The organism is Mesorhizobium sp. WSM4829 (assembly GCF_055811475.1).
This window is the reverse complement of record NZ_JBVVQJ010000011.1, coordinates 54,868-112,538: the sequence shown is the minus strand read 5'-3', so window position 1 is coordinate 112,538 and position 57,671 is coordinate 54,868. Positions and strand designations below refer to the sequence as shown.

Sequence of the window (57,671 nt, the reverse complement as noted above, 5' to 3'; positions counted from 1 at the left end):
GCATGTACTGGACGAGGCCGAACAGCACGGCGGGGTAGTTATAGATGAGCCGCATCGGGGCCACCCCGACAAGGCCGAGCGCCTCGTTCACCATGCCCTGGTTGCCGAGGATGATCAGCCAGCCATAGGCACGCACCACCTGGCCGATGAAGAACGGCAGGAACAGCGCGATCAGCAGGAATTTGCGCAATCCTGGCGAACGCGTGCGCACCATCAGATAGGCGTAGGGAAAGGCGAAGACGAGCGTCACCGCGGTGACGATCAGGGCGGCAACGAGGCTGCGCTGCGCGACGACCAGGAACAGCGGCTCGGTCAGCGCGCGGCGGAAATTGGCGATGGAATAGTCGTCGGAGAACTGGAAGGTGGTGGTGTCGAGCGTGCGCAGGCTGGCATCTGCGATCTGGATGAGACCAAGCACGAGCAGCCCGACAAGCAGCACCGCCGGAAGCAGCATCAGATAGGGCGTAGCGCGCCTGAACCGCGCCGGCCAGATAGCGGCGGCAACGCCTTCCAGCGCATCCATGATGCGCCATGTCAGGGGATAGGCTGTCCTGGCTGCCCGCATGAAAATCCGTATCCGACGTCGTCAAGGAGCCGGTGCCGCGCTAGAGCAACTCCAGGAAAAGTGTATAGCGGTTTTCCGTCCGGAATTGCGTAAAAACAAAGAGTTAGCGCAGCACCGGCCGACCGGCGTCAGCCCTGCATGATCGCCTTGAACTTGGAAAACCACTCGCTCTCGTTCTCGACCTGGATCTTCGACGAGATGCGGATAAGGCGCTGGAAATCCGCTTCAGTGGTCGGATAGGACGGATCGCCCACCAGATCCTTGGGCGGCGTGAGGCCCGGCACCACGCCCGGCAAGCCAAGCCCGTCCAGCCAGATCTGCTGGGCTTCCTTGGTCAAGGCGTGATTGATGTACTGCTTGGCCCAGTAGAGTTCGTTTTCCGGCAGGCCCTTGGGGATCCACAGACCGTCAGTGTCGAATTTTGCACCCTCTTCCGGCACCACCCATTCGATTTTGACGCCGTTCTTGCGCGCCTCCCGGGCGTTGGTCGAGATGGTGCAGGCGGCGTCGATCTCGCCGTTCTGGAACCAGGTGGTGAAGTCGGGATCCTCGCCGAGCAGCGGCTGCTGTGCCTTCATCTTGGTGATGAAATCCCACGCCGGCTGCATGTTGCCGGGAATGTCCTCCAGCTTGCCACCACCGGCGACCTGGGCGGGGAAATGGAGGCCGATGCCGTCATTGTAGAAGGCAAGCCGACCCTTGAACTTCGGGTCGAGCAGATCTTTCCAGGACTTGGGCGGTCCATCCGGGAATGCCGCAGGCCGATAGGCAAGCACATAGACATAACCGTAGGTATTGACGATCGGGAAGCCTTCCAGGCCGGCCGGCTTGGCAAGGTCCGTCACATTGGCGAGGTTCGGCAGGTCGGAGAGGTCTTCCGTCACGCCGCGCAGTGCCGATTTCGTGGCATTGGTGGTGGTGTCCCAGTTGATATGGATCGGCGGGACGCGTTTCTGCGCCACGGCCGCCCAGACCTTGGGCTGAATCTCGTTGTCTTCGGTCAGGTCGTGACGGACAGCAATCCCCGTCATCTTGGTGAAGCTGTCGGACACCCCGGCCTTCAGGCTATCCACCCAGCTGCCGCCCCAGGCGCGCACGATGATCTCCGCCGGCTTTTCCGGTTCCTGCGCATAGGCGCCGCGCAGGCCGAGCGCCGAGGCGCCGCCAAGCGCGGCGGTGGCCTGAAGGAAGGTTCTGCGGGAAAGATGGGATATCTTCGGCTTGAAGCGCTTCATCTGCATTCTCCTCTGGGTTTGACCGGTCTCCGGTTCTATCGAAAAACAAGCATGTCCCTGGCATTCCACCCCAGGAACACGCTTTCGCCTATGTCGAACTGCGTGTGCGCGGCGGGATCATGGTCGAAAACGCGAATGACCTCGTCGCAAATTGCGGCGCAGGCGACCTCGTAGACCATGCGCTCGCCTTCGAAGATGGTGTCGGTCACAGTCCCGGCCAGCACGCAATCAAGCTTCGACAGCTGCGCAGCATCGCCGGCGAGACGGATCTGTTCGGCGCGGATCGCTCCCGATGCCTTGTCGCCCTCGGCAGGCGGATTGACCGGATCGCCGACCTTTCCGGCAAGCATCAGATCACCCCGAACGATGGAAACATCGCCCATTTCCGATACGGCCCGTACCGTGCCGGCAATGAAATTGGTGACGCCGATGAAATTGGCGACGAAGGCGTTGCGTGGCTGGCGGTAGGTGTGGATCGGCCGTGCCTTCTGCTGGATCTCGCCCTGATCCATGACGACGATATCGTCGGAAACTACCAGCGCCTCGCGCTGGTCGTGGGTGACATTGATCGTGGTGACGCCGAGCTCACGCTGGATGCGGCGGAATTCGAGCTGCATTTCCTCGCGCAGCTTGCGGTCGAGTGCGGCGAGCGGCTCGTCGAGGAGCAGCAGGTCGGGCTCAAACACCAGCGCGCGCGCAATCGCGACGCGCTGCTGCTGCCCGCCGGACAGTTCGTGAATGCGCCTGCCGCCATAGCCTCCGAGCCGCACCAGCGCGAGATATCGCTCGACGCGGTCGGGAATGGTACGTGCGTCGCGCCGACGCATCTTCAGCGGGAAGGCGACATTCTCGGCCGCCGTCATATGAGGAAACAAGGCAAGTCTCTGAAAGACCATGCCGATCGACCGCTTGTGCGGTGGCACCGCGCTCACCGCTTCACCGTTGATGAAGATCTCGCCGCTGCTCGGGGTCTGGAACCCGGCGATCATGCGCAGGAGGGTTGTCTTGCCGGACCCAGACGGCCCGAGAATGGTGAGAAACCGCCCCTTCGGCAGATCGAAGGACGCATTCTTGACGGCTTGAACCCCATCGAAGTCCATCCCGACGTTGCGGACCGTGACGGCGATTTCCCTGTCGCCTTCCGCTTCGTGCGAAGCTGCGGCCCGAAAACGCTCCTGCATTGTGGTTCCCCTTTTGTCGCCGGTCGCATGCAAGAACGTCCAGCGTGTCAGGTGGTATATACAACCATATACAAGCTCGGTCTACACAGTCCTCGTTGCGCCGCATCTCAGTCGCTCAGATGGATGCGAGATAGCCGCCGTCGACCGGGAGGCAATGCCCGGTGACATAGGCGGATGCCCCGCTCGCCAAAAACACGACGGCGCCGGCCAGATCCTGCATCGTGCCGAAGCGCCGCTGCGGGATCTTGGCCAGCATCGCCGTCTGCCAGTCGGGATCCTGGTAGAAGGCGTCCGTCATCGCCGTATGGAAATACCCCGGAGCGATGGCGTTGACCCGGATGCCGAGCGATGCCCATTCCGCGGCGAGTGCGCGGGTCATGCCCAGAAGCCCGGACTTGGACGAGCCGTAGGGTACCGCGGTCGGAATGCCGACATAGGAGGTCAGCGAGCAAAGATTGATGATCGCGCCACCGCTGTTGTCGTCAGCCATCCGCCGCGCCGCAGCCTGCGCGCAGAAGAAGGCGCCCTTCAGATTGGTCGACACGATGCGGTCCCATACCGCCTCGTCGACGTCGAGCGAGGGTTGGACTTTTTCGTAGCCGGCGTTGTTGACCAGAATGTCGAGCCGACCAAAGGCATCCGCCACCTCGTCGACCACCACGCGGATGCGATCGGTGTCGAGCACGTCGAGAGACCGGCAAAGCGACCTTCGCCCATGTGCGCTAATTCGGTCCGCCGTTTCACGAAGGGAATTTTCGTCGCGGGCGGTCACCGCCACATCGGCGCCGGCAGCCGAAAGCGCCTCCGCCATGGCCTGGCCGATGCCGCGGCTGGCGCCCGTCACCAGCGCCTTTTTTCCGGTCAGGTCGAACAGGCGAGCGGCGTCCATGGCGGTTTCCTGCATTCCCGAAAAAACCATGCGGTCGGATTGGAAACGAACACCAGTTGCGGCCGGTTGTCTATATATGTTGCGCTATTGCGGGGGTGCCACCAAACGGCGCGGCGCCGGTTTGCGGCGATCGCTTGAACGACGGCATCCCGGATGGCCCCCATCAGAACGCCATCAACTGGCGTCTCGCTGGCAAAGCCATTAAGCTCTATCAACGGCAAAGGGAGTCCCACATGGTCGAACCGCGGCTTTCCGTGCGCAGCGCAAAGGCGCGTGATCTTGCGCACCGGCTGGCTCGGCGCGAGAACCGCTCGATCGCCGACGTGGTTGAGCGCGCGCTGGAGTCCTATGAGGTTCGGCAAGCCGGTCGTGGGCCGGCGTCGACGTTCTACGCGCGTATCGCTAGCGCTTATGGCGTCGAAATCGACCTTGAAGCGGCGATCCGGGGCGCTCGGCAGGTTGATTCGGGACCTGAGCTTTGATCTTCCCCTGCTGCCAGGGTCATTTCCGAGACGCTGAAGAAGTCGCCAGAGCCTGCCTTGTCGCATGGTTGTTCGCCATGGCGCCTCGACACGCTCGCCTGAGACATTGAATTCACCCCATCGGCGCGATTTTCCCGGGCGCCCTTGTCCAACCACCCCCGCTGAATGCGGGGTGATTGGACAATTTTGCATGGGAGGAAAAGTTCAGCGCATCAACGGCTGCCCGCCCATGGCGCACGACCCCTAAGGACCTTGCCGGGCTGTGGCTGTTCTTCTTGCGGAGCGACCACCGGTTGAGGCAAGGAAGCCGTGTGACTGGTATCCAGGGTCATTCCGCTGTTGTCGACGCCAGTAGCGAAGCCGCGGGTCGGGTCGCGGTCCGGGTTTTGATTGGCAGCGAGCGAGACTCCTGTCGACAGGGCGAGGAGGGCGATAGCGGTTACAAGTTTGTTCATCGTACTGTTCCTTTCAATAATGAGCAGACCCGCCGACGGCGGCTCGCGCGGAATTGACTCCTGCTTTGCGAAATCCCGTCGGCTCTCTGCCTCGCCATCATGACGAGGCTTCCTGCTCACGGATGAAACTACGCTGGGCCTGTCGCAGAGGTTTGCCCGAGTGCTATCGAAGTGTATCCGAATGTATGAGAATCCATGCGAGGTCCCGCAGCCCTTGGACTTCGACAAATTTGGCTACAATTTTTTTTGGCCGCCTGTCGGCGTTTGCGCGGCCAGATACCTGTCGGGCGCCGGTCATCAGGTCCAGGTAAGCGGAGCTGCCGAAGAACGCCGATGACGTAAAAGCGGGACAATTCCCCTGATCGGGTGAACGCATAATTTGCTGATCGGGCGACCGCGCGGCGCCCACCATCAGGTGGTTCGCGACCGTCGCTTTAAATTGTGCGGCGGCTGTGTTGATGCGCTTATGAAAAGATGGTAACGCGGTATTAAAGATTGTTTCGGGTTGTTACCTCTGGGGCGGGGCGAATGGGATTGGTGGTACCGCGGGCATGGCTGTGTGCCGGCCTACTGATAGGCTTGATGATGTCCGCGACGCCGATGGAGAAGGCTTCGGCCGACGTCGTGCCTGGCGCCATGGCCACCGGGCAGCCAACCTCCGTCCCTGTCGGCTACATCGAATTCTGCAGACGGCGGGCCGCGGAGTGCGCAATACGATCAGGCAAGAGCGCCCCAGTCCTTCTGTCCGCGGGCATGGAAGGCAAGCTCGCCTCCGTCAACAGGCTGGTGAACAGATCGATCAGGCCGGCGAGCGATCTGGACGTTCACGGCATGATGGAGTTCTGGTCCTATCCTGACGGCGCGCTCGGCGACTGCGAGGATTATGTCCTGCTCAAGCGCCAGTTGCTCAGGCAGCAGGGCATATTGCTGTCGAACCTTCTGATCACCGTCGTCAGGAAGCCGGACGGCGAGGGGCACGCGGTGCTGACCGTCAAGACCGACAAAGGCGACTATGTGCTCGACAACCTCAATGACGATGTGAAGCCTTGGTCGGTAACTGGATATCGATTTATAAAAAGGCAGTCGTCTACGCATACCGGGCGCTGGGTCGCGATAATCGAACACCCCGATGTACTGGTCGGGGCAGTCGACTGAACCTCCCGAATTAGCGGATCGACAATGCCTGGCGCTGGCGCTCATGCCGGAGAACGGCCAGGGATGCCCGGCTGCGCGCCTGTTCCGCACCGGCCCAGGCACATGACCCGTGATCTTGAGTCGCACTGCATGGGAGTTCCATTCCAGGCATAGGCTTATTACGAGCACCGGGAAGCGCTTCCTTGCGGCGCTCGATAAGCTAATGTCCCTCAGCCGGAACTCGATTTCATTCCGCGCCTGATGCCGGTAGAGCTTTCTCTTCTGCCCGAGTTAGGGACATGTCGAATGCTGGAGGATACAGGATGAAATTGAGAGACGCGGCACTTGCTGTCATTTCGAAAAAACGCAGAGGCGTGGCCTGGTACAAGGTCTCTCAGAAGAAGGCCGACAAATACGGCTTCTATGTTTATTCCAGTCATATGGTCTGGAAAGACCAGCCGTTTTTCCGAAAGGCGCTGCAGCGGGTCAAAAACATCCGTGGGATTCCAGATCCCCGGGCTTTCGTCCTGCAAAGCTGCTTGCGATCGATCGAGCGTATCGACGGCGATGTGGCCGAATGCGGCGTAAGGCAAGGCCGGTCGACGATATTCATGCTGATGAGCGATCTTCGGCCACGGCACTACCACCTTTTTGACTCGTTCGCTGGCCTCTCGGAACCGACCGCAGAGGACCGCAAGCCAAACGGCCGAACGCCATGGAAGTCCGGCGATCTCAGCACCGACGAGAAGATAGCCAGAGAGAATATTTCCGACTTCAGCAACACCACTTTTCATGTCGGATGGATACCGGAAACTCTTTCCAACGTATCTGACCGGCGTTTCGCCCTGGTCCATATTGACGTCGATCTTTACGAGCCGACACGTGACGCGCTCGCCTTCTTCTACGATCGGGTGTGCCCGAATGGCATGATCATATGTGACGACTACGGCTCTGCCCTCTGTCCTGGAGCCCGAAAGGCCTTTGATCAATTTTTCGAAAACCGCCCGGAAGGCGTCATCGAACTTCCAACGGGGCAGGCGATTGTCGTAAAGGCAAGCTAGTGCGCGGCATTCCGCGCCAACCAGCCGCAGGTTCGCGATCGGACCTCGCGGTCACGGTCGACATAGGGACGGTCAGTCTGTGGCGAAATATCGGGCGCCAAAGCGCAAGGTGTCGCTGCGCGACAAGGCGGGACTGAACGCAACAAGCCCTAGTGGCGATGATAAGCCTGAACCGTGCAACCGCGCGGCGACTGGTGGCGATGAGATAAGCTGAATCCAGCGCCCTCGATTAAAGACTGAAGACGAGTATCTTTTTCTTTTGGAACCCGCGCCACAACGGTCTGTGCGCGGTTGACGATGTCGGCAAAGATGCGATCAGCCTTATCCTGGCCCAATCCCCTGCGGACATGCTGGTAAACAGCGAGGAGCAGAACGACATCATAGCTGTCCTTGAGAACGGATGGAAGCTTTCGGCTCCCCAAGTTCATGGCATCAAATCGGCTTTCGACGCCAGATCCCAGAAAGATCGAGCGAGCCACGCCGATATGCGGTTTCAGGATGTCGATGCCGTGGATGTAAGCCGGCCTATGCTTGGCGATTTCATAAGCGACGATGCCCATATTGCAGCCGACGTCGAGGATCGTCTTGCCGGCGTAGTCTACCCCGCACGAAAACAGCCCGTCGAGGCGATCCTCCCACGTTCCTGCGAATTTCTTGCGGGTGTTCCAAAACAGCATCAATTAGCCTCTCGTGGCTGGATAGGTCGGCGGCGTTATATCGGTCAGGAGCGTGCTGCGCTAGTCTAGTGGCTGCGGCTACTCTCCATCGACACGAAGAGACGATGTCACGGCGGCAAGGCACGGGGTGTCTGTACGATGACGCCTACGACGGAGCAAAGTACGCGTTGAAGAACTGTTCAACGATGTCGTCGACGACCGATCTCTTTACGTGCCGTAAGTCCTCTTCGTAGCTACGAGTGAGGCCTCCATAGGTGACAAGCTCGAATGAGGGAAGGTAATGGACATTGTCCCGTTCCCGGCAGACTTGACCAAGCACAGCCCGAAGAACGGATTTGCCTTCAGTGTTCGCCGTGACGACATCCGCGTCTTGAAACGTCCGAGCCAATGCAACCGGTGAGACTGTGAGAATTATCGGTGCATCGGGTTTGTGTTGACGGACCATGTCCACGGTAGCCATCACGTTGGCATAATTTTCCTGAAAGCTGCTGACGTGAAGCGTTGTTTCCTGCATTCCGCCTCCGCCACGATAAAGCGGTTTCTGTGCTGCTACCTTGCCACTGGCCCTGTTGATGAAGACCTCAGTCATTCCGAAGGTAAATATGAATGCCGTGGCCGAATCGAAGCCAACCCGCATCTCCCTGTTCATGCTCTCGATCACCTCTTTGAGAACTTCCGGAGATTTGGCGAGGATGAGACGGCGGTAGGGGTCCTGAAAGCAGATCGGACCCCAAGGCGCAGGTTTTTTGATCTGCCACCAGTCGTCATTGGCTTGATCCCACAAGCCGAGCATTTGCTCAATCTGAAGGCGAACAGTGAAGGTGTTATAGAAGTTCATATGCTCTCGCCCGGGCAGCTCATCTACAATGGCTTGCGCTGGGTCGAAACTGATATTTCTGTAAGACGGAACGCAGGCGACCTGCTTGCTTGTTAACGCAAGACGAATTTCCTCCGCAAAGCAACTTCCCATCGTGAAGAATATATCGTTTCGAGTGAATACTGCGTTTTTACGGATTGTAATGACGCCTGAACTGGAAAAATCGCCATACTTGTTATTCAGTTTGTCCGCAGCCGCCAAATGGATAGGTTGATTGTACCCGAGTCGCTTGCGGAGCCGAAGATACTTTCGTCGAACTCGCTCTAGCAATGTCACATCGCTCCATGATCGTCATACTTGGCCGCTGACAGCAATGCCGACATTTAGCCCGCTTCCCCGCTGGCCGCAATCCGGCCGGCACGCCGCCAAAGCTCGCAATCACTGCCGTCATGCGGAAGCCCATTATCGTCGCAAACGCTCTCTTCAAAGCCAACCGAAAATAGGCCCCAAACCCCGATCATTAAGCGACTACTCTAAAGGCACGCCAAGAATCGCGGCGACCCTGTTGCAGAGCAGCACCAAAATTGGCATAGAACGTCTCCCTCTCATCTGGATTTTGCGCATAGAGGATTTTGGTGCCGACGTTCAGTGGAGTCGACAGGATCTTTTTGTGTGACTATGAACGTTAAATTGCTAAAATATCACGCTTACAGCCGTTGGTTCGGGCGTCCCTCATGGAATGCTTCGTATCTGTTCGGACGGGCCTGCCGGCGGCTGAAGCCAGGCGATATTGTCATAGATGCCGGCGCGAATCTGGGTGAGATCACCTCGGCCTTGGCTAAGACGGGCTCGACGGTTCATGCCTTCGAGCCAGACCCCTACACCTTCGAACGGCTGCGCAAGAACGTTGGAGCATTCAAAAATGTCCATCTCTATCAGCAGGCGCTAGCTGACCAATCCGGGACTGCGAAGCTCTACCGGTCACGTAAATTCAGTTCTGACCCAGACTTTTGGTCGCAATCCTCTTCCTTGTATGCAGACAAATCTAACATCTCGAAAGACGACTACACTGAGGTTGAGCAGTTAAGCATAGTTGATTTCGTTAGAGGGCTTGGATCTCCAGTGCGGATACTGAAGATTGATGTAGAGGGCGCGGAAGTGCCAATGCTCGAATCGATATTATCCTGCGGATTGATGAACAAGATCGATATGATCTTTGCTGAAACCCACGAGAAAAAAATCCCACAGCTTGCAGAACGTACGCGCGCGCTCCGCGAAGCAATCAAACGAGATTGGGCCAATAAAATCAACTTGGACTGGCACTAGTCATCTCCACTGGATGTTGACGAGTTGGATCGCGCCTTCATAACCACCTTTGCCATCACCTATAACAAGTCGAGTGATGAGCGACGTTCGAAAAAAACATGGCGATCCGAACATGGCCGCTGCGACCTTGTGCGGACAGCCCCTTGAAATTTGTGAGCTCAAATGAAGAAAAGAAGCCAGTTTCATATTTTCCGTAGATCGATTGCCGACACAATTCAGTATAGATTTCGCAATGCGCTGAGGAAAGACGATTTAGAAGCGCGTGGAAATCTATCGCCAGTTTCTCAAAAAGAGATCTTGCTTGTGGCAGTCGTCAGGAACGAATACCCTGAGATAATTCCATTCCTTGATCACTATCGATCGATCGGCGTTTCCAGATTTGCCATTGTCGATGACCGTTCTGAGGACGGGACACGGGAATTTCTGTTGAGCCAGCCAGATGTGGACGTATTCATCTCACGAAAGACCTATGGAGAAGCAGGGCGCGGAACTTTCTGGCGACAGGATATAATCCGCAGATACGGGTTCAACCGGTGGTACGTGATCGTGGATGCGGATGAATACCTGGTTTATGATGGCATGGATCGCCACGATCTGCATGACCTCGCCGGTTGGATCCAAAAAAGAGGCATGAAGCACCTGCTGGCGCCGATGATCGACATGTATCCGGCAGGAGACTTAAGGGACTTTCCGTTTGACCCAAAACGCGCTCCTTGGGAGATAGCCGATCATTTCGATGCTTCAGGATACGATTACTCGACGAGCCCGCAAAATATCAAAATCCGAGGTGGCCCGAGAAGCCGGGCGTTTGGTACGCACACCCTAACCAAATATCCGTTCGTATACGGAGATAGATTGACGATCTTAAATTCAATTCACGCTCCGCTACCCTATTGGCGTAACCACGTGGAGAGTTATGGCGCTCTTCTTCACTTTAAGTTTTTCTCTAATTTCACGACGAAGGCTCAGGTCGCGGTCGATGAAGGCCAATATTGGAACGGTGCGTCAAAATACAAGGAATACCTTTCCGCGACTATCGGCAAGCCGGACTTCAATGTGATGAGCGAAATTTCGCAAAAGTATTCGGGTATTCAGGATATAATCGGTGCGGGCCTGACCCAAGCTATTTCTTGGAATGATTAGATCGACAACCCCGGTCCTTGGCTGCTCACCAATTCTCGCGGTTGGGAGCCCGATTTTGCTAGAGGCTCTATTCCAAAGCCAGGCGATCATTCCTCTTGGACCCGTCGGAGAGTTGTGTATGCTCCCATAGTCGCCGATCCCGTCAACGCGGGCTGGCATCCGGATTCGGCATTGACTGCGGGTCCGAACAAAGTCACAGACAAGCAATCCGACATAGATTTATAGCAGATGTGCGAGCGGTGTCGCGAAAGTCGCATGGATCGGCAAAGGCCAACTGACACCGACGACACATCGCAGCAGGAAAACGAATGAGCGCAAAGAGACGAATTTCAGCGGCCTTGGCGTACCCGCTGGTCAAGCGCCTGATCCTCGAGAACCTGCCGCCGCACATAAAGCTGTATCTCGCCGGTTTGCTGTGCACGATTGCCGGTGCGGCGGCGACGTCCGGATTTGCCTGGATCATGCGTGACATGATCAACAGCATCTATATCGACAGGAACGCCGCCGCCGTTTGGGGTATCAGCGCGGCAATCATCGGACTTTCCGCTGTCAAGGGCATCGCGGCATACGGTCAAACCATTACGACCGGAAACGTCCGCAGGGCCATCGTGTCGGACCTCCAACACCGGCAGTTTTCCCGGCTGATGCGCCTCGACATTGGCCATTTCGTCAATCAGCATCCGGCCAAATTCATTTCCAAGATAATGTTCAATGCACGCGCCGGTGCGTCCGTCATCATCACGCTGACGAGCAACACGGCCTCTGACGTTTTGACCCTGGTCGGACTGGCAAGTGTCATGGTCGTGCAGGACCCGACCATGTCGCTTATATCGGCGGCGGCTTTGCCGGTGATCTTCCTCTCGGTGAGCACGATCACGCGAAAGATCAAGTCGCTGGCAAGGGGCGAAACAGAGCTGGCGGCACAGGTTCAGTCGATCGGCACGGAAGCCATAGACGGCATTCGCACCATCAAATCGTTCCAGCTCGAGGACAAGGCGATCGCCAGTTTCGCTAAGGCTGTCCGCAAGATGGAAAGGCGCGGCGTCCAGATCAACCGGACGTCGGCGTTGATGAGTCCATTGATGGAGACGGGCGGCGGCTTCATCATCGGCCTTTTCCTCATTTATGCCAGTTGGCAGACCCTCGGAAACGGCAAGACACCAGGCGAATTCATGGCCTTCATAACCGCCTTTCTGCTTGCCTATGAGCCCGCCAAACGGCTGGCCCGGGTCAATGTCGATATCCAGAAGCTAATGGTTGCCGTCGAGCAGATGTATGATTTGATCGACACGCCCGAACAGCGACAACTCGCAACCGCAGGCGAGCGACTGACCGGCGTCGAGGGCGGTATCCGTTTTGAAGATGTAGCCTTCTCCTATGGAGGCAACAGCCCGGCGCTGCACGGTGTTTCCTTCGAGGTCCGACCTCGTGAGAAGCTGGCGGTCGTTGGCCGCTCCGGCGCTGGCAAGACCACCATCGTCAATCTGATCTTGCGCCTGATGGAGCCGGACAGGGGCAGGATCTTCATCGACGACAAGGACATTGCCAAGATCAGCCTGGCCGACGTTCGCGACAATATCGCACTGGTGTCACAGGATATCTTCCTGTTCGAAGGTTCTATCCGTGACAATATTCGCGACGGACGCCCGAACGCCACGGATCAAGAAATCGATTCCGCGGCGGAACTCGCCCGGGTCACAAGTTTTGCATCGAACCTTGAAAACGGGCTCGACACGCTTGTCGGGCCGGGCGGTGCCAACCTGTCGGGCGGGCAGAAACAACGCGTTGCCATCGCGCGCGCCCTGCTCAAAAACGCTCCGGTGATTGTCTACGATGAAGCAACATCCGCGCTCGACGGCGAAAACGAACGGGCGGTCATGGAGGCTGCCTTCGACGATGCATTTCACCGCACTGTGATCTGCATTGCGCACAGGCTTTCAACCATCAAGGCGGCCGATCGCATTCTCGTGTTCGACGCTGGCATCCTCGCGGACTCCGGGACTCATGAAGAGCTTGCCAGGCGCAGCGAAATCTATCGCTCGATCTTCCATCTGGAGACGTCCGCTCCGCTCGTCGAAAGCGGCAAAAAGCTGCGGCAGAGCGTATTGCGCTGAAGGCCGATGACCAGTTTTTACCACGGTTCCTACATCCGGTATGTGATTGGTGGATTGGGCCTGCGGTTGCGCAAATACACAAAGGCCGTGCGGACGCTGTTTACCGGCTCCAGGTCTCGTTCCGTTCTTGAGCAGCAGGCCAAGGTCGACGCGCTGATCGCGCGCAGGGACTGGACAGGGCTTGAAGCAAGTACCAATGAAATGGCCATCATGGCCGATCGTGCCCGCGACCCTGAGATGATGCAGAAGGCAGGCCAGGCGTTCGAACGGCTGGGCAACTTCGCGCGGGCGGCCGAGCTTCGGCTTTCCGCTCGCCGGCAACGAAAAGGGAAAGGTGCCAATGAGTGGACTGGAGAAGACCTCGGTTCGGATAGGCTGCTGATCGATCTTGTGGAGGATGACCCTCGCAGTCTTGGCCGGGTTATCCGCCATGCGCGACTGGCCGGCGCCGCCGCTGCATGTGCGCAAAGTGCGACGATTCGGGTCGAGCCGCGCCTGGTATCGCTTGTGCAGCGGACGTTCCCCAACGCGACCGTGGTCCCAGCGCAGCAGAATGTCGTTGGTGACAAATTTGCGACCTTCGAAAATCTCGCCTGGATTTTCGGCCGCGATGCCGAAAGACTAGCCGCCGACTTCGTGCCGCTGCGGGCAGATCCTGAGCTCGTCGAGATCTTCCGCAAACGCTATCGCTCGATGACGGATCAACCATTGGTCGGGCTCTCCTGGGGCAGCAAATCCCATAGCAAGGACGTGCCTGATTTCCCCGAATGGGCACGGTTCATCGCCCGGACACAGGCGACGTTCGTTTCCCTCCAATACGGACAGATCAAGCCGGCGCTGCGGCGCCTGCGCAACGGCAATGACGCACGGCTTATCTATGACGACAGTGTCGACCAGATGCTTGACATGGACCGTTTCGCCGCGCAGATCGCCGCGCTCGATGCCGTGGTGACGATCAGCAATACGGCGGCCCATCTGTCCGGAGCACTCGGCGTGCCGACCGTTTTCCTGATCGATGACAAGTTTCAAACAGCGTGGCCGGTAACTGGCAATCGAACGCCCTGGTATCCGAACGGCGTCGTCATGCGCAAGGAAGGTCGTCCGTGGCCGGTGGTACTCGACGACGTCGGCCGGCGGCTCTCGTCGATTCTGACGGCGCGTTCGACGCTGTCTAGCGATAGTTGAGGGTCGCTGTGCCGAGCAGACGGTCCATCCTTGAAAAGGCAAAAGCCGCCGACCTGCGCCCGCAAGGTGTTGACGGCAAGCGGCTGCAGAAGGTTCTCGATCGGGCAAAGAAGTTTTTTAAGCGCCCCTCGCGCCATGCTGACGAAAGCGTCAAACGGCATGCGAGCCTGATGGCGCAGAGTGTCGAACGGCGTGACTGGCAGGCGGCCCGGGAACATGCGCTGGCACTCGGCCTGCTCGGTGAGCAGCTTGGCGATCGCGGGCTTGTCAAAAAAGCCGGGCGTGGACTGAGACGCCTCCGCGGCGGCAATCGTGCCTGGCAGTTGATTGCGTCGAGCAAGCAAGTGCCCGGCCGGCCCGAATGGGATGGCAGTGATCTTGCGGGTCGCAGGCTTGCCGTCGAGCGGCGCGAAGGCGATCTCGCAATCTTCCTCCAGTTCGCGTCGCTGCTTGGCCCGGTGGTCGCGGCCGCCGACCGGTGCACCGTCCTGATCGAGCCGCGACTGGCGCCACTTTATCGCAGAACATATCCCGCGCTCGATGTCAGACCAGAGGCGGAAGCGGCGGCGGTCGACGCCGATGTCTTCGCCTGCTTCGAGACACTGGCGAGGCACTTTTGGCCGGATGAGCCGACAGCGCGTGCGCCCTTCGTTCCGTTGGAGCCGGACCGCCGGCTTGTCGCCGAGTTGCGCGGCGCCTATCTCGATCATGGCCCGGGGCCCCTGATCGGCTTTGCCTGGGGAAGTCTGAACAAAAGCAAGGACCTGCCGGTTCTGGATGACTGGCGGGCGCTGCTCGGCGGTCTGCCGGGCCATTTCGTCAGCATGCAATATGGCGATGTCGGGCCGGCGCTCTCCGAATTCGAGCGGTGGGCGCCGGGACGCATCATCCATGACGCGTCCGTGGACCAATTGTCGGATATGGACCGCTTCGCCGCGCAAATCGCCGCCCTCGACGCGGTGGTGACGATCAGCAATACCGGTGCCAATCTGGCGGGAGCGCTCGGCGTGCCGACCGTCGTCCTGCTCGACGATGGGTTTCGGCTGTCGTGGCCTGCCTTCGGCGAGACCGTCGCCACATATCCAAGCGTTCGACTGGTGCGAAAGGGCGGCCGGGCGTGGGCGTCCGCGATGCGGGAAGCAGGTGGACGGGTTGCGCAAATCATCGGTGGAGTTGGTGATGGAAGCTAGTCAACTGCTTCGCCGGGTTCGCCGCTTTGTCGCGCTCGCAGGCTACAATTACAAGGTCTGGTTCCGTCGTCACCGGCGGCAGCTTTTCCTGCGCTGGCGCGATGGCGACATTGCCGATCAGATGGCGGATTATAGGCGAAGCATCGACGCGCGCGACTGGTCGGCGGCGCTGCCGAAAGCCCTGGCGCTGGGATCGATCGCGAAGTCGAGGCGCGAGGTCCACCTGCTGGACGAACTCAGCAAGGCGCTGATGCGCATGGGCGCCTACGGCCCGGCGGCCGAACTCAAGATCGCCCGGCGCCACATCGTCGAGGGCCGCGCCGACGGCGAATGGCTGGGCCAGGATATCTCGGGCCAGGTCCTGCTCGTCGATCTGATGGAAACCGAAAAGCAGGGTCTGGCCACCGCGATCCACCATGCGAGTTCCGTCGGCCGCGCGCTCGCCCGGGCCGCTCGTCTGATCGTCCTGGTCGAGCACCGCTTGGTGCCGCTGTTTCAGCGGACATTTCCCGCCGCCGATGTGCGGGCCGTCGGTCAGGGGACCAAGGCAGCCTATGGCGAGGCCCAGCTCTTTGCCGGCGTCCAGCATCTGACCGCCATGTTCGAGACGGATGAGACCACGATCCGGGAGCATTTCGTCCCGCTGAAGCCGGATCCGGCGCGGGTCGCTGAACTTCGCGCCCGCTATCGGAAGGACGGCCGGCCGCTGGTTGGCGTCGCATGGGGCAGCTCCAATCCTGGCAAGGACCTGCCGCCACTCACGGCATGGCGCGGCCTGCTCGGTCGACAGGACCTGCAGTTCGTTTCGCTGCAATATGGCCGGATCGAGCCCGACCTGAAAATCCTGACCGATGGTGATCCCGCGCGCATCTTGCACGACGTCTTGGTGGATCAACTCGTCGACATGGATCTTTTCGCCGCGCAGGTCGCGGCGATGGACGCCGTCGTAACCATCAGCAACACCGGGGCGCATCTGGCCGGCGCACTCGGCATCCCTTCGGTCTTCATCCTTGGTGACGGCTTCAAACGTTCCTGGCCGGTCGAGGGCGACCGCACGCCTTACTATCCTTCCGCCGTGCTGGTCTCGAAGCGGGAACGACCCTGGGCTGCGGTGATGGAAGACGCACAAAACCACATGGGCTCACTCATCAGCACTGTTTGAATCCACCACCCCAAGGCATCGCGAGTGTCCCAGGCAGGTTACAACCAGCGGGCAGTCAAGCGCCTTCTTGACGGCGAGACCAGTGTAAACTAACCGGCGGGCGGCCGTTCTAAATTTCACGGGCAAGAGGCGATGCATATCTTTGGGTAGTAGTTTGGGAAACAAGGCGTCTTCTCCTGTCAGCGATGGCTTTGTGCAGCGGCTCCTCGCGGCGTACCGGCTTGTGCATCCAGGAAATCTGTTCAAGCGCGGGCGTATCTACGCTCGCGGCAGGGCAGCGACGAGGACGGTCTACTTCGTCCCACACAACCGCAACAATGTTCGGCTGCTGGCTGACGCGGCAGAAATTCTGGGTGACCGCGGCATCCGCTGCGTGTTCGCGCATCTCGATGGATTGAAACGCGGCGGCGTAGCGCGACCTGAACTCAACGCCCGAGGAATATCGCATATCGGCTTTGCTGACCTCGAGCGGATGATCAGGCCCGGTGACATGCTGGTGACTGGAAGTGACTTTGCGCCGCAATTTTTTAGGCGATTCATCGACTCTATCAACTTCGGCATGGTCCGTGTGGTCGGCCTCATCGGAGGTGCGCGAGAGCTGCGGCCGCATCGATTTGTGAGAGCTGACTACATCCTGTCGATGGGACCAGCGGCGCTGCAGCAAAGGCGACAGCCGACATATGTTGTCGGCTCCCCGGTCATTGAGCGTGCCGCCGCAAGCGCTGGTGCCAGGCACGACGAAGGGCTTTTTGTGCTGGTGAACTTCAAGGGGAATATCGAGGACCCCGCAGATCGCCAGGCGATTGAAGCCGTGGCAGCCGCATGTGCGAAACTCGGCCTTGCCCATGTCGTTAGCGTCCACCCCACGATGTTCGCAAAAGTCGATATGCCGAACAAATCGCCGCTGGATTTCGCACAGCTGCTCCCGGACGCTCTGGCGCTCGTAACGCGCCCAAGCACCACTGTTTACGAAGCAATCGCCTGCGGCATTCCGGTGGTGCTGTTTCCGCCGGTTTCGCCCATGGTCGAGTTCGACAGGCCCATGGGCGCCTTCAAACCAACATTGTCGGAGCATGACCTCGTCGAGGATATCCGCGCTGCGGTCAGGTCAAGACCGACCTATTTTGAGCAAAGCCGGGATTTCCTCAATGCCAATCTGTCGATTGATCCAAAGGTGCCGGCTTCGCAACGGATCGCCGAAGCCTTAATCGATATTTACAATCGCTGATCCTCTCGGAGTAGTGCTTGACGATCTGGGCGTGGCCGAACAGAAAAGCCCGAGGGACATTGCGCAAATCGACCAAACAAATCTCGCTGCAAACGGCTCCTAGCGCGACACTGCGGTGTCTGATATTTCAGGCGCAAGTCACGTGCGAAAGATTGCGCTTCTGCGCTATGAAGATATGCGGCGGGATACAAATGATGCTTGCCCGGCTCGATTACTGGAAATGGCTCGATGAAGCCTTTCAGCGGCATGGCAGATCTCATGCCGACGACAGGGCAGGTGTGAATTGATCCGATGCAAAGGCTTTGTCTGCGGCTGCGGGCATAGCGGCACCACGCTGATAGCGACGATTCTTGCTTCGCATGCCGATGTCTTTTTGCCATTCGAAGAAACCAACGTGTTTTTCAAATGGACCCCACTTGCGCTGTATCGCTACTCGAAGCTGAAACAGGCGGCCATTGGGGCGGGCAAGTCGGTGCTGCTTGAAAAGACACCGCGTCATATCAGGCGTGTCGACCGGATACGACGTCTGGTGCCGGGCGCGAAGTTCGTGATGCCGGTACGCGATGGGCGCGATACCGTTGCTTCGCTGACCAAGCGGCTTGGCGATGCGACCGAGAGCCTGGATCGCTGGATTTCGGACAACACAATGGTGCTTGCCGAGCGCGGCAGCACGGACGTCCTGATTTACCGCTACGAAGATCTTGTCAATGACCCGGAAGCGACCATCGAAAAGATCTGCACCTTCCTGGGATTGTCGTTCGACCAGAGTTTGCTCGACTATCATCGGAACCCGCAACGATGGTTCACACTTGATGCGCAACCCCAACATGCCGCGCTCCGCAACCAGCAGGTCAACAAGCCAATTTATGATGGCCGCGGCCGCTGGAAGACCGAACTGGGTCAAATGGAATTGAAGGAGCTTACCGAGGGACGCGGCAAACCGCTGATGCAGGCGTTCGGGTATGTTTGAGGGTTCCGTCGCGCGGATTGTTCACTCTGGAAGCGCGCGCGGATAGCCAAACTGATCGAAGTCGCGCTCATAGGCGCGGTAGATCGTATCGGCCAGTTCTGGCGTGAAATAGTCGGCAAGCCTGCGGCGCGAGGAGGTGTGCAGAGGTGGCATCGCCGCGCGTCGCATTTCCTCGCTTGCACCGACATGATCGAGTACCCGTTCGAAATCTCGTGCAAAAGTCTCGGTTTTGCCGATGAGGTCGAACACAACGCCTGGAAGGTCGACGATGTCGCTTTGCCTCTGCCAATGCTTGTCGATGCGCCATGTCGAAGTCGTGCAGGCAAAGGCGACGAAATCAGCAAACGACAGGCTCTTGTCAGCACCGACAGGCAGCGACGGATCCGCCCTTTCGCGATGGGCCAGATAGACCTCCACCCTGCCATAGCCAGGCACAAGGGGGCGGTCGCGATATTGGTCGGCCCAGCACGACAACAGCCTTGTATAGGGATTGCGAACGAAGGTGAACCGCAAGGCTTCGGGACTTGTGGCCATGCGATGGAACTGCACGATGCCATGGCGAGGCGCCTGCAAGCTCGACGCCTTTCGGTTGTGCACCTTCCAGTTCTGGTCGCTGCGCCACTCCGACACGGTGTCATTGCCGATCATGGCTGCAAGGTTGCTGCGAATGCGGCTGCTTGCCGCCTTCGGCGTGGCGAGATACAGGATCTTGAGTTGCGGGACGACGTCGATCAGGTCGTCCGGCAGATAAGCGGTTTGCATCGCTCTGCGGTAGAAAGCCAGAGCTTCCGGATGCGCCCAGGCTAGAAACGGCTCCTTGACCAGACCGCGGAGATTTCGCAGCCCCGGTCGCAACGAGCGCTCCAGGCGGCGGACCACGCCGACTTTGCGTTTGCCCGAGACGGTCTTGTCGGCGGGCGAGACATGGCTGGTGGTCATCGGCAAAAACCCTCGCCTTGAAAGCAGTCTACCGTCGTGGCATAGCCGCAACCACGCGGAACTATACGCCAGCGCCCCTATCCAGGACCGGCTTGCCACGCTTAATAGACTGCGAGCAAAGTCCCGCCAAGTTCGAAAGCTTGATCGGGTGCAAAAGGGCGTAGCGAGGTCGCATGGATTTGTCACGGCATGATCAACGGGATCAAGCTGACCCGAAGAAGCCTATCCTGTTCGTGCGCCAGCGTTACGCGCCCTTTGGCGGAGGCGAGATCATGCTGGAAAACATCATGGCGGCGTTCGCCGCGCGTCAACGGCCGGTGGCCGTGCTGTCAGGCGACTGGCCGCGACACGAAGGCATCGAGTTCATCCACTGCGCCGGCCGCCGCTTTCCCCGCTCCCTGCGGGCGACGTCCTTTGCTCGAGCCGCCTGCCGCAAGATCGCCGAAATGCCGCCGGCCCTGGTGCAGAGCAACGATCGCCTTCCGTGCTGCGACGTCTTCCGGGCCGGGGAAGGCGTTCATGCCGCCTATCTTGCCGAGCGACGGCGTTTCGAGACGCGGCTTGGCACGGCAGCGATGGCGCTGAGCCCGTTTCACCGCCAGACGCTGCGCCTCGAGCGCGCGACCTATGGCAGCCCACGGCTTCAAGCGGTGATTGCCATTTCGAAAATGGTGGCGGAGGACATTGTCCGTCACTACGACTATCCGGCCGAACGCGTGCACCATATTCCCAACGGGGTCGACCTGGATCGCTTCAATCCTAAGTTGCGCCAACAGCATCGGGCCGTGGTCCGCTCACGGCTTGGCGTCAACGATGACAGACCGGTCGTTCTCTTCGTTGGCTCGGGTTTTGCGCGAAAAGGACTTCTTGCCTTGATGAAGTCTGTCGCAATGCTCGATGGTGAGCCGGAGTTATGGGTCATTGGCCACGATTCGCGCGCCGATACCTTCCAGCGGGCCGGTGACAGGCTTGGTCTTGGTGCAAGGCTCCGCATGCTGGGGCCGCAAAAAGATACGCTGCCATGGTACGGCGTCGCCGACATTGCCGTGCTGCCTTCCATCTATGATCCATTCGGCACAGTGGTGATCGAAGCCATGGCCAGCGGCTTGCCCGCCGTCGTCAGCACCGGGTGTGGGGCGCGCGAGCTTGTCGATCGCTTCGAGCCGACGCTTGTTTGCGACGCAGCCAGCGCAAACGACCTCGCCGCCGGGCTTGCCCGCGCCTTGCTGCTGTCGTCACGGCCCGAGACTGCGGCTAGGGTCAGGGCGGCAGCCGAACACTACGATTTCAACGTCATGATCAGGAGAATGATAGCGCTGTACGAAAATCTCGACCTGAAATAATTTTCGACATATTTTTTGAATCCGTTAGGATCACCGGAGTGCCAACCGGCCGGGGGACAGTTTCATTTGAACAACAGTCGCAGTTTTGATGCCGGAACCGTCTGACCGTGCCGGCGCTCTCAGTCGTCATAATCAGCCGCAATGAGGAAGCGTGCATTGCACGTTGCCTTCGCTCGGTACTTTTTGCCGACGAAATCGTCGTCCTCGACAATAACAGTACTGATCAGACCAGGGACATCGCCAGCGGGCTCGGGGCCAAGGTGCTGATCACCCTGGATTGGCCGGGTTTCGGCGCGCAAAAAAACCGCGCCCTCGCCGCGGCGACAGGCGATTGGGTCCTTTCGCTTGATGCCGACGAATGGGTCGAGCCGCCGCTGGCCGCGGAAATCAGGGCCGCAATCGCCAACCCGAAAGGCTGTGACGGCTTCGAAATACCAAGACGATCGCGTTTTTGTGGGCGCATTGTCCGCCATGGCGGCTGGTCGCCCGATCTGGTGCTTAGGCTTTTCCGTCGCCAGTCCGGCCGCTTCAGCAACGACACCGTGCATGAGAAGGTGGTGGTGAATGGCAAGGTCTCGCGATTGTCCCATCCCATGGAGCATGACTCCATCGCCGACCTGGCGGACGCGCATGACAAGATCGGCAGATACGCGCAAGCGTCCGCCGCGCGGATGCTTGCCGAGGGGAAAAAAAGCTCGATCAGCAAGGCGGTTTTGCGCTCGGTCTGGGCTTATATGAACAGCTATGTCTTCAGGCTGGGGTTTCTGGACGGTTCGACCGGTGCGATGGTCGCCGCTTATTCGGCCGGTTACACCTATCAGAAATGGGCGCTTGTCGCGTTGGGTGGCAAGTCGAGGTGCGCCGAGGAAAGCCGGGCCGGGGTGAACGGCAAATCCGCGGGTTTCAGAAATCGCCCTGGCTAATTTCCGCGCCATTGTTGCCGAGTTGTTGCCAGACAGTTAGTGTGTGCCCGTTTTGAAATTGGAGCCAAGGTACTGAATATGACTGATGCGTTTAGGGTATTCGTTGGATGGGACAGCCGTGAGCCGATCGCCTACGACGTGGCGCGGCACTCTTTGCTCAAAAACGCTTCGGTGCCTGTCTCCGTCATTCCAATCAAGCAGGACGAGCTGCGTGCCCGTGAACTGTATTGGAGGGAGAAAGATCCGCTCGCGTCAACAGAGTTCACTTATACGCGGTTTCTCACGCCTTTTCTCGCCGACTATACGGGCTGGGCCTTGTTCTGCGATTGCGACTTCCTGTGGCTCGGTGACGTCGCAGGTCTGCTGGAATACACGAAGTCGAACAAGGCGGTCTATTGTGTCCAGCACGACTACACGCCGAAGGCCACCACCAAGATGGATGGCGTTGTCCAGACATCCTACCCTCGAAAAAACTGGTCCTCGCTGATGCTGTTCAATTGCGCGCATCCTGCGGTTAAATCGCTTACGCCGGAGGTCGTGAACCGCGAAAGCGGCGCCTACCTCCACCGAATGCAGTGGGTCGCCGATGAGGATCTGGGCTCGCTGCCGGTCGAGTGGAACTGGCTTGAAGGTTGGAACGAAAAGCCGGCGCATGGCACACCCAAGGCGGTCCACTATACAAGTGGCGGTCCGTGGTTTGCCGAGTGGCAGAATGTCGACTATGCGGATCTGTGGATAGCCGAACGCGACGAATTCCTGAGCAGTGCCGATCAAGCAGAGGCTGCTCTTTCGCGCTCGGCGAGCCGGTAGCCAATCCAACCGATCGGCTCGACGCGGTTGGTGCAGGTATGTGAACTGACCGCGCGTGCTTGCCAGGCTGGCTAACACGCCGCGCTGACGGTCGGTCTTCGCTATTTCGAGGCCGCGCTGTTCTGCGGCATGGCCTCGCCGAACACCGGGTTGGGCGCGCTCTTCGCGGGCGCCGGGACGGCCCGTGGCGTTTCGACCAGGTTCGGGCGCCTGCTTCGCCCCGGCACAAGCGCTCTCTACACCTGCCCGTCCAGCCATTCCCGCAGATCGCGGTCCTGCTTGTTTTCGGCAACGGGCAGCGAGGGCCGCCTCCAGACATACCAGATGGCGGCAAGCACCCCGGCAGCCCACGTGCCGGCGAAAACATTCGCAATGAGGTCGATTGGAACCTCCCAAGCCGGCTAGAATATTAGCACGGCATCATTTAGGAAGGCGACATCAATTAGGAGTAGAGCGGGTGGAGTAGTAGGAGCGTCACCGTCATCCACCGTCTCAACCAGCTATCCCTTGCGAGGTCGCGGCCAAGACGGCGATGAGCAACAGCCATGCGGTCACCTTGAAGACGGCGCGTAGCATTCTTCGTCAATGGCAACGATCGGACGCAACGCTGCTCAACATGTCAAGGCGCCGAGCAATCCAGTGCGGTTGAAGCGGCCGCTCGCAGCGTCAGACATACCCCCTCTTCAGAGTACTTGGCGAGTGGTCTCTTCGCAGGTGCGAGGCAAGCGGGGGGCGAAGCTACGCGAATGGAGTATACCTCGCGCCTGTGTCGCGGCTGAACCCGGAGACAATTTGGCAATCGACCTGTTCCGGTCCTGGAACTGCAGCGAAGGTTACTCATCGAGTCGCCGAACCTGTGAACGAACGCTCTTGTCCGTTCAAACCTCGTCACCGCAATGAGGAAATCTCGAACCGGGCCCAGCGCGACCTGCCGGTTTTGTGACGCATCTGGCCTGCGGCGGTTGCACTTGAGTGACCCGGTGTTGCTCGATCTGGCGGAATCCCGAGGTGCAATCTGCGAGTGAAATCAGAACGTTGCATGGATGGGGTAGCGGCACGTTCCGCCCGATGTTGAACGACCGCCGGTTCGCCCCCGACAACGTCAGCGCGACCGCAAGTCAGCAGCAATGCCTGGCATTGCTGTCGGTAGGCGAGCCAGTCACGCCGAAAGCCGTAAGCGATCCGGAAGGGTGGCGTGTTCGAAAGTTGCACGGTGCCACCAATCGCATCGGACCGCCGGAGGCCATGCCATTCGAATGGATGGTGCAGAAAGTCGGTCGAATTCTATGATGAATTCGGGTCGTACTGCGCTCGACCAGGCGTGATCCTTGCTTTTTTGTGAGAGTGCAGTGCAACATCACCCAATGGTTGTAGCCCGTGCAGGGTACTCAACACGTCAAAGCTGGAGTACGTTTTTGCCCAGGGAGGTATCTAGGGGAGGATTGGCGGGGTTTCGAATGACGTATGCTACAAGCCTTTCATTGAGTGAGAATGAAAACCGTCCGACGTCAGTCGCAGTCAAAAGCGACGATAAGGCGTATATCAAGGCGCTGGGCTTCGTGCCGAAGCGATATGCGGCGGAAACCGCTATCGTCAATCAGGGTGAGGACGGCGATCGCGTCTTCATAGTCGAGTCTGGCTGGGGTTGCATTTCTCATGACCTTGCCGGTGGACAGCGACAGATTTTGGACTTTGCCCTGAAGGGCGACATTGTCCTGCCACAGACCTACACGGGCGCTGCTCTTCAGACATTTGTGGCTCAAACCGACCTTGCGGTGCTGGAAGCCTCGGCCAAGACGCTTGCTCTTGGAGCAGCGAAGTCGCCACACATAGCCTCGCTTTTTCTTGAAACGCTCGCGCGCCAGCGAGCGCTTGTTGCCCAACACCTCACCAATATAGGCCGACGCAGCGCCCTGGCGCGTACAGCGCACTTGCTGCTCGAACTGAGAGCGCGCTTGGAGCGCGTCGGCGCTGCCAGCCGCACTGGCTTTGCATGCCCTCTCACCCAGTACGACCTCGCGGACGCGCTCGGCCTGACGCCGGTCCATGTCAATCGAATGCTGCGGGAATTACGGGAACGCGGTTTTTTGGAGTTCCGCCAAGGTCATGTCCGCGTGCTGGATCGGCTGGGCGTAACGAAGTTTGCCGAGTTCGACGACAGGTATATCGATGGTTGACACTTGTTTTGGCGCACGATGCAAACGCGGCGGGACGCGCCTTGAAGCCGCACTGCCATCGGCGACGACGGCTGTCTTTACCGACGGGCTACCCGCGCCTGGTAAACAACGCGCGGTCCAGATCGCGGTCGGTGTGTTCTCTGGCTAACCCCCCCTAGACCAAATTACTACGGCCAAGTGAAGGGGTAAAAATTTTTTACGTTTTGTTAACCTAAATTAGTGAAGGCACAGCTTTTAGGCTATAAACATTAGTGACGGGGTAGTGCTGTCCAAGGTGGGGCTTTGGGAAATCCCGCAGTTATAGTGAAGGCGACGCGAACAGAACATTGTTCGCGAGAAATAGTATTTGCCTGAAGTATATCTCGTACTGGATCTCGAAACGTTGGGTAGAGTTTGGGGAGTAAGTTCATGGTTCCGACAATTCAACTGGATAACAAATCACCCGGTGCACTGGAATTCGTATCGCGCAAGGCCGGGAATGGAATACATCTTCATAGACATGGCTTGACCGAATCCTGCCTGGCTCTGCTGGACGAGCGAGTGCTTGACCGACAATGTCTTGCGCAATGCCTGACCGCCTATGGCATCGGGAAGGAAATCCTGTCGTTCGGTTCGATCGAAGAGTGGCGGCATCAAGAGAATGCACTGTCGATATCGGCCATTCTGCTGAACGTGGGCAGCCGAAAGGTGACAGATGCAAGGACCGGCAGCGAAATTGCCGATCTTGTGAATGAGGCCCACCCGGTTCCGGTGGTGATTTTGGCCGATACCGACGATCTGGAGCAGATTCTGAAGGCGTTGAATTATGGCGCAAAAGCCTACATCCCTTCATCGATCCGGTTCGAGATCTGTGTTGAAGCCGTAAATCTTGTCCTTGCCGGTGGCACATTTGTCCCTGCAAGCAGCGTGCTTGCCCAGCACAAGGCAATCGACACGTCAGTCGAAATGACAAGGCCCATGGCGAGTGTGTTCACGGAGCGGCAAGAAGAGGTCGTCCAGGCTCTCAGGCGTGGGAAGGCGAACAAGATAATCGCTCATGAGCTCAACCTCCGCGAGAGCACGGTCAAGGTCCATATCCGCAACATCATGAAGAAGCTGAAGGCGACGAACAGGACGGAGGTCGTCTACAAGCTCAATGAGATGTTTCCTGGCGCCCACCTGTTGGGCCGATCGAGCTAAACGGTTGTCATCAAAACAGTGGCGCGGTTGCATGCTCGAACCGGGACCCATCGGTGGCGATGCTGCTCGACCGTTGCAGTTCGCCGCTCTTTTTGTTGCAGATATGGATTGAAGCCATGCTAGACCGGCCGTCGGCGGCAATTGCTCACAAGCCATGGCTCGGGGCGGACGCACCGCAGGACTTTATCAGCCTCGCTGACGTCGTCTCGTTTGCTCGGCAGTATCTTTTCTCGATTCTGGCGTTCGTCGTCGCCGGAATCGTTTTCGCCACGTTCTACTTTGCAACCTCGGATCCGATTTATTCGGCGCGCACCCAGATCCTGATCGAACCGAAGATACCCAAAAACCTTCAGCAGCAACCCGCCGAAGTGAACCTGTCGCTCGATACCGCTCAGGTCGAGAGCCAACTTGCAGTTCTGCGCTCCCAGAAGATCGCGATGATGGTGATCGATGACCTTGGACTCATGGACAATCCAACTTTCGGAGATCTGGACGGTCCGACCATAGGCGAGAGGTTTCGCAGAGCCTGGACGAGCATCGTCGATGCCGGCGGGCTCCATGCCGGCAATGCTGCGCTGACGGATTTCTTCCATCGCATGCTTCCCTGGCCGGATCGAATGGAGGCGAACAGCCCGCAGCTGGAATCCGAGCGTCGGCGTCAGGCGGTGGAGATGTTCAGCGATGGCCTGGATATCCAGCGTGTCGGTGTCTCCTATGCAATGGACATCACATTCCAGTCTCAGGATCCGGCATTGGCGGCACGCATCGCGAACGCCACGGCGGAAGCGTTCGTGCGCGAGCAAGTGCAAACGACAACGGCAACGGCTAGCGAAGGCATCGCATGGTTGGAAAGGCGGATGCGGGAGGTCGGTGATCAGATGAACCGGGCGACCCGGGTCGCCCAGCAGTTTCGCGCAAAACACGACTACAGCATCGGTCAGGACGAGACGTCCGTCGCCGGACAGGACCTCGCACACAGCGAAGGACAGCCAACACACCAGATTACGCTGGAGCAGTTGGAGGTTACCGCCGACACCTATCGAAAGATGTATGAGAGCCTGCTCGCGGCGTATACAAACTCGGTCGACCAACAGCCTTATCTGATCGCCAATGCTCGCGTCATCACGTCCGCGACGAGCCCCAAGACGGCAAGTCGGCCGCGCAAGACGCTGATCCTCGCCTTTGGCGCACTTGCCGGGATGGTAGCTGGCATCGGGTTCGCCGTGGCGCGACGCGGGCTCGATCGGAACGTGAGGACCCCGCGTCAGATCCGTCGCGAACTGGGCCTCGCCTGTATTGGAGAATTGCCGCCGGTCAGCTTCAGGCGGGGTGGTTTTGGCCGGCTTGACGAGGTGCTCAGGAACCCGGACTCTTCATTCAGCGGCAGCCTCAGGAGCGTCAAGGCGATCATGGGCCTGGCCGGGGCCAACCCTTCAAGGCGTCGCATCGGAATTACATCCGTGTCCCCCGGCGACGGAAAGAGCACCATTGTAAGCAATCTGGCGGCGCTGTGTGGGAGAGCGGGCACAGCGACCCTCGTGATCAACGCCGACGATAAGTCGGCACTGGCTAACGAACGTCTCTTTTCCGCCGATTTCAATATGATCGATCGGGATTCCGGCAGCCCCAAAGACATCGGCAAGCAAATCCGATACATTGAAAAGACATCGTTTTATTACTTGAAGAACGATGCGTCGAATTCGGCGAATTTGCTTGTTCCCGATAATATGGAGAAATTGCTGAACGAAGTTGGTAGTTACAGTATCGTCATTGTTGAACTCCCACCGTTTAGTTCAGGAGCCGAAGGCCTTGCTCTCTGCCCGCTTCTTGATGGCGTGATTGTGGTGGCGCAGTGGGGCGTGACGTCGCTTGATCAACTGGAAGACCTGACGCAGACACTCAAAAGCACCAATTCTTCCGTCCTTGGCGTGTTGATGACACGTGTTCGTACTGTTTCGGCTCGGCGTTACCGGAAGCGCGCAGGTCAGGCGCCGCGCTGACATCCTGTCCTCCTCGCGGTGGCGTCGAGCTAATGCATGTCGCGCAAAAGCATGCCCTCCGGCTCGAACCGAGGGTGCGCAGCGGTTTTGCGATGACGCATGCATTCAGAACTTGAAGCGCGTCGCAGGAATCCGTTCAAAATGCGACGCGCTTTAGAGCCCAGCGGCAAGTCTCGACACCACCGCCCCGTCAATCCGGCACCTGTCAAAGTGAATCCGCGCCCCTTCAGGGCGTCGCGAGCCGAACAATTGATTCCGAAATCGTGCCAGGCATTGGACGGAGCAGCCATTCGTCCGTACCCGGCCTAGCAACTAAGGGGTAGGCCGCGCTGCCAAACACCCCCGATCTACCACCTTTTCCCTGCTTGCCGGAGATCAACCGTCGTCGCCAAAATGCAAACGAAAAGTTGAAATCGAGCGCAAGCGGAAAATGTCCAACGTGATCGAAAGTAACCTGCGGCAGTGCGAAGACCTGGCTATTGAAGGCTGGGTTCTACTGGTCGGAGCCAGGCCTGCCGCGACTTCGCTTCTTCGGCATGAAAGCGATGCGGCCGCGAGATCGAATACGCCAGACCTGTCGTCGCCTCAAATCAACGCAAGCCATGACCATGGCGCCGTTCCGTTTGAGCCGGATGTGCGCACGGCAAGCATTGAGGACGATGCGCGGAGCGAAAGCCGACAGCCGCTCGGCGGTTGGGCCAAGAGGCTGCTGGATCTGATGGTAGCCTCGACAGCGCTCATCCTGGCCGGTCCGATCCTGGTTGTGATCCCGCTTCTGATCAAGGCGACCACAGGCGGTCCGGTGCTGTTCGTTCACCAGCGCATTGGATTCGATGGAAAGGCCTTCGACTGCTACAAGTTCCGCACCATGGTGCGGAATGCCGAGGAAGTGCTCGAACAGCATCTGAGTTGCAATCCACAAGCCGCCCAGGAGTGGGCGGCCAATCAGAAGCTGAGCTGCGATCCGCGTATCCTGTTTTTCGGAAGGATGCTTCGCAAATCGAGCCTGGATGAACTGCCGCAGTTGTTCAACATCTTGCGGGGCGACATGAGTTGCGTCGGCCCGCGTCCTGTCGTTGCCGACGAATTGCAACGCTATGGCGCAGCATCGCATGAATATATGAAGACGCGGCCAGGACTGACCGGCCTCTGGCAGATAAACGGGAGAAACACGACCGAGTATTCGCATCGCGTATTGCTGGACACGCAGTACGTTCGGACATGGTCTCTACGCCGCGATCTTTCGATCCTGATGCGGACGATACCGGCCATGATGAAGTTCGATCAGACCTCCTGACCTTGGCTATGTAAGGGGGGCTATGTCAGGGGACGCGGCAGAAACGGCCTCAAGCGATTGTCGCCCACAACGGATTGTCGCCCACTCTATTGTTGCTTTGGGCGATGCCGCAGCACGGCAATTGCAAGGCCGACCAGGTAGGCAATTTGGGTGACGACAACAAGGTAAAACGTCGAGCGGATGGTGTTTGGAACAGACAGGTGAAGAAAACTGCCTACAGCGACGCTGCCGACGATCACCACCAAGGTCGCCACGATCAGCGCCGGCGCGCGCAACGTAAACCCTATTGCCAGGGCAAGACCGGCAACGCCGACAATGGCAAGCAACACGGCGATCTCCTCCCAGGGTCAATCGACGCCGCGCAGACGAACCCTGTCCCAAGGAAATCAGAGTCGCTCGTTTTTGTGAAGCCCAAACCTTCTAGCTCAGCGGTTCCGGCGGCGCAGTCAGGGTCTGGACCATCGATGGTCAGTGTGTGAAATGCAGGTTTCCGTCGTCGTGGCATTGATTTGCACGGGAATCCTGGCCCTCGTCGTCTATAGGCGCTGGTCGATGATCACTGCGCTCATAGCCTCTCTGGCGTTTTGGTGCGACGGCAATCGGGACAATAGCCTCGCTATGCCGGTGGGGGGCGGGGTGGCCGCGGAGGTCGACGCGATCGCGTCGAGTGTCCGCGCTTGATCCGCAGCCCGACCCTCATCAGGCCAACGATCTGGCTTTTTTGGCGGGCAAACGCAGCCACTTCAGTCTGCTCTGTACGGAACCTCGTCGAACATGAAGCCGGCGAGTTTAATGATGCGTAGGGCTTCCATCACCTGACGATCATCTATCGTGCCTTCCCAACTGGAGAGTATGGTGTCGACTTCGAAGTCGAAGCCGTGCAATCCCATGACATCGGCCAGGTTCCTGCGGATTTCGGCCCTGATGGCCCCCTCCAAAGAAATGATGTTGTCCTTGCTCATCGCCGAACAACATTAGCGGATCTTAATATTTCCGGTACTTGACCGAAAGGGGGAACCCTTCATTAGCCAACTCACGAAGGAGCCGATCGCCTTCACCTCAACCACGGTTCCGGCTTTGCCAGGACCGCGCCCTCAAACGTGGTACACATACTCCCTTTGGGCCTCTAACGGCCGCCTAGCCTCACGTGCTTTGCTCGGGCGACTTGGAGGCCGGATCATTCTCGGAGAAACGGTGGCCAAAAGGCCTAGTCGAGGTTTTCCTATTCGAGCCGATGTCGTGAGCATTGAGGTCTTTCAGATGCTGTTGAGCACATTGGAACGGCGGAGACGGCACAGTGCCGCTTGGTGGACCTGCTTGCTGGCAATGGCCGTGATAGTGGGGTGCACGAAGCTCACGGCCAGCGAGCCGGTGTCGCTGTCGTCGGCTGCGCTGTGGGATGGCCTCGAATTTCGAATGCAAGTCGTCGACGATCGATCCGGCGACGTAAAGATGGTTGGTGACATTGACGGCGACGGCCTCTTCGACCTCGTGATCGGAGGCGAAGTCAAGGAAGCGTTGGTCTGGTATCGTGCACCGGGTTGGCGTCCAAATCTGATCGGACGGCCCAAAAACCAGTTTACGACCGACGGTGCGTTGGGCGACATCGACAGTGACGGCGATCTTGACATAGTCGTTCCCGATGGGCCGGAAGGTGCCAATCTAGTGGAGTTCCAGAATCCACTGCCAAGCGGAGACCCTACCGATGGCGCACAATGGCTCCGTCGCGAGATCGGAGAGATCGGAGGTTGGGGCAAGGATGTCAAACTCGCCGATTTCGATGGTGACCGACGTCTAGATATTGCAACGCGGTCGCAAGATAGCGTCATCATCTTTTTCCAGAATGCTGACGGATCATGGATGGGCCGCCCTTTGGCGAGCCGCGACTTTGGTCAGGAAGGGTTGGGTATAGGGGACATAGATGCTGACGGCATACAGGACATCGTCGTAAGTGGAGCCTGGTTAAAAAATCCAGGATATGCACAAGCACGAGTGGACAAATGGGAGAGTTATTCGATAGGGCCGGCACCTGAAAACTTCAAAACGGTCGTTGCGGATATCGATCAAGACGGCCAACCCGACGTCTTGTATTCATCCTCGGAGGACGTCGCAGACATCGTGTGGTACAAAGCCAAGGATGGAAATCCCCGAGGATATTGGAAAAGCAACAAAATATTGCCTCTCGTCGAGAAGGCGCACACCCTGGCCGTCGGCGATCTGGACGGAGATGGCGATCCAGACCTCATGGTGGGTCAGATGCATACCTCCAGCGACCGATTGATCGCCGCTGTCTACAATATCGACGGGCGTGGTGAGATGTGGAGGGTCCAGGTCATCGGTCAGGGTGGAGTCCACAATGGCGTTCTCGCTGATCTCGACGCTGATGGTGATCTTGATGTTTACGGCTCCAATTGGGTGACGAATCCGCCAGTTCACATCTGGGTCAATGCGCTCGATTTGCCCCGCGACCGGTTGCCTCTGGACCGATGGGAACTCGCGGCTTCAATAGACACAGGGCAGCAAACATGCACCCTCTCAACAGACGACGTCGATGGAGATGGTGTGACCGATGTGGCTTGCGGCGCATTGGCATGGCGCAACACTGGAGGCGATCTTGCAGGGGGCTGGCCACGAGCAGTCAACGCCAGGGTCAAAAACTCCGCAAACAATGAATCGAATGGGCCGCGGCTAGTGTCACCCGATCTTGCGCCTCTGTCGGCTGCCGACCTCAACAGCGACAATGCGCCGGATGTGATCGCGGCGGGTACTACTGGGTTGGGCGGCCTTTATATCCTCGCCGACCATGGCAACGGTCGTCGAGGCCTGCAGTATATTAGCTCCGGCAGTTTTGTGGCCGCGCGAGCCGTTGACCTCGATGTCGACGGCGATCTCGATATTGTCGCCCTCTCCAATGGCGAATTTCCGTCGCTTCGCATTCTGCGCAATCTCGCGATTTCTCGCGATCGTCGGGGCTAAGAGAGTGCCGTCCACAAAACGGCTGGAGGCACTTTTTGAACAGCCTGCCGCGAACTGCGGGTAGACATCGCAACAAAAAGAAAATGCCGGGATCCGGCGACAGCAAGGAGCGGTCGCGCTTCACCGTAGAATGCGGCCCGTGGCTCCGCCTGCGGCATGCGCGTCGGCTTCGACAGGTCGAAGCTGACGCAATAAATCAATGTCATATTTCGGTCGACCTGCCCCATGCTTCGGAGCTGCACTCAGGAGAATGTCCGCTTGCTTCGAAACTGCAAAGGATTAACAGGCGCCGTTCGGGCACGCGCAAGCCGCCCTTAATCATCGCGTAGTTCACCCTGTGCCGTCGGATCGTGAGCGGAGTAGCAGGTATACTTTGACCAAGGTCCGGTTTGTGTCGCGTGGCAATCAACGCCCTCAATATCCTCCATGACGGTATGATCATATACTGCCGAGAATCCGCGCTCGCGAATTCGCCTGATCTTGCCTTCGAGGTCAGACGGTATGGGGTCGGGAGAGGGCCCCGGAAAAATGCTCCAGATGAGACCACGTCCAGGCTTCTCACTGAGAAAGCTGATGAGATGCGGCCTCGGATCGGAGTATCCCTGATAATCGGGAACGAACTCCCGGACACTTACGTCGGCTCCGGCGCGGGAAAAATAAAAGCCGAACACTTTCGGATGCAAAAATTCGGGGTAGGGAGTTGGGAAGCCCTGATCGAGGATGAAAAGGACTTCCGAGACTCCAGCGTCCTTCAAGATCGCGCTTTCGTGCTCCCACGTCAGGTGTTTGTTAATTTCTGCAGAGCTTTGGACCCCCCAGATCAAGGCACCTGCAAAGAACACGGCAACTGTCGCGTAGCGTGCGCATAAGCGAGTGCTCGGCATTGCGTCGATGAACCATATCAAGCCGAGGAAAAGGCCAGGTGCAAAGGGGAACAGGAAGCGAGGCATGAAAGTAGGTCGAAGTACTGCGATGCCGAGAAAAAGGCATAACCCAAGGAAGCTTACCAAGGCGGTCAGGAATAGCGGGGATGATCGGATGGAGTTGCGCAGGCGCGCTATCCACAACAACGCGACGTTGGTCACGCGATAGCGGCGCAGCGTGCCTTCATCAGCCGCGTTTTTGGCATCGATGAGAAGCGCCGCACCAATAACGCAGACCAGGAGGAGGGCGACATAGATTTCGCCTGCCAGGAACTTCAACGCACGTCCGAGATCGAAGAGCGACAACGGCTTGAGCCAGAAGTTCTGGGAAGTGGTTATGTGCAAAATGGCTTCGTAGTGGCTCAGGAAGACCGCGGCAACTGGCGTGTAGGCAAAACCTGCAAAGGCAATCGCGAGGGGCCGCGTTCGCCAAAAAAGAAGAAGAAGCGACACCCCCTGGACTGCTGACATGACCAAGGTCGTGTAATGGTTCAGTCCGAGAAACAGCCCCGACAGCGCCCACCCGGTGATGTCCCCGGTCTCGCCTTTGCTCCGTAGCGCACGAAAGAAGAAAACGGTTTGCAACACGGAACCGAGCACCGTGAAGGCGTAGCTTCTCGCCTCTTCGGCGTAATACAAACTGGGGATCCACAGCGCGATGATGATCGTGAACAAGGCCCTTTGATGCAGTGGCATCCGTCCGCGCAACAGCATCCATGCCATTAATGGCGCAACGGCGGTGGCAATCATGCCAGGCGCACGAATTGCAACATTAGACACGCCGAAGAGTTGCCCCCACCCCCAGACAGTCAGGTAGTAGAGGGGTGCGTTTACATCGATCCCCAGAATCTCACGTGCCCCGCGCCAGTCCTGCAGTGCAATCGTCGCGGTCCACACCTCGTCATACCAAAACGCCTCGTCTGAGTTGACGAGCCAACGCAACATTGCCCCCATTGCAATGGCGGCAAAGACGCAAAATAGGGTGAACTTCCTGTCAATTCCGTCCTTGGGCTCTGAAGCGACACTGTTACCATCGATGGAATTGTTCTGAATGTAACTACCTGGCTCGACTTTGAGAACACTCACCATTGCCCCTGATCCCGCCATCGTTATTCAGGACGCATTTGTAATATTGGCAAGCATAGAGATTTATTGCCGTTATGGATGCAATTTTGAACGCGGTCTACACGTCTGGAGCTCCCGCGGTGCGCTACCAAGTTTTTGAACATCGCTGTGGCCAGTTCGAGACGAATTTCCATATGTGCCAAAGCTTTGTGCGGCCCAGCCGCCCCCGCTGCAACGCATCATAATTCGTCGAAACTCACACGATGGTGGTATCGTTTACTTCGTTTTGCGCGCTACGCTTCATCAATGAGCGCAAAACTCACACGATGGTGGTATCGTTTACTCCGTTTTGCGCACTACGCTTCGTCATGAGCGCGTGATCTGCTCAGCTCTGCAACCTGCAGAGTGGGCGAAGCGCAAATGGCGCAAGAATCGATACATGTCGAAGTTGCGGCGCCGCAGCCGGCTTGCCGTCGCCCGCTCGTTGTTGATATGGACGGGACACTGGTTCGTTCAGACCTGTTGATAGAAACCGCCCTGTCGGAGTTTGCACGCCGACCTCAATCTGCGGTCGACATGTTAAAAGCACTGAGGCTTGGCAAGGCTGCGTTAAAACAGTGCGCTGCTTCCTCGGTAGAGTTCGACGCGTCTGCGCTTCCATACGACGAAGCTGTGCTCAAAGAGATTGAGGCGGCGCAGAAGGACGGGCGGCAAGTCTACCTTGCATCCGCCGCTTCCGAACGCATCGTCAGAGCTGTTGCAGATCACTTGGGCGTTTTTGATGGGTACATCGGGTCGGATGCGACCACGAACTGCTCGGGCAAGACGAAAGCAGCCAAGCTGGTCGCAGTGTTCGGCGAGGGAAGGTTCGACTACATTGGCAACGATGCCGACGACCTGGCTGTCTGGTCAAAATGCGGAACGGCAATTGCAATCCGCACATCTGGACGGGTTTCCAGAAGGCTTGCGGCAATGCCTGTCGAAAAGGAATACCTGCCCCACCAGAAACCAAGCTGGCGGACATGGGCGCGCCTTTTGAGGGTGCACCAATACACGAAGAACCTTCTGCTGCTGGTTCCGTTGCTGGCTTCCCACCAGTTCACTGCCGAGAACCTGATCGAGCTCGGAATCGCATTCCTCAGCTTTTGCCTTTGCGCTTCGAGTGTCTACATTATCAACGACCTCGTTGATCTTCAGGCCGACAGGGCGCACCCGACCAAGCGGCATCGACCGCTGGCGGAGGGCAGAATCCAACTGATCCACGCGTTGCTCGCCGCGCCGCTGCTTTTAATCGCGTCATTCATCCTCGCTACTGGTGTGTCTCCTGCCTTCTTTGCCGTCCTCCTTGGGTACTTCGTCCTTACCACGGCCTATTCGTTCTACCTCAAGCGCAAGATGCTCATCGACGTCGTTACGCTCGCGATGCTCTACACGGTGCGCATCATTGCCGGGGCTATCGCGATCGGAGTGCACGTCTCTCCGTGGCTTCTGACCTTCGCCATCTTCATTTTCTTGGCGCTGGCCCTGGTCAAGAGATATGCCGAACTTGCCACACGCCTAGATCTCCAACTGTCCGAGCCTTCGAACCGGAACTACAAGTTCGAGGATCTCGGCGTGGTCGCCGCGTTTGCAGCGGCCGCGGGCTACAATTCCGTCACCGTGTTCGCGCTGTACATATCCTCGCCGGACGTGAACGTGCTCTACCAACGGCCGCAAATGCTCTGGTTCGTCTGCCCCGTGCTCATCTACTGGACCAGCCGTCTGGTGATGATTGCTCACAGGCGCAGCATGACCGAGGATCCGATTGTGTTTGCGATGACCGACCGCAACAGCCTGCTGTCATTCCTCATTGCCGGGCTAGCTGTCGTGGCGGCGGTCTAGGCAACGCGAAATGGTGTAAGGATATGCGTTCCCTTCAATTCACAACATACGCGACCCGTTATGCGGCTTTCGCAGTCATCGCGACGGCAGCCAACCTCCTATTGCAGGAGGCAACAGTTCGCGCCGCACCGTTTTTCACTCTCTTCGTTTCAATCACGGTCGGCACCGTCGGGGGATTTGTCGTCAAATATGTTCTCGACAAAAACTACATCTTCTTTGATCCGTTTGAAGGCAGGTACCAGGAAGCCCGCAAGGTAACGCTCTACGGGGTGTTCAGCGTACTAACGACGATTATCTCCTGGGCCTTCGAAATAGGATTCTGGCACATTTGGGGGACGTCTCTTGCCAAATATTCGGGCGCGATTCTCGGACTTGCCATCGGCTATGCAACCAAGTTCGCCCTCGACAGCAGATATACCTTCCGTTCCGGGAGGCCACAGTGGAGCTAAGCGGGTGGGGACGGTATCCGAGGCACAGCAGCAACGTCGTCAGCCCGGGATCTCCTCGCGAACTGGCGATGCTGCAGCGGCACATACCGACCTACGTGGCGCGAGGCAACGGACGCTCATATGGCGACGCCGGTATCGGTGCAGGAGTGACGCTCGATATGCGGCGCTTCGACCGAATGAAGGGTTTCGACGAAACCTCGGGCTTACTGACAGTCGAAGCTGGTGTGTTACTAGCTGACCTAATCGACAGGTTCCTGCCTCGAGGGTTTTTCCCTGCCGTGGTACCGGGCACGCGCTTTGTCACGATCGGCGGCATGATTGCTGCGGACGTTCACGGCAAAAACCATCATTGGGTCGGGGGCTTCGGCGATCATGTAGAAGCGCTGAAACTGATGTTTCCCTCGGGACAGACGGTCCGATGCTCCCGGGATGATAATTCTGACCTCTTCAAAGCTACCATTGGGGGGATGGGCCTGACTGGAACGATTGTCGAGGCTACGATCCGGTTGATCAAGGTCGAAACAGGATGGATGAGGCAGAACACTGTACGAGCCGAGAATATATTATCGGCCGTGCAGCTACTGACAGCTAATGAAGGCGCCAGCTATGCCGTAGCTTGGGTCGATTGCCTTTCCAGGGGAAACGCGCTTGGCCGCTCGCTGGTTTACCTCGGCGAACATGTCAGCCTTGACGCTCTCCAGGAAAGAAACCCGGGTGCACCGATCTACCCGAATACCCGTGGTCGCGGGATTGCTGTGCCATTGGATGCCCCGGGATTTCTTCTCAACAGGCACTCCATCCGAGCCTTTAATGCGCTCCGTTACGCCCGCGCCCGCACCAAGGATGAACTGGTGACGTGGCAATCCTATTTCTTCCCCCTGGACGGCCTTGACCAATGGAACCGGCTCTACGGCCGCCGCGGGTTCCTGCAATACCAATTCGTTCTCCCCCATCAGACAGCGTCACGCGTCTTGCCTGAAATCATGGGAGAAATTGCCACAACGAGGGACCCGTCGTTCCTTGCCGTCCTCAAGACGTTGGGCAAGGGTGGCGGCCAGCTTTCATTTCCGATGCCGGGAGTCACGCTGGCTCTCGATTTTCCCGTATCCGACAGCATCTTCTCACTTCTGGATAGATTGGACTGCTTGGTCGTCGAAGGGGGAGGGCGGCTCTATCTGGCCAAGGACGCCCGCCAGCGGCCCGAAACGTTCGAGGCGGGCTATCCGAATCTTTCTGTATTTCGTCAGCAGCGCCGCGCGATTGGGGCCGAAGGGCGGCTCGCATCGATGTTATCGAAAAGGATCGCAGTATGACGACACAACCGGGAACCGCCTTGATCATAGGCGGCACTTCGGACATAGGGAGGGCAACGGCCCTCGTCTATGCCGAGCATGGCTGGAAAGTGATCCTTACGGCCCGAAACGACGAAGAAGGCCTGCGGGAGGTCAACCACCTTCTCACCGCCTCGCAGGCCAAGGCCGAACTTTGCCGCCTCGACATCTTGGATACGGAGTCGTTCGGGCCGTTCATCAATTCACTCGGCACATTGCCCAATACAGTCGTCTGCGTGGTGGGAATGCTTCCAACCCAGTCGAGAGCGGTTGCCGACACGGCATACGCCTCATTGTCACTCCGTACGAATTTTGAGGGACCCGCAATTCTCCTTGGCATGCTGGCGGACCGATTCGAGAAGCGGGGCACCGGCACCATCGTTGGTGTCAGTTCGGTCGCCGGAAACCGCGGCCGCGCCTCCAACTATGTCTACGGCTCCGCCAAAGCCGGATTGACTGCTTTCCTGTCGGGGCTTCGAGGTAGATTGTGGCACTCAGGCGTGAGGGTGGTGACGGTCATGCCGGGTTTCGTCCGGACCCGAATGACAGACGGGATGAAACTGTCACCATTTTTAACGGCAGAACCTGATGAAGTAGCCGAAGCCATCTACGAGGCTGCGGAATCGCGGCACCGCGACATCATCTACGTGAGAAGAAGCTGGCGTCTTGTCATGGGGGTAATCGCCGCGATGCCTGAGGGCGTTTTTAAGCGGGTCAAGTTCTAGGGGCATGGTGCAGATGAAGCCATTGCGCGCCGCTGCTGGCGAGATAGCTTCGGCAAAAGGGTTCGAAGCCTGCAACGATATTGCCGCCCCAGCGCTCGAATTTTGTGTACAGACTATCTGGATTTCTTATCCTGAACGATGTCCCGCGTCGCTGCAATGTTCGTACTATCCAAACGCAAGTCAAAGCGATCGGTTCACGCCGCTGGGTTGGACCTAGCATCATGCAGGTCTCGTTCATCGGTCTCTTAGTTTGTACTGGAATATTGCTTCTAGGATGCTATTTCCGGGCTCCATTAATCATCGGGCTCATTGTGTCGCTGACATTCGGTGCAACTGCCGTTGTTACGCTAAGTTCGCTTGGGGGATCGTCGCCACTCATCTTCACGTTCTTCGCTGCGCTTCTGGTGACTGCCGTCGCCTTCAAGCGACGAATTTGGCGGCACCTCGGCGATGTATTCGGCGAAATCCGACCGATCTGGGCCCTCTGCGGGCTGATGCTCTATGCCATGGTCGGCGCCTGGTTGTTCCCGCGCTTCTTCGCGGGAGATACTATTGTCTTTGTACAATCGACAATGCGACGCGGAGTCGTGGAGGCTCCGCTTGCACCCGTGTCGGGCAATATCTCACAAACCGGATATTTCGTTTTGGGGGGGCTTACTGCTATCGCCCTGTGCGTTCTGCTTCTGCACAAGGATAGAATGGACCAAATTCGGCGCGCATTCCTTCTCTCATGCGGTCTCCACTGCGGGATGGGATTGATCGACCTAATCGGCAAGCTAGCAGGAGCAGGAGATGTCCTTCGGCCGATCCGCACAGCCAACTACGCGATGCTCTCAGAAGCTAAGACGGGTGGTTTTTGGCGCATTGCGGGTGCCGCCTCCGAGGCATCGGCCTTCGGCGGCGGATCACTCGCCTGCTTAGCATTCTGTTATGTTTACTGGCGCAAAACTAAGTCGCGGCTGGCGGGGGGGCTGGCAGTTCTGGTGCTTGTCCTTTTGGCCCTTTCCACGTCTTCGGTGGCCTATGTGGGACTAGCCATACTGAGCATTCCTGTTGCGATCTCTATCTTGCGCTCATTCCTTTCCGGCCGCTTCGACAAGACCGAAATCTTGATCCTCACCGTCGTTTCGCTTGGTGTTTGCATGGCCTTGGCGATCGGCCTTTATGATGAGGGTTTCTTCACTCCATACGTCCAACTACTTGATTCTATGGTTATAAATAAGGGAAATTCCTCCTCTGGCCAGGAGCGAGCCTACTGGAATGCTAAAAGTATGGAGGCGTTCTTCGAGACGAGCGGTCTCGGTGTAGGCTTGGGCAGTTCGCGTGCATCTAGCTGGCCGATCGCAGTTGCGTCACAGCTTGGCTTGGTCGGCGGCCTGATGATGGTAGTACTCTTGGTGGTGGTTTTTCGGGGCATGGGAAGCCTCAAACAGTATATCGATCCAGAAACCAACGCAGTGGTGTCAAGCGTACGAGCTTGTGCTCTGGCTTCCATTGTTGCCGGCTCTCTGGCCGGTGGGAGCGCCGATCCGGGTATCGGCTTTTTCATTGCTGTTGCGGTCATCTGCGCAACCAGGGTCCGTGCTCTAGGCGCAAGTACGCCCGTCACGCGGCTCCCGACGCAGGACTCCTAGGTTCGGCCCGCGACCGGCGGGTCGGATCGCCTGAAGGCTCCTGATACGGAGATACCTGTCAAACGGCGTTGAAGATTGACCCCTTATCGGCGTGCAATATTGACCCCTAAGGTCGGTGAGCTGATCCGATCCGTCGAGGCTGCTCGGGGTTGCGCACCTGGGCGGTCGTGTCTCACCACGCGAGGAGGTAAGAGATGTGCCGGTATCACCTGCTCCCGACCCACTGCCGGATCTCGTCAGCCAATTGCTCGAGAACGCCCATCGTCCCGTCGGGGAGCGGGTCCGGAAACCGTTGCTCGGGATACGCGAGCGTTCCCCCCAGATGGATCGGCTGGACGCAGGGCATCTCGTGCTGTTCGAAAAACTTGATCATGTTGTCCGCGCATAGGCGCACACTCGGATCGTCCGCGGGATCGGTGGCGCCGTTGACGATGACCGCTCCGAGTTTTCCTTTGAGCTGTTGTCCGTCGCGCCACAGGGGATCCGATCTGTCGAGCAAGACGACGCCCAGGGCCGGCGGCATTCCGAAGCAGGTGGGAGTAGCCATCAGAATCACGTCCGACTCTTTCATGAGTGACAGAACACGATCGATCCCGTCGCCGTGGTATCCGAACGTTTGATAACACTGCTCGCACCCGAGACAGTCGATACGCTCATCGGCCAGACGCACCTGTTCCACGACCTTCACCCGCCGATCTCTCTCGAGCGAGCGAAGAACCTCGCCGAGCATCCGCGCTGAGTTACTGGACGCGCGTGGGCTGCAGTCTATTCCAATGATGGTCGTCGCTTTGTCCATGTGAGGATCCCTAGTAAGGCGTGACAGCTCGATACCGAATGGCACGGGGCGAAGTTTTGAGTATCCCCACCGATGGCCTCAAAGTCGACGATACTCGCTCTTTACCTTTGAATTTTCCGGATCACAATATTGACCCCCTAAGGTCGGTGAGCTGATCCGATCCGTCGAGGCTGCTCGGGGTTGCGCACCTGGGCGGTTCAGCGGGTTGGGGTTCAGGCGCGGTTCTTGAAGCGCCAGCTCTCGTTGCCGGTCTCGACGTATCGCAGTGGTGAGTGAGCCGGTCGAGGAGCGCGGTGGTCATCTTGGCGTCACCGAAGACCAAGGGCCATTCCCCGAAGGTCAGGTTGGTGGTGACGATGACCGAGGTCTGCTCGTAGAGGCGGCTGACCAGGTGGAATAGCAGTTGGCCACCGGACTGGGCGAATGGCAGATAGCCAAGTTCATCGAGCACGACGAAGTCTTTGCGCCCGAGATAATCGGCCATGCGTCCCTGCCGGCCGGCTCGGGTTTCGGCCTCGAGCGAGCCCATCGGCAACATCCCGCCGGCCGAAGCCGAGGAACGCTACGACGCGATGTTGGATGAACCAGCCATAGCCGCGTGACTCAAACGAAACAGCCTCCGATCAACTCGGGGCGGTTCACATTTACGGGCGCCGGCCTTTGCAAAGGTGTTGCTCCCGCGCCGCGCTGGTAGAGTTGGCAAACAAAAGCGAGAGGAAAGCAAGAGCAATACGCACCGTTGTCATGTCGGCATCTCGGAAATTTGCCTGGTGGGAGATCGCAGATTGTGGATACCCAGGAAGCGGCGTTCGAAAAATCGGAATGAAAGTTCTGCGGCGACAATCGTCAGAAGGTATGCCAACAAGAACAACGCGATCCACGTATGGATTGGCCTCGGGTTCGCCGAAAAGTCCATTATCGGAGAGAGGGCCAACTTGGCCGCGACGACCGCAATCGCATGGTAAATGTATGCGCCATATGAAATCTCTCCAATATGTTGGAGAGATTTCAGTCTCAAAAGCCAGTGGACGGAACGGTGCTCCACAGCGGCAAGGCTTACAAGGCCGCCAGAGGCAGCGGCTAGCGCACTGTAAAGGAATACTTCGCGATACTGCCCCCACAGGATTCCGGAGAGGACGTTTTTTAGGATGTCGATGCCCCGCGCTTCCACGACATAGTAGTTAATGCTTGTGTAAAGTATTACATAGATGAAAAGTAAGCAGATTCCAACTATTGCAACAAATGGAGCTTTTCTTTGGAGTATTCCATATTTACTTAAAAAAGCTAGCAAACAGCCCGTCGCAAAGGCGTCGGTATGAAGAAATGATCCAGCGTAGACCGCGTACGCGCTGGTTTCGGCACCCCATCCGATTCTGGTTAGGCCAATCGATACGGCCAGGCGCAGCATAGGCGCCAAGATGAGCATAGAAAGTAGCAGCAAGACTACGGTGCGGCGGGACATCAGGAACAGCGCAAAGCCGTAGATGACGTAGAACTGCATCTCCACTGAGATAGTCCACAGGTGCCCGACGGGCCAAGAAGCAAGCTCACCTCGCCCAAGCGTCATGGCCAGATTGTTGATAAACCCCAGTAGCGAGCCAAGAGCGATCAGGTCGAGGCTACTCCCACTCACAAGGATGGTCACGACACCTGCGCAGATGTAGGCGAAATAGACAGGGACGATCCTAAGTGCGCGCCTGCGAAAAAACCCTACCAACCTCTCTAGCGCCGGTTGATCGCTTTCCCGGCTTATCACCGTAAGGGTAACAACGTATCCGGAGATCACGAAAAAGAGCCACACACCCGTCCATCCAAATGGTAACAATCCGCAATGCTGTGCCACGACCGCCGTCATGGCTAAGCCTCTCAATGCGTCAACTGGGCCAACTCGCTGGCTGTTTTTCGGCATGTACGGAGACATCATCGACTGCGTTGGCATGCTCATATTCCTTCGGTCCGAGCTTCTCCCTCCTGCTCAGGTGGCTGAAGGCGCTTTTGTGGCTTCTCCTCGTCGCCTCTCAAAGTCGTCTGCCTCATCCTGCCAAAAATCCGCCGGGAGGCTACGGAATGCCTACAGTGTCGCCGGCGGTCTCTGCCTTGAGTTCTATTCCCGGCGCCTCATGCCGCTCGGTCGATGTCAGGTCCAGCGCGCCCGTTTCATCCTCAGCCAGTGGTATTTCAACCTTGATCGTGTCTCCGGGCTCGACGGCACTCGTTTCGTCAGCTTGGATTTGCACTGTCGCACCGTCCGCCGACGGCCGGAAAATCGTGTAGATCGGCGCAGCCAGCTCCGCGTCGGCTCGGCGGGCAAGAAGGCTCGGGGCAGATACCGCGGACTCGTACAATAGCCGCCTTGTCGTCTCTGTCTTGCTTACGAGAGCATCGAGCTCAGCTTGCGTTTGACGCAGATCGACCGTTATCTCATTTTCGCGCCCATCCTGGAGCTCGAGAATTGATATGTCAGTTTTACTGATTTCCTGGCGCCCGCGCAGCAGACTGGTTTCCGCCGACAACCTCTCGCTCTGCGCCTGGGCAAGGGCCCGCTCCAGAGAAAACTCGCGCGGCGCCGCCGCAAGACCTTTGGCGACAAGCGCCGAAACCGCTGTCAATTCTTTCTGGATTGAGCCGATCTGCTTGTCGAGGAAAACGAGTTGCGCTTCCAGCGAGGCAAGTTCCTTCTGGAGGAACTCGCGGAGACCAAGAAGCGCCTTGACCTGAGTGTCCAATCCCTCGCTGCGCGCCTGGAAGATCAAGCGTTCCTGCTTCAAGAGCACGGCAAAGACGTCGTCCTGAATACGCGACGTCAACTGGGCCGGAAACTGAATGTCGCTGGCATGCGAGAGTTCCGCCTCGAGCCGTGCCTTGCGAGCGAGGAGACTGGCCTCGCTCAGTCTAAGCAGGCTCACATCCCCTTGGCCCTGGATCACTTCGCGCTCGAACCTGGCGTCCCTGTCCTCTCGAGTCCGCAATCCGCCCGCGATGCTCAATGCCTGCAAGACGGTCAGCCCGGGCCGGTATGCGAATTCTCCCGACTGCGTCACCTTGCCGACCACGTAGAACGGTCGGAACTGGACGATTTCAACAGCGGTGTTCGGTTTTCGCGAGAGGCCGACACTTTTCATGAGGCTGTCGCCGATCGAGTTCGCGATCTCACCGGTGGTGAGTCCGGCAGCCTTGATTTCGCCGACCAGCGGTAGCGAAACGGAGCCATTGGGACCGACTATGTATTCGTCATTGAGAGCATCCCAGCCAAAAATCTTGTCGCGTGACGCACGCCATTCGTAGACCTTGACGCGGAGCTTGTCCTGCGGGCCGAGCACATAGTCTGTGGGGTTTGCAGCCGAGGCACCCAACATGCAGGCCAGGGACATCCCCGCATACACCACGACGTGGAGAATGCGCCAACCGTCGCGCCGAGCCGACAGGTTGCCCAGGCGCCGAACTCGATGATTTGAACGAGCGCCGCTGTCGACGGAAAAAGGCAGTTCCTGGAGCATCTCTTACCTCTGCACTAGATCTTCAGATTCTACTCGGGCTCCACCCAGCCCCTTGCGACTGTGAAAGAAGCCGAGTCACTTGTTCCTTGCGACCAAACGTTGCGACGATCACGACCACTATCATCGACGATCAACTCTCCTCGCGGGCAATGGGTACAGATACGGCGCGCGACCACTGCTTGCGAAGTGAGCGCGCCATGATCCTAATCCGCCGGTCGCGCCGATACAGCCTGCGCATAAGGTTAGCGTTGATGCGTGCTTAGGCCCATCGAAGTAGGAGGCGTACCTCGTTGGAGTACATCGGGCCTCGGGAGGGTGCGGCGCTTAACCCGATAGGCAGCTTGTTTGGACGGGGCGGACGACACACAGTCGCTGAGCATCCGGGCGACAAAGAATTCCGGAAAAAGGTGCCAACATTCCGGGAGGGCAATGCATGCGCCATGTGCGACAGCCGAAAGCAACCACCATGGTGGGCCGGGATACCAAACATTTGCGATCGATCAGCAAGACGCCATTTGCCGGCATCGACCGCAACGCGCGCATCGCCGTCGTGCATGATTGGTGCCCGAACTTTCGGGGAGGGGAGCAGGTCCTTGCCCGGATCTGCAAGATTTTTCCGAGAGCCGAGGTTTTCACCCTGTTTGATTTTCTCCCGAAGGAGATCAAGGAAGAGTATTTTCCAGGCGTAATTTTCCACGTTTCCGGCATGAATCGACTTCCCTTCGTGGAAAAGTACTACAGGTCACTATTCTTTCTCTGCCCGTTTATGATCGAACAATTTGATGTCACGGGTTATGACGCGGTAATTTCCTCTTCGGCCGCATTCTCTCGAGGCGTTCTGACCCGCCCGGACCAACTACATTTGTGCTATGTGCACAGTCCGGTGCGATATGCGTGGGACGAGCAATTCTCCTATTTGCAGCAGGCCCGCTTGGGATTTGGGCCGAAGGGTCTCGTCTTTCGCTACATGCTTCACAGGCTGCGGACCTGGGACACGAGAACGGCGCACGGTCCTGACCTGATGCTGGCAAACTCGAATTATGTCCGCTCTCGAATCGAACGGATTTACGGCCGCGACGCGCGGGTCGTCCATCCGCCCGTCGCCACCGAGGATCTTAAACTCGTCGTCAACAAGGATGACTACTACGTCACGGCCGCGTTCCACGCCCCGTATAAACGAACGGATCTGATAATCGAGGCGTTCAGCAAAACGCCGTCGCGTCGCCTGGTTGTTGTCGGCGACGAAGTACAATCCAAACATCTGCGATCGCTTGCCGGCCCCAACATAGTCTTCACCGGCTATCTGCCGCGGCATGAATACATCGAAAAAATCGCCAAGGCTCGTGCGATGGTGTTCGCCGGATGCGAGGACTTCGGGATAACGCTTGCCGAGGCCCAGGCGTGCGGCACGCCATTGATCGCTTTCGGCCGCGGCGGCGCGCGCGACATTGTCCGGCCGCTTGGCGAGAGCGCCCATCCGACAGGTGTGCTCTTCGACCGTCAGGCCATCGATTCCGTAGCTGGGGCCATTGATCTATTCGAGAAAAATGCGCTGTCCATTACGCCGCACGCCTGTCGCGTGAACGCGACCCGGTTCTCCGAGGAAAGGTTCGACCTGGCGATACTCGACGCCCTTGGCCTGGCCCAGTCTGTCCAACTCGCTCGCGCGACCGAGTACAATGAACTCTTCGGAGCCGAGAGCTCGACGCGCGATATAACCGGTTCACTTGTCGAGCCAATTTTACAATGAATTCAGTTGACCTTCACATGGCAAGCAACAGAAAAGCGCTTCGACCGGCCGCGTGCCCTTGCTGCTCGGCGCCGGTCAGCCGGTCAATCTACCGGGTCGAATCCATCCCGGTGCATAGTTGTGTCCTGCTGAACTCGGCCCGAGAGGCCCACGCCTTTCCCCGCCGCGACCTTGACCTCGCATTCTGCGACGCATGCGGATTCATATTCAACAGGGCCTTTGACGAGACGATCATGGGTTACTCGACCAATTTCGAGGAATCCCAGCATTTTTCCAGCACCTTCAACAGTTTCGCGAAAGGACTTGCACGCGAGATTGCACAAAAATGTGCGATAGCCGGCAAGCACGTGTTGGAGATCGGCTGCGGCAAGGGTGAATTTCTCCGCGAACTTTGCATATCGGGCGGCTCCACCGGGCTCGGTATTGATCCAGCCTATCGAGCCGACAAAGGCCGCAATGATGAGTACGGCGACGTCAAGATCATCGTCGACTATTTCGGACCGGACTACCAGCATCTCCAGGCGGATACGGTCCTCTGTCGCCACACGCTCGAACACGTCAGCTCGGTGTCGAGTTTCGTGCGGCTGATCCGCAAGATGATCGGCAAAAGGACCCAGGATTGGGCGGTCTTCGAGACGCCTGATGCAAAACGTGTGCTCGTGGAGAGCGCGTTCTGGGACATTTACTATGAGCATTGCTCCTATTTCAGTCCTGGCGCGCACGCACGCCTGTTTCGCCAGGAAGGTTTCGACGTTACTGATCTGGAGCTCGTCTATGACAACCAGTACATCGTTCAGTACGCCCGGCCGTCAGCCGGCCGGACGATGCCGAGACTACCGCTCGAGCACGATCTGGAAGTGATGCACCGTTTGGCGGAAACCTTTCCCGCTCGCGTGCGTGCGGTTCAGGATTTCTGGCAGGAGCGCATCCGCGCCGCATACGCCGCCGGCCGGCGGGTCGTCCTGTGGGGCGGCGGCTCCAAGGCAGTGTCGTTCCTGACGACCTTGCAGCTTGGAGACGAAGTCTGGGCAGCAGTCGACATCAACCCCTACAAGCAAGGCAAGTTTACGCCCGGGACCGGTCATCCGGTCATCGCGCCAAGCGACCTCTTGGACACTCCGCCTGATCTCGTCATCGTCATGAACCCGATATACGTGAACGAAGTGGCGCAATCCTTGATTGCGCTGGACCTGCGACCGGAAGTCGTCGCGGTCTGACGTCCACCCAGAAGGAGCCTGGAAATGGAACATTCCAAGTCGCCAAAGGTATCCCTTGGTTTACCCGTCTACAACGGCGAGAATTTCCTGTCCGATGCGATTCAGTCGATCCTCGAGCAAGATTTCGGCGATTTCGAACTTGTCATCACCGATAATGCTTCGACGGACAGGACAGCGGATATATGCTTGGAATTTGCGCAGCGGGACAGGCGCATACGCTATGTCCGAAACGTTCGCAACCTGGGAGCCGGTGCCAATTTCAATCGAGCGTTCCAACTGAGCACAGGCGAATATTTCAAATGGTGCGCGCACGATGACCGCTTGAGCAGTGGTTTCTTGACAGACTGCGTGCGTGCGCTTGACGCGAATGCCCGCCACGTCATTGCCTACCCGCGACTGCTGGGGATCGACGAAACTGGGCAACTGACTTCCTATGTCGAAAGGGTGCTGCCGGACATGGGAGGATCGACGCCCGCATCCCGCTTCCGGTTGATGGTTGCTGCGCACGGTTGGGATGCTGCGATGTTCGGCCTCTGGCGCCGGGCGTCGTTAGCTAAAACGACACTGCACGAGCCCTACTACGGCTCGGATTGTGCGCTTCTGGCCGAGATGGCTCTTCTCGGGACGTTTGTTCATGCGCCCAGCGCGATACTATACAGCCGTGATCATCCGACGCGCTCGGTGCGATTGCCAAGCTCCGAGCGACTGGCTTGGCAAAATCCTGGTGGCTCCACGGCGAATGCCTTTGAGTTGTCGAGGCGGCTAAAACACCTCGTCGCAATTGCCTATCGGCACAGGCGCACAGCACCGTTGGGCATGACACTGCTTCATCTGGTTGCGTGGATCTTGGATCCGCTGCTTATCGCGAGACTGTTCCTGGAACTTGTAGGCGCTGTTTCTCCGCAGCTTCGTGCCAAGCTCCGCGGCGCCGGCTTGGGGGCTCTGAAACGCATTCATGCCGGTTCAAACCGATCGCCTGCCTAGAAACGAGTGGTCCGCCGGGAGGCTTTGTATGAACCTTCGCCAAGTCACGCCCGCGGCCGCAGCAGTGTCAGCCTTCCGAAAATTGCCAGAGAGCTCGGGCAAGAGAAATCTGGTGATCGTCCGGGCGGGGCGTAGCTCTTTGCATGCCGGCTGGACTGAGGGGGCGGGCGACGCCGACTTCGATCTTCTCGTCGCCGCCTACGAGGCTGGCGTCTCCCATGGACAGAACGATTTCAGCGTATTTCTCCCGGGGCGCAAGATCGCCGGCTATCATGCCTTGTTTCAATGCTACCCTGAAATTGTGACGCGATATGATCTCATTGCACTGATCGACGATGACATCGAGACGACGAAGCTGGACTTGAATCGTCTGTTCGCTATCGGCCGCCGCTATAAACTTGATCTGTTTCAGCCAGCACTGTCTTGGGACAGCTATTTCTCCTACGCAGCGACGCTTGTCAGCGGCAAGCGATACGTGTTGCGATATACCAACACGGTCGAGATGATGTGCCCGGTGTTCAGCGCCAGGTGCCTGCAATCGGCGTTGAATTTGTTCGGGCTCGGCTACGAGACGGGAATAGACCTTCTTTGGACCCGCCTGACTGACATGCCTTGGTTGCGGTACGCCATCGTTGACGATGTCGTTGTAAGACACACGCGGCCGGTCGGGACAACAAAGTCGCTTCAAGGTTTCGCCGCCAACGAGCCTTATGACGTGCAGATGGATGCGGTGCTGAAGAGGTTCGGCGCTGCGTTTCGCGGGTTCGTAACCTATGCAGCGGTGGACCGGCGCGGGCAGCTCATCCGGTCTCGCTTTCTGATCGGCCTTAACTCCCTGTCCCTTTGGCGGGCGCTGTCCAAGACGCCACTTAGATGGCCGCAGTTTATGCGCCGCTCGACCGACTATACGCGACACTGCTGGCTGAGGCCGGTCAACCTGCAACGGATCGACGTCGATGGAGTGATAAAGTCAGGCCATCAGCCGCAAAGGGTGGATCGCAGGATCAGGCAACGATGATATCGGGGGCAAGCCCAAGCTCGTGTGCCGCCTGGGCAACTTCGTCTCGATAGAGCGGGTTCATCACGATGATTGACCGCACGGGTCAGTAGCTCGGCGGTAGCGAAGCCGCTCGCGAGCGCGCCCTCGATAGCGCTGTAGCGAGCGAGCGGCTTTGCGGTGGTCATCAACAGAACCTGCGCGCGCTCGTGGAGAAGACTCCGGAATTCCGATCTCTTGCGCGAGATGATTGGCTTTGCCGCCGAGCGGCTGATGGAGCTGGAGGTTGGGGCCGCCACCGGCGCCGGCCATGGCGAGAAGAACCCGTTGCGCACGGCCCAGCGCAACGGCTATCGCGAGCGCGACTGGGAGACGCGCGCCGGCACCGTCGAGCTGAGCTGCGCATCCCCAAGCTCAGGAAGGGCTCCTATTTCCCCGGGTTCTTCTAGAGGTCGCGCCCGACACCAAACTAGCCGCGAAGCCTGAGGAACAAGTCTCGCGCATTGAACAGGTCAGAGCGCACCAGCACGAAGAGAGCCGTACAATAGACAGCGGCTCCAAGGCCAATTGCGCTAATAAGAAGCGTCTCCTGCGCGGCGTGCTCAGGCGCGCTGCTTAGCCACGCGCTGACGGCGCCGAACATCAGGAGGGCGGCGAGAGCCAGTCGTGGGAAGATCTCAAGGGGTCTCAGCACGTCGATACGCGCGATGCGCTGAGCGTAGAAGAGGAAGACTGGTAGGAGGACCAGGCCGCAGGCTACGAGCGCCACCATCGTCATCTCAAGGCTGATCTGCGCAGTGACGGACAACAGCATCGTTGCGACAACAGAGTAGGCAATGTTCAACTTCAGGATCAACCTGGAGTGACCCATTGCAAGGATCGTAAACGCGCAGAGGCTGTCAATCGTGCGTTGCAGGCCCAGCAGCATGAGAATCTGGACAGCGACGACCCCGCTGGCCCATTGCGGGCCGAAGATAAAGGGAACCGCGATCGGTGCGATCGCGGCAAATCCGATGAATGCAGGAAACCCTGCTATCCCGGCGATGCGGACGGTCGTGTTGAAGAAACGGTCGATCTTTTCGGGCTGATCTTGAATCCGTGACACGGTGGGCATAGTGACAGCCATCAGCGGACTGAGGAATACTTGCACTAGAAGGTCGAGCGGACGACGGGCGAGAGCATAGACTCCGACCGCGTGGGGGCCGAGGAACGTGCCGAGTAGGACCTTTGGAATTTCCTCATTCAAAAAACTCCAAAAAGTCTGGACGATAAGCGGGCCGCCAAATCCTAATAGGTCACGAACCTTTGCATAGGAGAAGGCCAGACGGGGCCGCCAAGAACTGCCAACGAGAAGGACAGCGGTTTCCACAGCCGCTTTTGCAAGGTGCATCCAAATCATGCTCCATACGCCGAAACCGGCTATTACCAAGACGATGCCGAGTGTGCCGCCGACGACGGTGCCGGCAAGTGTACGCAACGCGAACAAGCGGAACTCGAGTTGGCGCTTCAACACAGCCGCAGGTACCGACGAGAGGGCCTGAATTACGACGACCACGCTGCTCCAGCGGATGAGATCTTCGAGAATGGGCTGTCCGAACGCTGCAGCAATCAAACCGGCAGACATCCAGATGAGCCCGCTAATCACTGCGCCGCTCGCGGCGAGAAGCCAGAAGGCCGAGTCAAAGTGTAAGGACTCAATTTTAGGATGCTGGATGAGCGCCTCCGGTATTCCAGTCGTCACCGGAACAGCAAGAATGACGGGTACAACCATGGAGAGGGCGGCGAGGCCGAATGCTTCAGGTCCGAGATGCCTGGCCAATACGACAAAAACGGCAAACATGGCTGCTTGCCGACCCCATGTTTCGACTGCTGCCCAAGCTGCGCCGCTGACAATCTTCGCGCCGATCGATGTCATCGCACGTCTCTTTGCCCGTTGGGAGACAGGCCTGCGGCTTTCGATCGCTCAGCCAAGGCTTTCCGTCTTCGTCTCACGGCTGCGCCGCTAGCGATCTGGCCTGGTCTACGTGAATAAGAACGAGAGCCGTCGACCTCTCTCCAGCTATCATTTGTCGAGCTGGAACCTCGCGAACGCAGGGCCGTCGCGGGACACGGATGGCATTTCGCGTGCTTGCTCGTCATTCTATTCCACCATCCACAAGCACGCATGGCTGAGGATGCTGTGGTTGGCGAGGAAGGGTGGCTGCATCCAGTTCTTATTGGTCATAGGCAGCTCCTCTGGAAATCCTCTTTGTAGCGCAATCAAATTAGGCGGTGTTGGCTGATATCCTGATGTTATCGCTGCGGCCGCGTTGCCCGGATTCGAATTCGTTCGAGTGCATCTTGCAAACCTTACGCCGGAGCGTGGGAACGTAAACGTCCCCAAACGACGTATGTCTCACGCACCCGGGGCAGTTTGGTGCAGTCCGATTACCGATGGACCATCCCGCGTCCCACACGCCCATCCGCGCAGGCGATCAAGCAGCGGGGGCTACCTCTTTCGGCGCTGGCTGATATTCAAGGGCAAACGAGGTGCGCCTCGGCAATCAAAGTGAGAGCGCCTCTCTGCCAGATTGTCGGGCTATAACGAGGCGAGAATGTCCGATGACCCTTGGTGGAATGGCCATGTTGATCTCGACCGGCACGGTCATTGGAGTATCCCCTACCAATCCCGTTCTGCGCTTTCGTGCCGCCGCGGTTGAATTGAACTTTCATGCAACCGCAATCTCGGGTGTGAAGCCGAGTTCCGCTACGAGACTGGTGATCTCGTCGCGGTAGAGCGGGTTCATGACGATGATTGATTCGACTGGCTGGCCGCGCAACGCCTCCGGAGCAAGGATCGGAGTGGCGGTTCCTGGCGCAAAACGACCTTGCTTGTGCGGATTCACATCGATGATCGCGCGGATCCGATCGGCGCCTGGCACAACGTTGACGAATGTAATGCCCTTCGATCCCCCTCCCCAGACGACGATCTGCTGGGGATTGCGCCTCGCGATGTAACCACCCAATCGCTCGATCTTGTCGCGATAGGCGCGCTCGAAATCGCGGACGAGCATCTCGATTTCGCGGCTGTCAACGGAAGTAGCGTACTTGGGGACAGCCGGCCGCGCCTCAATGTAAAGATACTGGTCGCCGAAAGACGTCCCTGCATCCAGCACTCGAAAGCCAGCCGTCTCGAACGCCGCGTTCAGCGAAGCGGGCGTGAAATAGGAGGCGTGCTCATAAATGAGGTCCCAGATTCCCATATCCCGGAGCGTGTAAAGGACATTCGGGACTTCAAAGAAGAACACCGTCTCCGGTGCGATGCCCGGATGGGCGCGAAGGGCGCGCAGGAATTTCACCGGCTCGGCGATATGTTCGAGAACCTGGCGGCATACCACCAGGTCAGGACGCAGATCCGCGTAGGAATCGCCGAACCAGTCGTTGATAAATCGTACTCCAGGGACCGCGTCCCCCCGGTTGTCCTCGAAGCTCTTGTCGAAACCGATTCCCTGCGCACCGCTGATCAAGCTTAGCCGCTTCAGGAAATCCCCCTTGCCGCATCCAATATCGACGATCGTCTTCCCCGAGAGCGCGTAGGTCCTGCTCAGGCGCTCGGCCAGCGTTTCAACAAACGCCACGAAACGGGGTGAGTAATGAAGCGAATTCTCGTAGCTTTGCGTATAACCGATGCGATTTTCCTCGAATGAGGCGTTGAAGACGTGCGTACAGCCGAGGCAGAAGGTAGTCGCAAATCTGCCGGTCTGTGCCGCGCGCGCCGATGCCGCGTCCGCACAAAGCGCGTTGCAGAGCAGGGGCAACGCTTCGAATAGCACCGAATTGAGCAGATTTCGCTGACCGCAGACCAAGCAATCGGTTCGAATGGAACCCGTCGACTGCGTCGGTCCATCGGCTTTCAGGCAAGCCATCTGTGCGCGGTCCGCCTGTTTTGTCATATGATTCTCGGCGTTGGGACGGGGAGGATGAATTTTCCGCCGCGTGCACGATACTCGGCCTGTTGATCGAGAATTTCGTCTACGAAATTCCAAGCAAGGAGAAGCACGTAGTCGGGTTGCACCTCGAGAAGCGCTTCAGTCGAGCGGATCGGCAGGCGCTGTCCGGGCATATATTTGTTGTGTTTATAGACGTTGCGATCCACGACGAAGTCCACGAGGTCGCGTCCGATGCCGACGGTGTTAATCAGCGTTGCTCCCTTGGCTGCCGCTCCATAGGCGGCAATCGTGGCACCCTGCGACTTTAACCGGCGTAAGAGCGTGGAAAGGTCGCGCTTCAGCGCGTCGACCTTGCTGGAGAAATCGCGGAAATAGCCGATCGCATCGATCCCGCGCGAGGCTTCATGGGCAAGCTGGTCCTTTACTGTCGCCCCCACGTTCTCGCGCGATTCCACATAAAGGCGCAGCGAACCGCCATGGATTGAAAGGTGCTTGACCTCATTGAGGTAAAGCCCGTGGCGGCGAAAGAGCTTATCCAGTGCAGTAACTGAAAAATAGCAAAGATGCTCGTGATAGATCGTGTCGAACTCACAATGTTCGATCAAAGGTTCGACATAGGGTGCCTCGATAACCGCCACACCGTCATCCTTGAGAAGTCGGGCAATTCCTGCCACAAATCCGTTGGTGTCGGCCACGTGGGCGAGCACGTTATTGGCATGGATAATGTCCGCGCGCATGCCTTGCGCGCGCAGCGTTTCAGCGACATCGCGGGTGAAGAATGCACAGCGCGTGGGCACGCCGACCCTCTCGGCAGCGGCGGCAGGTCCGTCGGCCGGATCAATTCCGAGCACCCGAATTCCCGCCTCGACGTAGTTCTTCAGCAGATAACCATCATTGCTCGCCAATTCGATGACAAGGCTCTCCGGGCCAAGACCGCGGCGATTGATCAGATCAAGCGCATTCGCACGCGAATGCTTTAAGAGAGCAGGGGAGAAAGAGGAATAATATGGATAGGAATCGGCAAAAAGAATTATCGGATTCACCGTCTCGGTGATCTGGACGAGGCTGCAGTCTTTGCAGAACGCGACGCGCAGCGGAAAAATGGGCTCCGGTTCGCCGATGTCGCTGCTGGTGAGAAGACGATCGGCCAGTGGCGTTTTACCGAACTCGAGAAACGTCTCAATGCCAGTTCCACCGCAAGATCGGCAGGCCCGCTCGGTTACCGACTTCGCATCTAGGCACATCATGTCCATATCGTCCCCCTTAGCCCGGCTCAGTCTGCTTTGGCCAGAACGGGAACGCGACCAGGTGCTCGTCCAGTTCGCAATCGCGGATCAGCTTTTTCACGTAGGCGATGCGCTTGAAGCGCTCCCCCTCGAACTCTTCAAGCAAGAGACCAACAGTGCCGAATGCCTCGTAGAGCTGCGCGACGTCGCGTCGGGCCGTCCGTTGCGGCTTGAACGCGTGCAGGCTCTCTGTTTCCTCGGCCAGCCGTGTCCCAAATCCGCCCGCGAGGATACCCACTTTCATAAAGTCTTCCCCACCAACAAACACACGTCTCGAACGTCCGTGAGTTCTGTTACCATGGGCGATCGGCGTTCAACAACGCGAGCGAACGGATGATGGAAGCGCACCAATGTGGACCTTTAGGCGGACCTTCAGCACCATGCTTGATAGTCAATTGCGACTGCGACTTAAGCCGTTTGAAGTAGGCGGCTGGTCAGCGTCGGCTGTCATTGTTGCGCCGCATCCGGCCTCGGGTGCCTAGGTCCGTTTGGTTTTTGTCACCGATGGCGCCGCGTCCTCATCGCGACCTTAGGCAGGACGACACGCGAGGCCGGAGCCATAGAGGCAGTTCATCGTCTGGGCGCATCATCCGAAAGTGTTACATTCCTACGCCTTCCAGGCGGGGCGGCCAATCATCACTTTCATGCGATAACACATGCGGTCGTGTCGATGCTCAACACCTGGCGGCCGCAGAGCGTTTTCGTGAACTATGCAAAGGATCCGACTTCCGATCATGTCGCCATAAATGCAGCAGTTCGCGCGGCGCTTCGTGCTTATGGTCGCCCTATTACGGTCTTCGAGTATCCAGTCTGGATTGGTACCATCGCGTCGTCCACGCTCAATAGCCTCGCCTGTCTTGGCGATGTTATCGGCGTAATGCGGGAAGCGCTGGCGGCGCATGCGTCGCAGATGCAGCGTCTGGAGAACCAAGATGAATGGCGGACGCTGTCGGACTTGTCGGGGGGAGATTTCGTCGGGCGGTTGCTGGCCGACTACGAAGTGTTCACACGCTACGAAATCAACATTTAGCATGTTCGGCCGCCTGATCGCGGTCCTGATGATCGGGCACACCCTCGCAAGTTGCGAGGCCGCTCAGGGACAGGGACCTCCCGAAGAAATTCTACAGTCGGGCCTTGTTTTTGAACGCAAAGAGATTGCCCCCTATTCAGGAGACGTAAAGCTTGTTGGCGATATAGACGGCGACAGTCGACTGGATTTCGTTCTTGGCGGCTTCCCCGAGGATGCGATGTCTTGGTGGCGGTGGCCCGATCTGGTTCACACCGTAATCGCGAGGCCCCGCGTCGAGTTCACCACCGACGGAGTGCTTGCCGACATCGATGGGGACGGTGATCGCGACATCGTCACGGCCGATGGGCCCGATGCTGTCAATCTCGTCTGGTTCGAGAACCCGCGGCCGAATGGTAACCCGACCCACGGTCCCAGCTGGAAGCGTCGGGAAATCGGTGCAGTCGGCAGCTGGGGCAAAGACATCAAGGCCGCTGATTTCGACGGGGACGACCTCGTTGATATCGTCGTTCGAGCGCCTGGCGAAGTGATGATTTTCTTCCAGGAAAGCCCGAGCTCCTGGGCCCGCGTGGGCTTGTTCTTCAACCTTGGCGAAGAGGGAATGGCAATCGGCGATATTGACGGCGATGCTGATGTCGATCTCGTCCTGCACGGAGTATGGGCGTCGAATCCAGGCGCAGCGGCAGCACGCGATGCAGCACTATGGCGCAGCCACGAGCTTGGTCCGTTCAATCCTGCATTCAAGGCGCTCGTCACCGACCTTGACCAGGACGGCCGCGCCGACATTCTGACTTCAAGTTCCGAGCACACTGACGACGTTGCCTGGTTCCAGCCCCTCGCCGGACCGACGGGCCGCTGGATCCGCCATGTCATTCAGCCTTCTGTTGCGGGCGCCCATACGCTGCAGGCCGCCGACATGGACGGAGACGGGGACAACGATGTCGTTGTCGGGCAGATGCACACGACCGAGGAGCGCAAGCTCGCGATCCATTACAATGTCGACGGGCGAGGAACGCGCTGGGCCCGTCAAGTGATCGACGATGTGGGTCTCCACAACGGCGTCGTCGCCGATGTCGACAGGGACGGTGATTTTGATATCTATGGGGCGAACTGGGTGGGCAACCCGCCTGTCAGAGTGTGGATCAATCGGCTGGATCCGCCTGCATCGGTCCGCCTCGACCGCTGGACCTATCATCGCATCACGAACGGGCACGTCCGCTCCTTTGGGATCGCTTTTTCCGCCATGGATGGTGATGATCTCACTGACATCATCTCGGGTCCGTTCTGGTACCGTCAACCGTCCGAAGCCTGGAACACAGAATGGGAACGGACCCCGCTTGCCGAGGGTGTGGACGCGGTCGCAGCCCTGGATCTCGATGGTGACGGGCGCGGGGAGGTCATAGCACAGCGCGGCGGAGGCAGGGCGCTGCACCTGGTGTGGCTCCATGCCGAGGACATTGAAGCGCACCGCTTTGAAGAGCACGAGATCGGAGAGGTTCCCGCCGCCAGTCATGAGCTCGGCTCTCAGGGCCATGTGCTAGCCCAGGTCGTAAAAGGTGGGAAGCCGGAGCTGGCGGTCTCGAGTGGCGGTGGGGTTTTCTATTTTAAGATTCCTGACGATCCAACAGTCGAGCCATGGCCGCGCACCCGCATCTGCGCCGAAGCGTCTGATGAAGGGATCGCATTCGCCGATATCGATAGGGACGGTCTACTTGACCTTGT

48 protein-coding genes and 2 pseudogenes (2 of these 50 only partly in view) are annotated in these 57,671 nt (G+C 58.4%); 31 read left to right on the top strand and 19 right to left on the bottom strand.

Annotated elements, in window-relative coordinates:
- The 4 genes from AC0L17_RS13465 to AC0L17_RS13450 all read right to left on the bottom strand — a co-directional run.
- On the bottom strand, window positions 1–565 hold the 5' portion of the coding sequence (locus AC0L17_RS13465; protein WP_091589968.1) for an ABC transporter permease. Its footprint begins 380 nt before the window's first position; the window shows 565 of its 945 coding nt (coding positions 1–565); its start codon is at window positions 563–565; its stop codon lies beyond the left edge, outside the window.
- Window positions 566–693: 128 nt separating this feature from the next.
- On the bottom strand, window positions 694–1,800 hold the full coding sequence (locus AC0L17_RS13460) for an ABC transporter substrate-binding protein (protein WP_473516173.1): 1,107 nt from the start codon (window positions 1,798–1,800) through the stop codon (window positions 694–696).
- Between the two features lie 35 nt (window positions 1,801–1,835).
- Window positions 1,836–2,981, bottom strand: coding sequence for an ABC transporter ATP-binding protein (locus AC0L17_RS13455; protein ID WP_473516172.1), 1,146 nt, complete (start codon window positions 2,979–2,981; stop codon window positions 1,836–1,838).
- A 115-nt stretch (window positions 2,982–3,096) separates the two neighbouring features.
- On the bottom strand, window positions 3,097–3,870 hold the full coding sequence (locus tag AC0L17_RS13450) for an SDR family NAD(P)-dependent oxidoreductase (RefSeq protein ID WP_473516171.1): 774 nt from the start codon (window positions 3,868–3,870) through the stop codon (window positions 3,097–3,099).
- 233 nt (window positions 3,871–4,103) lie between these two features.
- On the opposite strand from AC0L17_RS13450, the gene AC0L17_RS13445 reads away from it, so the two are divergent.
- Window positions 4,104–4,352, top strand: coding sequence for a plasmid stabilization protein (locus AC0L17_RS13445; RefSeq protein ID WP_473516222.1), 249 nt, complete (start codon window positions 4,104–4,106; stop codon window positions 4,350–4,352).
- 212 nt (window positions 4,353–4,564) lie between these two features.
- Here the strand turns inward: AC0L17_RS13445 and AC0L17_RS13440 are convergent, their stop codons facing one another.
- Window positions 4,565–4,807 (bottom strand): hypothetical protein, encoded by a 243-nt coding sequence (locus AC0L17_RS13440; protein ID WP_473516170.1) that lies wholly within the window; start codon window positions 4,805–4,807, stop codon window positions 4,565–4,567.
- A 528-nt stretch (window positions 4,808–5,335) separates the two neighbouring features.
- On the opposite strand from AC0L17_RS13440, the gene AC0L17_RS13435 reads away from it, so the two are divergent.
- Window positions 5,336–5,962, top strand: a complete 627-nt coding sequence (locus AC0L17_RS13435) for a transglutaminase-like cysteine peptidase (RefSeq protein WP_473516169.1) — start codon at window positions 5,336–5,338, stop codon at window positions 5,960–5,962.
- 308 nt (window positions 5,963–6,270) lie between these two features.
- The gene (locus tag AC0L17_RS13430; RefSeq protein ID WP_473516168.1) at window positions 6,271–7,002 is read left to right on the top strand and encodes a TylF/MycF/NovP-related O-methyltransferase; all 732 of its coding nucleotides are present in this window, start codon (window positions 6,271–6,273) and stop codon (window positions 7,000–7,002) included.
- A 149-nt stretch (window positions 7,003–7,151) separates the two neighbouring features.
- Here AC0L17_RS13430 and AC0L17_RS13425 read toward each other — a convergent pair whose 3' ends face one another.
- Window positions 7,152–7,679 (bottom strand): class I SAM-dependent methyltransferase, encoded by a 528-nt coding sequence (locus AC0L17_RS13425; RefSeq protein ID WP_473516221.1) that lies wholly within the window; start codon window positions 7,677–7,679, stop codon window positions 7,152–7,154.
- A 145-nt stretch (window positions 7,680–7,824) separates the two neighbouring features.
- Window positions 7,825–8,757: a GSCFA domain-containing protein gene (locus AC0L17_RS13420; RefSeq protein WP_128167850.1), complete on the bottom strand. Its 933-nt coding sequence runs from the start codon at window positions 8,755–8,757 to the stop codon at window positions 7,825–7,827.
- 417 nt (window positions 8,758–9,174) lie between these two features.
- On the opposite strand from AC0L17_RS13420, the gene AC0L17_RS13415 reads away from it, so the two are divergent.
- The 8 genes from AC0L17_RS13415 to AC0L17_RS13380 all read left to right on the top strand — a co-directional run bounded on the left by AC0L17_RS13415 (window position 9,175) and on the right by AC0L17_RS13380 (window position 18,814).
- The gene (locus AC0L17_RS13415) at window positions 9,175–9,822 is read left to right on the top strand and encodes an FkbM family methyltransferase (RefSeq protein ID WP_473475395.1); all 648 of its coding nucleotides are present in this window, start codon (window positions 9,175–9,177) and stop codon (window positions 9,820–9,822) included.
- 162 nt (window positions 9,823–9,984) lie between these two features.
- Window positions 9,985–10,965, top strand: coding sequence for a glycosyltransferase family 2 protein (locus tag AC0L17_RS13410; protein ID WP_473516167.1), 981 nt, complete (start codon window positions 9,985–9,987; stop codon window positions 10,963–10,965).
- Window positions 10,966–11,273: 308 nt separating this feature from the next.
- Entirely contained in the window at window positions 11,274–13,079 is a 1,806-nt protein-coding gene (locus AC0L17_RS13405) for an ABC transporter ATP-binding protein (protein WP_023799621.1), read from the top strand.
- Window positions 13,080–13,280: 201 nt separating this feature from the next.
- Window positions 13,281–14,264: a glycosyltransferase family 9 protein gene (locus tag AC0L17_RS13400; protein ID WP_473516166.1), complete on the top strand. Its 984-nt coding sequence runs from the start codon at window positions 13,281–13,283 to the stop codon at window positions 14,262–14,264.
- A gap of 8 nt (window positions 14,265–14,272) precedes the next feature.
- On the top strand, window positions 14,273–15,454 hold the full coding sequence (locus AC0L17_RS13395; protein ID WP_473516165.1) for a glycosyltransferase family 9 protein: 1,182 nt from the start codon (window positions 14,273–14,275) through the stop codon (window positions 15,452–15,454).
- A complete protein-coding gene (locus tag AC0L17_RS13390) occupies window positions 15,444–16,616 on the top strand; it encodes a glycosyltransferase family 9 protein (protein WP_473516164.1) in 1,173 nt (390 codons plus the stop codon). Before AC0L17_RS13395 ends, AC0L17_RS13390 begins: the two co-directional genes overlap by 11 nt.
- A 154-nt stretch (window positions 16,617–16,770) precedes the next feature.
- Window positions 16,771–17,844, top strand: a complete 1,074-nt coding sequence (locus AC0L17_RS13385; RefSeq protein ID WP_156942598.1) for a hypothetical protein — start codon at window positions 16,771–16,773, stop codon at window positions 17,842–17,844.
- Window positions 17,845–18,127: 283 nt separating this feature from the next.
- Window positions 18,128–18,814 carry a sulfotransferase family protein gene (locus AC0L17_RS13380; RefSeq protein WP_287179669.1) on the top strand — a complete coding sequence of 229 codons (687 nt, stop codon included), beginning with the start codon at window positions 18,128–18,130 and terminating at the stop codon, window positions 18,812–18,814.
- Window positions 18,815–18,835: 21 nt separating this feature from the next.
- Here the strand turns inward: AC0L17_RS13380 and AC0L17_RS13375 are convergent, their stop codons facing one another.
- Window positions 18,836–19,753 (bottom strand): sulfotransferase family protein, encoded by a 918-nt coding sequence (locus tag AC0L17_RS13375; RefSeq protein ID WP_287258369.1) that lies wholly within the window; start codon window positions 19,751–19,753, stop codon window positions 18,836–18,838.
- Between the two features lie 173 nt (window positions 19,754–19,926).
- Between AC0L17_RS13375 and AC0L17_RS13370 the strand changes: the two genes are divergently transcribed.
- From AC0L17_RS13370 to AC0L17_RS13340, 7 genes are all read left to right on the top strand, one after another.
- Window positions 19,927–21,096, top strand: coding sequence for a glycosyltransferase family 4 protein (locus tag AC0L17_RS13370; protein WP_473516163.1), 1,170 nt, complete (start codon window positions 19,927–19,929; stop codon window positions 21,094–21,096).
- Between the two features lie 107 nt (window positions 21,097–21,203).
- The gene (locus tag AC0L17_RS13365; RefSeq protein ID WP_287327493.1) at window positions 21,204–22,019 is read left to right on the top strand and encodes a glycosyltransferase family 2 protein; all 816 of its coding nucleotides are present in this window, start codon (window positions 21,204–21,206) and stop codon (window positions 22,017–22,019) included.
- A gap of 78 nt (window positions 22,020–22,097) precedes the next feature.
- Window positions 22,098–22,829, top strand: a complete 732-nt coding sequence (locus tag AC0L17_RS13360) for a glycosyltransferase (protein WP_091589996.1) — start codon at window positions 22,098–22,100, stop codon at window positions 22,827–22,829.
- 1,457 nt (window positions 22,830–24,286) lie between these two features.
- On the top strand, window positions 24,287–25,006 hold the full coding sequence (locus AC0L17_RS13355) for a Crp/Fnr family transcriptional regulator (RefSeq protein ID WP_473516162.1): 720 nt from the start codon (window positions 24,287–24,289) through the stop codon (window positions 25,004–25,006).
- A gap of 408 nt (window positions 25,007–25,414) precedes the next feature.
- Window positions 25,415–26,185: a response regulator transcription factor gene (locus tag AC0L17_RS13350; RefSeq protein WP_473509512.1), complete on the top strand. Its 771-nt coding sequence runs from the start codon at window positions 25,415–25,417 to the stop codon at window positions 26,183–26,185.
- A gap of 59 nt (window positions 26,186–26,244) precedes the next feature.
- Window positions 26,245–28,185 (top strand): GNVR domain-containing protein, encoded by a 1,941-nt coding sequence (locus AC0L17_RS13345; protein WP_473516220.1) that lies wholly within the window; start codon window positions 26,245–26,247, stop codon window positions 28,183–28,185.
- A gap of 430 nt (window positions 28,186–28,615) precedes the next feature.
- The gene (locus tag AC0L17_RS13340) at window positions 28,616–29,482 is read left to right on the top strand and encodes a sugar transferase (RefSeq protein ID WP_473516161.1); all 867 of its coding nucleotides are present in this window, start codon (window positions 28,616–28,618) and stop codon (window positions 29,480–29,482) included.
- A gap of 86 nt (window positions 29,483–29,568) precedes the next feature.
- On the opposite strand, the gene AC0L17_RS13335 is transcribed toward AC0L17_RS13340, so the two are convergent.
- Both AC0L17_RS13335 and AC0L17_RS13330 read right to left on the bottom strand, forming a co-directional pair.
- Window positions 29,569–29,811, bottom strand: a complete 243-nt coding sequence (locus tag AC0L17_RS13335) for a hypothetical protein (RefSeq protein ID WP_473516160.1) — start codon at window positions 29,809–29,811, stop codon at window positions 29,569–29,571.
- Window positions 29,812–30,225: 414 nt separating this feature from the next.
- Window positions 30,226–30,444: a hypothetical protein gene (locus AC0L17_RS13330; protein WP_473516159.1), complete on the bottom strand. Its 219-nt coding sequence runs from the start codon at window positions 30,442–30,444 to the stop codon at window positions 30,226–30,228.
- Between the two features lie 277 nt (window positions 30,445–30,721).
- Here AC0L17_RS13330 and AC0L17_RS13325 point away from each other — a divergent pair, with 277 nt between their 5' ends.
- Entirely contained in the window at window positions 30,722–32,458 is a 1,737-nt protein-coding gene (locus AC0L17_RS13325; RefSeq protein WP_473516158.1) for an FG-GAP repeat domain-containing protein, read from the top strand.
- 314 nt (window positions 32,459–32,772) lie between these two features.
- Here the strand turns inward: AC0L17_RS13325 and AC0L17_RS13320 are convergent, their stop codons facing one another.
- Complete coding sequence (locus AC0L17_RS13320) at window positions 32,773–34,470, bottom strand: glycosyltransferase family 39 protein (protein WP_473516157.1); 1,698 nt, start codon at window positions 34,468–34,470, stop codon at window positions 32,773–32,775.
- A 396-nt stretch (window positions 34,471–34,866) separates the two neighbouring features.
- On the opposite strand from AC0L17_RS13320, the gene AC0L17_RS13315 reads away from it, so the two are divergent.
- From AC0L17_RS13315 to AC0L17_RS13295, 5 genes are all read left to right on the top strand, one after another.
- A complete protein-coding gene (locus AC0L17_RS13315) occupies window positions 34,867–36,327 on the top strand; it encodes a UbiA family prenyltransferase (RefSeq protein WP_473516156.1) in 1,461 nt (486 codons plus the stop codon).
- 23 nt (window positions 36,328–36,350) lie between these two features.
- Window positions 36,351–36,776, top strand: coding sequence for a GtrA family protein (locus tag AC0L17_RS13310; protein WP_091590011.1), 426 nt, complete (start codon window positions 36,351–36,353; stop codon window positions 36,774–36,776).
- Between the two features lie 68 nt (window positions 36,777–36,844).
- A complete protein-coding gene (locus AC0L17_RS13305; protein WP_473516155.1) occupies window positions 36,845–38,089 on the top strand; it encodes an FAD-binding oxidoreductase in 1,245 nt (414 codons plus the stop codon).
- Window positions 38,086–38,832, top strand: coding sequence for an SDR family oxidoreductase (locus AC0L17_RS13300; RefSeq protein ID WP_091590014.1), 747 nt, complete (start codon window positions 38,086–38,088; stop codon window positions 38,830–38,832). The genes AC0L17_RS13305 and AC0L17_RS13300 overlap by 4 nt, the downstream gene beginning before the upstream one ends.
- Window positions 38,833–39,053: 221 nt before the next feature.
- Window positions 39,054–40,466, top strand: coding sequence for a hypothetical protein (locus AC0L17_RS13295; RefSeq protein WP_473516154.1), 1,413 nt, complete (start codon window positions 39,054–39,056; stop codon window positions 40,464–40,466).
- 205 nt (window positions 40,467–40,671) lie between these two features.
- Here the strand turns inward: AC0L17_RS13295 and AC0L17_RS13290 are convergent, their stop codons facing one another.
- The 4 genes and pseudogenes from AC0L17_RS13290 to AC0L17_RS13275 form a co-directional block, all read right to left on the bottom strand.
- Complete coding sequence (locus AC0L17_RS13290; protein WP_473516153.1) at window positions 40,672–41,262, bottom strand: flavodoxin family protein; 591 nt, start codon at window positions 41,260–41,262, stop codon at window positions 40,672–40,674.
- Between the two features lie 212 nt (window positions 41,263–41,474).
- Window positions 41,475–41,782, bottom strand: a pseudogene (locus tag AC0L17_RS13285) (ATP-binding protein); the annotation flags it as partial.
- A gap of 222 nt (window positions 41,783–42,004) precedes the next feature.
- Window positions 42,005–43,201, bottom strand: a complete 1,197-nt coding sequence (locus AC0L17_RS13280) for an acyltransferase family protein (protein WP_473516152.1) — start codon at window positions 43,199–43,201, stop codon at window positions 42,005–42,007.
- A 121-nt stretch (window positions 43,202–43,322) separates the two neighbouring features.
- Window positions 43,323–44,759, bottom strand: coding sequence for a polysaccharide biosynthesis/export family protein (locus AC0L17_RS13275; RefSeq protein ID WP_473516151.1), 1,437 nt, complete (start codon window positions 44,757–44,759; stop codon window positions 43,323–43,325).
- 466 nt (window positions 44,760–45,225) lie between these two features.
- Here AC0L17_RS13275 and AC0L17_RS13270 point away from each other — a divergent pair, with 466 nt between their 5' ends.
- The 5 genes and pseudogenes from AC0L17_RS13270 to AC0L17_RS13250 form a co-directional block, all read left to right on the top strand.
- The gene (locus tag AC0L17_RS13270; protein WP_473516219.1) at window positions 45,226–46,509 is read left to right on the top strand and encodes a glycosyltransferase; all 1,284 of its coding nucleotides are present in this window, start codon (window positions 45,226–45,228) and stop codon (window positions 46,507–46,509) included.
- 233 nt (window positions 46,510–46,742) lie between these two features.
- A complete protein-coding gene (locus AC0L17_RS13265; protein WP_473516150.1) occupies window positions 46,743–47,726 on the top strand; it encodes a class I SAM-dependent methyltransferase in 984 nt (327 codons plus the stop codon).
- Between the two features lie 24 nt (window positions 47,727–47,750).
- On the top strand, window positions 47,751–48,710 hold the full coding sequence (locus AC0L17_RS13260; RefSeq protein ID WP_473516149.1) for a glycosyltransferase family 2 protein: 960 nt from the start codon (window positions 47,751–47,753) through the stop codon (window positions 48,708–48,710).
- Window positions 48,711–48,738: 28 nt separating this feature from the next.
- Window positions 48,739–49,728: a DUF707 domain-containing protein gene (locus AC0L17_RS13255; protein ID WP_473516148.1), complete on the top strand. Its 990-nt coding sequence runs from the start codon at window positions 48,739–48,741 to the stop codon at window positions 49,726–49,728.
- Between the two features lie 176 nt (window positions 49,729–49,904).
- Window positions 49,905–50,150 (top strand): annotated as a pseudogene (locus AC0L17_RS13250) (transposase); the annotation flags it as partial.
- A 26-nt stretch (window positions 50,151–50,176) separates the two neighbouring features.
- On the opposite strand, the gene AC0L17_RS13245 reads toward AC0L17_RS13250, so the two are convergent.
- The 4 genes from AC0L17_RS13245 to AC0L17_RS13230 form a co-directional block, all read right to left on the bottom strand.
- Window positions 50,177–51,622 (bottom strand): lipopolysaccharide biosynthesis protein, encoded by a 1,446-nt coding sequence (locus tag AC0L17_RS13245; RefSeq protein ID WP_473516147.1) that lies wholly within the window; start codon window positions 51,620–51,622, stop codon window positions 50,177–50,179.
- A gap of 793 nt (window positions 51,623–52,415) precedes the next feature.
- On the bottom strand, window positions 52,416–53,639 hold the full coding sequence (locus tag AC0L17_RS13240; RefSeq protein WP_473516146.1) for a class I SAM-dependent methyltransferase: 1,224 nt from the start codon (window positions 53,637–53,639) through the stop codon (window positions 52,416–52,418).
- Entirely contained in the window at window positions 53,636–54,889 is a 1,254-nt protein-coding gene (locus AC0L17_RS13235) for a class I SAM-dependent methyltransferase (protein ID WP_167366280.1), read from the bottom strand. The genes AC0L17_RS13240 and AC0L17_RS13235 overlap by 4 nt, the downstream gene beginning before the upstream one ends.
- Window positions 54,890–54,899: 10 nt before the next feature.
- Window positions 54,900–55,166 (bottom strand): hypothetical protein, encoded by a 267-nt coding sequence (locus tag AC0L17_RS13230; protein WP_473516145.1) that lies wholly within the window; start codon window positions 55,164–55,166, stop codon window positions 54,900–54,902.
- Between the two features lie 186 nt (window positions 55,167–55,352).
- Here AC0L17_RS13230 and AC0L17_RS13225 point away from each other — a divergent pair, with 186 nt between their 5' ends.
- Together AC0L17_RS13225 and AC0L17_RS13220 are read left to right on the top strand one after the other, a co-directional pair.
- A complete protein-coding gene (locus AC0L17_RS13225; RefSeq protein WP_473516218.1) occupies window positions 55,353–55,952 on the top strand; it encodes a PIG-L deacetylase family protein in 600 nt (199 codons plus the stop codon).
- A 1-nt stretch (window position 55,953) separates the two neighbouring features.
- On the top strand, window positions 55,954–57,671 hold the 5' portion of the coding sequence (locus AC0L17_RS13220) for an FG-GAP repeat domain-containing protein (RefSeq protein ID WP_473516144.1). Its footprint extends 562 nt past the window's final position; 1,718 of the gene's 2,280 nt are visible here — the first part of the coding sequence; its start codon is at window positions 55,954–55,956; the stop codon falls past the right edge of the window.

Excerpts from the sequence above, each read along its gene's own strand:
- AC0L17_RS13450 (WP_473516171.1), bottom strand. The coding sequence starts at position 3,870 with ATGGACGCCGCTCGCCTGTTCGACCTGACCGGAAAAAAGGCGCTGGTG.
- AC0L17_RS13310 (WP_091590011.1), top strand. The coding sequence starts at position 36,351 with ATGCGTTCCCTTCAATTCACAACATACGCGACCCGTTATGCGGCTTTC.
- AC0L17_RS13360 (WP_091589996.1), top strand. The coding sequence starts at position 22,098 with ATGACTGATGCGTTTAGGGTATTCGTTGGATGGGACAGCCGTGAGCCG.
- AC0L17_RS13355 (WP_473516162.1), top strand. The coding sequence starts at position 24,287 with ATGACGTATGCTACAAGCCTTTCATTGAGTGAGAATGAAAACCGTCCG.
- AC0L17_RS13445 (WP_473516222.1), top strand. The coding sequence starts at position 4,104 with ATGGTCGAACCGCGGCTTTCCGTGCGCAGCGCAAAGGCGCGTGATCTT.
- AC0L17_RS13375 (WP_287258369.1), bottom strand. The coding sequence starts at position 19,753 with ATGACCACCAGCCATGTCTCGCCCGCCGACAAGACCGTCTCGGGCAAA.
- AC0L17_RS13255 (WP_473516148.1), top strand. The coding sequence starts at position 48,739 with ATGAACCTTCGCCAAGTCACGCCCGCGGCCGCAGCAGTGTCAGCCTTC.
- AC0L17_RS13415 (WP_473475395.1), top strand. The coding sequence starts at position 9,175 with ATGAACGTTAAATTGCTAAAATATCACGCTTACAGCCGTTGGTTCGGG.
- AC0L17_RS13275 (WP_473516151.1), bottom strand. The coding sequence starts at position 44,759 with ATGCTCCAGGAACTGCCTTTTTCCGTCGACAGCGGCGCTCGTTCAAAT.
- AC0L17_RS13280 (WP_473516152.1), bottom strand. The coding sequence starts at position 43,201 with ATGCCAACGCAGTCGATGATGTCTCCGTACATGCCGAAAAACAGCCAG.
- AC0L17_RS13440 (WP_473516170.1), bottom strand. The coding sequence starts at position 4,807 with ATGAACAAACTTGTAACCGCTATCGCCCTCCTCGCCCTGTCGACAGGA.
- AC0L17_RS13245 (WP_473516147.1), bottom strand. The coding sequence starts at position 51,622 with ATGACATCGATCGGCGCGAAGATTGTCAGCGGCGCAGCTTGGGCAGCA.
- AC0L17_RS13290 (WP_473516153.1), bottom strand. The coding sequence starts at position 41,262 with ATGGACAAAGCGACGACCATCATTGGAATAGACTGCAGCCCACGCGCG.
- AC0L17_RS13230 (WP_473516145.1), bottom strand. The coding sequence starts at position 55,166 with ATGAAAGTGGGTATCCTCGCGGGCGGATTTGGGACACGGCTGGCCGAG.
- AC0L17_RS13305 (WP_473516155.1), top strand. The coding sequence starts at position 36,845 with ATGCTGCAGCGGCACATACCGACCTACGTGGCGCGAGGCAACGGACGC.
- AC0L17_RS13300 (WP_091590014.1), top strand. The coding sequence starts at position 38,086 with ATGACGACACAACCGGGAACCGCCTTGATCATAGGCGGCACTTCGGAC.
- AC0L17_RS13265 (WP_473516150.1), top strand. The coding sequence starts at position 46,743 with ATGGGTTACTCGACCAATTTCGAGGAATCCCAGCATTTTTCCAGCACC.
- AC0L17_RS13410 (WP_473516167.1), top strand. The coding sequence starts at position 9,985 with ATGAAGAAAAGAAGCCAGTTTCATATTTTCCGTAGATCGATTGCCGAC.
- AC0L17_RS13435 (WP_473516169.1), top strand. The coding sequence starts at position 5,336 with ATGGGATTGGTGGTACCGCGGGCATGGCTGTGTGCCGGCCTACTGATA.
- AC0L17_RS13260 (WP_473516149.1), top strand. The coding sequence starts at position 47,751 with ATGGAACATTCCAAGTCGCCAAAGGTATCCCTTGGTTTACCCGTCTAC.
- AC0L17_RS13370 (WP_473516163.1), top strand. The coding sequence starts at position 19,927 with ATGGATTTGTCACGGCATGATCAACGGGATCAAGCTGACCCGAAGAAG.
- AC0L17_RS13455 (WP_473516172.1), bottom strand. The coding sequence starts at position 2,981 with ATGCAGGAGCGTTTTCGGGCCGCAGCTTCGCACGAAGCGGAAGGCGAC.
- AC0L17_RS13400 (WP_473516166.1), top strand. The coding sequence starts at position 13,281 with ATGGCCATCATGGCCGATCGTGCCCGCGACCCTGAGATGATGCAGAAG.
- AC0L17_RS13240 (WP_473516146.1), bottom strand. The coding sequence starts at position 53,639 with ATGACAAAACAGGCGGACCGCGCACAGATGGCTTGCCTGAAAGCCGAT.
- AC0L17_RS13460 (WP_473516173.1), bottom strand. The coding sequence starts at position 1,800 with ATGAAGCGCTTCAAGCCGAAGATATCCCATCTTTCCCGCAGAACCTTC.
- AC0L17_RS13425 (WP_473516221.1), bottom strand. The coding sequence starts at position 7,679 with ATGCTGTTTTGGAACACCCGCAAGAAATTCGCAGGAACGTGGGAGGAT.
- AC0L17_RS13390 (WP_473516164.1), top strand. The coding sequence starts at position 15,444 with ATGGAAGCTAGTCAACTGCTTCGCCGGGTTCGCCGCTTTGTCGCGCTC.
- AC0L17_RS13235 (WP_167366280.1), bottom strand. The coding sequence starts at position 54,889 with ATGGACATGATGTGCCTAGATGCGAAGTCGGTAACCGAGCGGGCCTGC.
- AC0L17_RS13330 (WP_473516159.1), bottom strand. The coding sequence starts at position 30,444 with ATGAGCAAGGACAACATCATTTCTTTGGAGGGGGCCATCAGGGCCGAA.
- AC0L17_RS13340 (WP_473516161.1), top strand. The coding sequence starts at position 28,616 with ATGTCCAACGTGATCGAAAGTAACCTGCGGCAGTGCGAAGACCTGGCT.
- AC0L17_RS13405 (WP_023799621.1), top strand. The coding sequence starts at position 11,274 with ATGAGCGCAAAGAGACGAATTTCAGCGGCCTTGGCGTACCCGCTGGTC.
- AC0L17_RS13295 (WP_473516154.1), top strand. The coding sequence starts at position 39,054 with ATGCAGGTCTCGTTCATCGGTCTCTTAGTTTGTACTGGAATATTGCTT.
- AC0L17_RS13320 (WP_473516157.1), bottom strand. The coding sequence starts at position 34,470 with ATGGTGAGTGTTCTCAAAGTCGAGCCAGGTAGTTACATTCAGAACAAT.
- AC0L17_RS13345 (WP_473516220.1), top strand. The coding sequence starts at position 26,245 with ATGCTGCTCGACCGTTGCAGTTCGCCGCTCTTTTTGTTGCAGATATGG.
- AC0L17_RS13315 (WP_473516156.1), top strand. The coding sequence starts at position 34,867 with ATGGCGCAAGAATCGATACATGTCGAAGTTGCGGCGCCGCAGCCGGCT.
- AC0L17_RS13270 (WP_473516219.1), top strand. The coding sequence starts at position 45,226 with ATGGTGGGCCGGGATACCAAACATTTGCGATCGATCAGCAAGACGCCA.
- AC0L17_RS13350 (WP_473509512.1), top strand. The coding sequence starts at position 25,415 with ATGGTTCCGACAATTCAACTGGATAACAAATCACCCGGTGCACTGGAA.